We start from the raw sequence: 56,188 nt of genomic DNA, 5'->3' as shown, positions 1-56,188 counted from the left end.
TCGCGGTGGAGGCGTCGATCCCGCCGTTGCTGAAGAGGAAGATCCCGGCCTCCTCCATCTCCGCGATCACCGCCCGCGCGCCGGCGCTCTTGGTGCGCAGGTCCTCCTCCGTCTGGTCCGGCACCCATTCGTCGTTGAACGTGATCAGATACTCAGCCACTGTCGTCTCCTCTCAGCGCGACGCCCCGAACGGCCGCCACACCAACTCCACGAACACCGCCACCCCAATCCGACACCATCCCACAACCAATCTCCCCCAACCCTTCAACCACGAGCACGACCCGCTCGGTCAGCGCCTTCGGGGCTCACCCTCAGCCTTCCGGAGCTCACAGGCAGCAGGGTACGACCCGATACGGGTGCATGTGCTTGATCGGTTGGGGTGGTGGCGGCAAGCTTCTGGGCGGTGGTGGGAAGTTTTTCGGGGCCGTGTCGATCCGCGGGCCGCCCGTTCGACCTGGGGGTGCGCGGGCCGAGAGGCGGCCCCGCGGGACAAGGAGAACGTGATGGCGCAGTACATGCTGATCATGCGGGGCACCGACGAGACGAACGCGGCCATGATGGGCAACATCGACGAGATGATGACCACGACCCGCCAGTTCATCGAGGAGATGGACAAGGCCGGGGTGTACGTCGCCGCCGAGGGTCTGGACGATCCGGCCCAGGGCGTCGTGGTGCTGTTCACCGAGGAGGCACCGATCGTCACGGACGGGCCGTACGGCGAGACCAAGGAACTGTTCGGTGGCTACTTCGTGGTCGATGTCGCCTCGAAACAGGAGGCGGTCGAATGGGCCAAGCGGGTCCCGGCGGTCCCCGGGTCCAAGATCGAGATCCGGCGGGTGCCCGGCGAGGACGAGGTACCGGAGGACAGCGCGAAGTTCGTCAAGGAAGACGCCTACCGCGAGAGCAGCGAGCAGAACTGATGGATGCGGCCGGCGTCGAGGCCGTCTGGCGGATCGAGTCGGCGCGGATCGTCGCCGCGCTGACCCGGTTCACCGGCGATTTCGGGTTGGCCGAGGACGCGGCTCAGGAGGCGGTGGCCAAGGCACTCGTGTCGTGGCCGCTCGCCGCTCCGGCCAGTCCGGCCGGCTGGCTGATGGCCACGGCCCGGCGGCGGGCGATCGACGCGATCCGCCGCCGTACCGCACTGAAGGATCGGTACGCGTTGCTCGCGACCGCCCCGGCTGTCGACGAAGAGATCGACCCGGACAGGATCGACGACGACATCCTGGCGCTGATGTTCATCAGCTGCCACCCGGTGCTGTCCCGCGAGGCCCAGGTGGCGCTGACCCTGCGCGTGGTCGGCGGTCTGTCCAGCGAGGAGATCGCCCGCGCGTTCCTCGTGCCCGTACGGACGGTTCAGGCTCGCATCACCCGGGGTAAGAAGACGATCGCCGCGGCCGGCGTGCCGTTCGAACTACCTGCGGCCGACGAGCGGCGGGAGCGACTGGGCGGCGTACTCAGCGTTCTCTATGTGATCTTCACCGAGGGGTCGACGGCCACGTCGGGGGAGCGGCTGGTTCGTCCCGACGTCGCGTACGAGGCGATCCGGCTGGCCCGCACGCTGGCCGCGCTGCAGCCGAACGAGCCGGAGGTGCACGGTCTGCTGGCGTTGTTCGAGCTGACAGCCGCGCGCTTCCCGGCACGGACCGACCCGGACGGTTCGCCGGTCCTGTTGGAGGACCAGGACCGGCGGCGGTGGGACTTGTCGGCGATTCGCCGTGGGTTGGCCGCGCTGGTCAAGGCATCTCCCCGCGGTCTCGGGCCTTACGGTCTGCAGGCCGCGATCGCCGCCGCCCACGCGTCGGCACCCTCGGTCGAGGAGACCGACTGGGACCGGATCGTGGTCCTCTACGAAGCACTCGGCCGCGTCGCGCCCTCACCTGTGGTCGAACTCAACCGAGCCGTCGCAGTAGCCATGGCCTCGGGCCCCGCCCAGGCCCTCGCCATCGTCGACGAGCTGATCGCGTTGGACCGCCTCCGCGGTTCGCATCTGGTTCCGACCGTACGAGGTGAACTCCTCACCCGCCTCGGCCGCCGCCCCGAGGCCCGCGCCGAGCTCGAGCTGGCAGCCCGCCTGTGCACCAACCTGCCCGAACGCTCAGTCCTCCTCCGCAAAGCCGCCGCACTGGACTAGGCCCTGTCTGGTAATCCAGCGCCGTAGCGAGGAGGTGCCGTGCCGAGTGCCCCGCAGTAGGCGATGGATTACCAGACAGGGCCTAGTTGTTCACCGCTGTGGGGAAGCCTGTGGACAGCGGCAGGTCAGCGGACCACGCGGTAGGAGACCAGGACGTATCCGCTCGGGGTGGTGTTGTTGCTGATCGTCTCGAGCTGGATGGGAGGCAGGTTGTCGAGGAGCTTCCGCTGGCCTGAGGCCGGCGCGATGGTCGGGACGATGACGAGTTGGAGTTCGTCGACGAGGCCGGCGGCCAGCAGGGCCTGGGTGACCGAGATGCTGCCGTGAATGCCGATGTCACCGCCTGGCTGAGTCTTCAGGTCCTTCACGAATTCGACCAGGTCACCATCGATCACGCTCGAATTGGCCCAGTCGCCCTTGAGCGGTGTCGACGTTGCGATGTACTTCGGAGTGGAGTTGATGAAGGACGCGAACGGCTCGACGTCGCTGCCCGGCCAGAAATCCAGCCACTCGTCGTACGTGCGCCGGCCGAGAACGATGGTGTCCTGGTTCGCGATGAGCTCGGCGCCCCTGGCATCCACCACATCGTCCCAACCGGTGAGGAACTGATCAGCGGCCTCAGCCACCCCGTCCAGGGACACGAAATATCCCCCGACAACCTTGCGCTGGTTCTCTTGCGACACGATGCACTCCTTGAAAGATGTCGAATGACTGCTGCTCACTCCTGCGTCGATCAAGCCCCGCACAATTCGACACCGCGGCCAGGTGCCAGTAGCTGTACGCCGATTGCGGTCTTCTCAGCCAGGTGACTTACCGCGGCCCCGGTACCCCCCGAATCAACCGCACCGACGTACCGCGAAGAACCCGGCATGCCCCGGATGCTAGGCGAGACCGAGGCCAGGTAAATGGCAGGCTGCCGGCGGATCAACCGGTGATAATCGCACGATGCCTGAAAAGCACTCACGCCCCGTGCCCGGCGGCCGCGCCTTCTTCCTGACCGAACGCCTCTGGAAGTTGTCCGAAGGTCTGCCTGTCGAATCCGTACCGATCGACGCCATCCGAGAGTTCGACGAGGACTGCTGGTTCGGAGGCGCACCGGTCACCTGCCGCATGGTCGCCCGCCACGCCGACCGCATCCAGAAAGCCGACCTCAGCTACCCAGTCATCCTGTCCGCAGACGGCCGGCTGATGGACGGCGGCCACAGAATCTCAAAAGCCTGGCTCAACGGCATGACCACCATCAACGCCATCCGCTTAACAACCGACCCAACCCCCGACTACGTCGAATGGGATGCCACCACCTAAGTCCGCGGCTGTGTCATAGATCAGGCCTGCTGGCCTGCCTCGCTGGAGCATGTGGAGGGCAGGCCGGGCCGCGGGATACTGTCGCCGTGGATGAGATCTCGCTGTCGGTCCCGCGCTATCGCGGCGATGTCGGAGTCATCGCGCCGGTGGAAGGTGGGACGGTCCGCGTCGAACTGGTCGACGGTGCTGTTCAGTTGATCGGCGACCCAGCCGGCCTTCGCGATCTCGCGCGCTGGTGTCTGTCGCTGTCCGATCCATTAGTAGCGGACGGAAGGCACATCCACCTCGACCCGGGATACGTGCCGCTCAGCTCGGAGTCAGTACCCCTCGTGATCGCACGCGACGAGGGCATCGACGCCACACCTGTCCCGTCACCTCGCTTGAGCTGCCAAACCTAGACATGAAGTACGACGGCAGGCATGCATCGTGTGAGTTCGATGGACTTGATGGCGCCCTGTACAACGTCGAGTTGGACCTCGTAGACGGATTGATCATGCTCTGGAAGGTGCGCCGTCGTCTGGCAGCTTGACCCGAGCGATTGGCGGTGGCGCTACCTAGCAGAATTCCTCGACGACGAGCATTGACCGGTGGTCGTCGGCTTTGAACTCGGCGGCCAGGAAGTCGGCGTGATCGCCGCGCGCGGGTCCGTCGCCCGGATGCTTCCAGTAGGACCGGATCATCGCCAAAAGGTTGTCTCGCTCTGCGGTCGGTACCTCGTTGACCTGGTCGAGGTAGGCGTGCAGCACAGGCACAGAGGGGTCGCGGATCAGGTGCTCGATGCGGCTCCACCGCAACTCGCCGCCTCGCATCCGCCAGAGTGTGCCGCTCTCGTCGATCAACTGGTGGTCCCTGATCGGCGACCGGATATCCATCGGCTCTCCGACGGGGTCTGCCGTCGCGCGGATCTCCTCGACCACGTCAGCAACAGCCTGACCCTGGCCTGTCCTCCGCTTGTGCCCCATAGATCCATCATGGGGCGACCACCGCACTGACGCCACCTGCCTTGATAGCTGCCACATCCAGGCCAGCGCGGCGCATGTCACGACGCCGGTTCGGCCGGCGAGCTGCGACAGCAGCCAAAGCTGGTCGGTCGGGGATCAGGCGTCTCGTTCATGTCGCGACGAGCCTGGTCGACTTCGTGCTTGCCGTCGTGTCGACGAGCCCGCGACGCCCATTCCTTGGCTTCCTCGGCGTGACCCCAATGCCCGTCCTTGCGAGACATATCGCGAGCACCGTCGTGCTCCGTCTTACCTCGTCCGAGTGCCACACCGACAGGCGAGCTCTGGGGATCGGTTATGTCGCCCAGCGTCCGCGGTCGTGGCCCCAAGACAGACGGTGAGTCAAGATTCGGAACCTGAACTGTCAGTCCTCGGTGGCCTTCTCGGCCGGGTTGGTTCACGCTGCCTGAGCCACCCCCGTGCAGCCGCCGATCCGGGGCTTCACGGCGCGGGACAAATCGGGCTTAAGGGGATGCTTCGACCGGTGCAGGATTGCACGGTGCGTGGCGGTCGGCCCGCGCTAAGCGTGGGGTGGGTGCGGCGCGTAGGACGGCGACGGAGGAGCCGCCCGTATCACCGCGCTGGGTCGACCGCAGTCCGCTAGGAGCACCGCGGTGGGGTGGACCGCAGTACGTGCGACAGTCGGTTGCTCAGGAGCAACCGACTGTGGTGGAGACGAGGGGACTTGAAACCCTAACCCCTGCCTTGCAAAGGCGATTGCGCCGCTCCCGCCTGGCTGAGCGTCGGACTCGTGAGCGTGAGCTCGCCCGGTTCAACCCCGTTGGTGACCGGTCGAGCCCGCTGGCATGTTCTCGCTAGGGCACGCGGAGGGCACGACCTTCTGATCCGTAAAGGCAGGCACTCTGATCGCGACCCTCTCGTCTGCGCTCCGGAGGTCGTCGACCAGGTGCTCGTCGTCGCTCGCCGGTGCAGGTCGTTGGGGTCAGGCTGGGGTCAGGTATTGCCTTCGGGCCATGGCGTACATCACCGACTCGTTGCCCTCGCCGAAGGACTCGACAAGACCGGCTACGATCGCGTCGCACATCACGTCGGTTCGGCCGGCTCGCGCATCGTCCATTCGTGCGGCAGCGCTGCGAACCACATCACGTCGATGCGCTCGCCCTGCCACACGCTGTGTGCGCGCATCGTTCCCTCGTGCACGAACCCCGCTCGGCGGGCCACCGCAGCTGACGCGTCATTGTCCGCCTCGACCGTCAGGAAGGCGCGAGCTGCGCCGAGCTCGAACAACCACCGTGTGAGCAGAACCACCGCCCGAGTCGCATACCCGCGCCCTCGCGCGCTCGGCCCGATCCAGTAGCCGAACTGCGCTACGTCTCCCTTCGACCAGTCATCGACGCCGCAGCAGCCGACCAGGCCACCAGAGGCTGCGTCCGTGATCGCGAATGCAACACCAGATGGTGGCTCCGCCGCGCCGAACGCCCGCCAGCTCGACGCGAACTCGTCGATGATCGCTTCAGCGTCCTCGATCGATAGCGGCGGAGCCGGTCGTCCGAGTCGGTCGTGGGCCCCGTTGTAGCGTCGGATCGCTGGATCGGCGAATGCTTCCGCCATGAACCTGGCGTCATCTCTCGACCAAGGTCGGAGAGTGACCACGCCATCCGAGAGCGACACGACCGGAATGTCGGCATCCGCTTCACGCACGTCCATCGGCTCCGTTCGCTCCGGTTTGACGCCTGCACGTCGACCCCGGAGTTTACGCCGAGCCTCCTCTGGGGCTCACCGCCGCCAACCTCGGGTCCGCGTCGACGACGAGGACAGAGCAGCCAGCCGACCACATGTCGAGCTGAACTGACGACCTTCTCATTACGAGTGCAGCGACAGGCGTCTACAGGGTGTCCGGAGACCAGGCACTCACGCGACGCGATCGGCGGCTGAGTCCACAGACGTCAACGCCGATCCATCGTGTTGTTAGCAGGTCTGTTAGCAGCATTGCCAGTTTGGAAGACCGGCCGCCACTCCGTCTACCGCCTGGCCCCGACCGCACAACCTGTGGCCGCCGAGCGCCCCCACTTGACCCCGGCTGACCCTCCTAATCGCAGGCCAATCGCTCGCCCGTGGCGTCCCTTCACAGCATGGATGGTTGGACGCTGGCGATCTCGCTCGTCGCCCTCGTGGTCTCGCTCGGCTCGGTCTACTTCACCTGGCGTGTCGACCGCCGCGACAAGGACCGGCGCGCTGACGAACTCACGCCGAAACTCACGGCTGAAATCAAGGAGATGTCCGGCGGAGACACAGGGTGGTACAGAGTCCATCTCCAGCTCGAAACGCTCAAGGAGCTGGCCACCGTGCATGTCGCGATCGTGGCAGGCAAGGGCGTGTCCTTCACCGGCAGTCAACGAGGTGTCGATCCGAATGCGTCGTACCCAATCCTCGCCGTCGACGACGGCCCGCTGCGCCCCGGCCACGACCTGACTTGGCGGGTCCAGCTCGACGATGAGCGGGACACGGAGGCTCGCTTGGTCGTCGACTGCGGGGACTCTCAAGGACACCGCTGGTCAGTTGTGGTTGATGTTGATCTGCCGTACATCCCGCTGGCGTCGATCTACTGACCACGAACTAGACCTGCCCAGTTCCCCTAATGAGTGCCAAACCCAGGCCAGCGGGAGCCTCGCTCGCGCACCCCCGCCCCTGTGTCTTCCCGCCTGGAGTCGTGAGGCCCCCGCTGGAGGCACTCATGGAAGTGCGCCCGCTGCGCCGCCGGGGCGGGACGTGGTTCGGCCGGCAGGTCGCATGGGCGCGGCCCGCGCCGGCGGCGCGCCCAGCGGGCGCGGCCTTGATCTCTAAGAGGTCAATCCGGCGGCGGGCACGGCGCAAACTATGGCGACAAGTTGCTGGCTATGGGCCGGGCTCCAATCTGGAGGCCTGGTCCATGTCGTTTCTCATTCCGCACAGTCCCACCGTTCCGTGCTCCGTCGGCGGCGGTCCAACATGCCGCCCGGCGTGTCCGGGCGTAGCTCTAAGGTGCTCCTCCCCATGTCCTCGCACGTGTTCGTCGACGAGAACAAGTCTCGTGGTCTGCTACTGGCGGCTGCCGCTTGTCTGGCTGGTGACGTCAACGCGCATCGGCGCACGATGAAGGGCTTGCTGCTTCCACGCCAGAGACGACTGCACTTCTTCAAGGAGTCCGCTGCACGGCAGCGCAAGATCCTGGCGGTTATCGAGGGGTTCGGCCTGGACGTGAAGCTCTACGCGACACCGTCGGACAGCCACGCCGGCCGCAAGCGCTGCCTTGATGCGATCGTCGAAGACGCCGCCGGGGTCGCCGAACGGCTGGTGATCGAACGTCACGAGTCACGGCTCGAATTCGATAAGCAGGTGCTGTATCGGGCGGTCCGTACGCATGGCTGTGTGGCGACATTGCAGTATGAGTTGCTCGCGCCCCATCTGGATCCGCTGCTGTGGATACCTGACGCGATCGCCTGGTCATGGGCCAAGGGCGGTGAGTGGCGGCAACTCGTCGCACCGCACTGCGAGCTGATCGAGCTCTGAACGTGCGAAACCCGGCTCACCAACCGTCCGGAAGGCTGCCGGGTCCACTTCTCCAGGGCTACTGCCCCGAGCACTGCAAGCATACCCAAGGAACGTTCTTCTGAACGACGTTTCGAAGTGCCTTCCCAAGTCCGGTTCGAACAGGGTTCCAGACATACCTGATCGGCGGACCGCCGATCAGGACTTCGTCTACACCGTCCAAGGCTACGCTCGGAAAGTCCCGGGTTCGGCGTCGTCGGTGTGGAACCTTGCAGTCTGATGCCGCGACCGACTGTCCCCGCTGCTCGCCCCGTCACCGGATGGGGCAGGAAGACCTAGCGGACTACGCCGACCCGGAAGAGGACGGTCGGGTGTTCATCGGGCCGAAGGGCCCTGACCTGCAGAAACGAGATGGGGGAGACGAGGGGACTTGAACCCCTAACGCCTGCCTTGCAAAGGCGGTTGCGCCGCTCCCGCCTGGCTGAGCGTCGAATCCCTGAGCGCGAGCTCGACCGGTTCAACCCCGTTGATGACCGGTCGAGCCCGTTGGCGTGTTCTCGTTAGGGCACGCGGAGGGCACGGCGCGATGATGAGGACATGGCCGACGACAAGCCGCGAGTCGTGTTCCTCTTCGATGACATGGATCTCACCATGTTTCCGTCACTCGACACCGCCGAAGACTGGATGGAGGCGGTAGACGTTGATGCCGGCGAGTACACCGCCGCGATGACAGAGACAGGCCGGGTGATCAGGATGAGGACAGAGAATGAGCTCGTCGTCCTGGAGCTGACTGGCGAGACGGACCTAGCCAAGTTGCGGGAGCTCCTGCACGAACACGGCGAGCTGATCGGGCAACGAGGGATAGAGCTGGACCCTGTCGGCTTCGCCAATTGGTCGTGGAAACTCGACTGGGAGAACCGCTGGCCGAAGTGGCCTCGATGGCTGGACAGACGCCTTCACCCACATGGCCCGGTCCAGGCGTAGAGCCGGCTTGCAAGATCGCTCGACCGCTCACCGCCTGGCGCTGAGCCTAAGTCGATGCCCGCCAGTTGACCCCAGTTGACCCGCATGACTCCTCGTAATCGCTTGTGGGCCAAGCGACTCCGAGAGGTTCAAAGTTGCCGCAGACCCGTCCGCACCGGTCCACACGAGGCAGCCACCCGCCCTGCCCTGGGCGTGATCCCGGCCAGCTCGACACCTGGTCGTCCACATCGATCCACACCGTTTGTTAGCAAATCCGTTAGCAGATTCCCGCTGACAAGTCAGGTCTGCGCCATCGGCGGCTCCTCTGCGAGCTGAGGTGCCCGCTTGATGTCACGATGTGCTCATGACTAGGGGCTTCGAATGCAAGTCATTCTCGATCGGCCTGCCGGAGGATGCGGCTGACCAGTCGCTCACTGCTCTTTTCAGGCATGTGAGCGACTTCTTGGCTGAAGATGACCCCATCAGCATGGACGACATCATCACTGTCTCCTTCCAGACCGAGCTTGGTCGGGATGCTGTCTATCGCGGTGCATTCACCGTTGTCTTCGACGACGATGACTCCGACACACCCACTGCATGACGCCGCCCTTGTGTCTTCCCGTCTGCCATTCAGCCCACGCGTAGCGCGATCAGGAGCTGACTGGGCTGAGCGGCAGGCGGGAAGACGCACCCCGACTCCGACCAAAAGCGCCGGCCGATTCGGACCCGTCATCCCGGAGTCGTGAGGCCCCCGCTGGAGGCAATGCCTTGGGCTCTTCAGAAAGACACCGAGAGCGGGCGCGGGCGGCGAACGGCCGGAGGCCGCATGCGCACGACCGCGCCGCGCGCCGAAGGCGCGCCTTGATCTATAAGAGGTCAATCCGGCAGACAGACGCTGGAAGCTGCGCTACGGGCAGCGGCCAGGATTGCTCCGCTTGCGGGCAGGACGAGCGCGGATGCGGGGGTCAACGCACCCGCCCTGCCGTCTATTGGGGCGGTCCGCCAGAGACGCCGGAACCGGTTAGTCATCGAGCCACTCGGCTCCGCGGGCGTCGCGGTGGTAGCCCTTGTGGTGGCCCTTGATGCAGGCGCAGCCGGTCATCGGGTTCTCGCCGTCGCAACGTTCGGCTGGTCGCAGCGTTGGCCAACCGAGCCCGTTGGGCTTCGGCTGACTAAGGTCTCCACCCCGCTCAACGCCGAGGGGATCAACGGTTCCCGCTGTCATACCTGAACGGTAGGGACGCGATCCGCAGCTCAGCCAGACAGTTGCGCTCAGTTGCGCCGATCGATCTCGGCTTGCAGGTTGATGATCATCGCTCGGGCGTCACGACCGTAGACAGCCACGCGGGTCATCTGCTCGAACATGCGGGCGTAGAGGGCAATCTCCTGAGGCTGTGTGACCTCGATCTTGGCAGTCGGGGTTTCGAGACCGACGAGCTTGTCGTCGAACATCCAGAAGCCCGCCGAACCGACGGCCTGGCGCTCGATGAGAGACGGCAGGATACCGAGAGAGACGTTCGGTAGCGTCATCACCGACAGGAGCCGATCGAGCTGCGCGAGCATCGTCTCTGCGCCGCCGGACCACGTTCGGAGGGAGGCTTCCTCCAGGAGTACGGCGAACGTCTTGGTGCTGTCGTAGACGACGGACTGGCGTGCCATCTTCGCCGCAACGGCTGCGTCCAGGTCGTCGTGAGTGTCCAGGAACTCGATCCAGACCGCGAGCATCGCACGCGTGTAGTCGGCGGTCTGGAACAGGCCAGGGATCACGTTCAACTCGTAGATGCGGAACCGCTTGGTGCGCTCGTAGAGGGGCACAGTCGAGAGCATCATCTGTTTCATGCCGGCGCGGGCTTGCCGTCGCCACTCGACGTACATGGAGCTGACGGCCCGTGCTTGAGCGATCAGGTCGGGAATCTGCTCCGACGCGTTGCACGCGGTGCACCAGGTGCGGATGTCCTGATCGGTCGGCGCCTGTACGCCGTGTTCCAGTTTGCTGATGCGCGTGAAATGCCAACCGGTCGCGGCTGCTAGCTCGCGACCGGTCAGCCCTGCATCCATGCGCAGGTCCCGCAGGCGTATCCCTAAGGTCTCCTGCGCTTTTCTGGCTGAACTACTCGGGTTTGTAGTCACTGTGTGGAATCGCCAAGGACCACACGCGCGCGAAGGTATCTCGACACATCGCCACCGTCGCGGACTCGGTTGTGGTCGTGAATGCGCTGTTCAGCCCGGATCCCGCGTAGTGGAGGAACACCACTCGCTCATCGTCGAGCAGGTAATAGTCGTTGCCCGGGATGCATACCTCGGACACGCGTCGCCGGGGTACCCAGCGAAGGTCTTCACCTGCGTCGACCAATGGTTGCGTGGTGCTGTACGCCCAACGCTGGTAGTCGCTGAGCGGTTCCGACACGATCATGGCTCGGCGAACGGAGCGGCCGCCTGCCCGATGTGCCCGGAGCGAGTCGCAGTACTCCTCAAGCCACGAAAGGTCGTCGGGCTCGCCGGCCGCCCACTTGGCCATATGCGGCAGCTCGGTCTCCGTACCGTAGGCGTCGCGGGTCTCAAGATGGACCGACGTTCGCTTGAACGACCTGATCAGCTTCCTGAACTCGTCCTCGCTGATCTCTTCCACTAACCCGAGCCCTACTTGAAGAACTGGATCATGCGATCCGAGATCTCGACGACGGTTTCACCGTCCGGGACATTGAGCGCTGCGAGTGCGTCGGGGTCGTCAACGACCCATCCCTGCACGACCCAACTTCCACGGTCGGTCTTGTACAGGGTCGGGCTGTTGTCCGGACGCGAGTCCGGGTCGCCTGCTACGAGCGTGAGTTTCATGATGGGTCCCCTGCTTCCGTCGTTGCGATAGCTTGCCCTGTCGAGTCTGGGGTTACCCATTGTTGCCTGTCAGCGATGTTGCGTGAAGTTGCGCCAACTTCTGTCCTGTGCCGGATGGAGCGCGACGCGTCCGTCAGGTGGCTGCGACAGTCGAGCACGGATCGTGGCATGTGTACGCGGCGGTGGCGGCCAAGTTGGTCAGTCGGGGGATTAGACGTCTCGTTCATGTCGCGACGAGCCCTGGTCGAGTTTCGTGCTGGCCGTCGCGTCGACGGGCCCGCGACGCCCATCCCTTGGCTTCCTCGGTGTGACCCAATGCCCATCTTTGCGAGACATATCGCGCGCACCATCGTGGTATCCCGTCACCTCGCTAGAGCTGGCAAAACCAGGTCAGCGCGGGCGCAAATCGGGCTTCAGGGGATTGCTTCGGCCGGTGCGGGATCATGCGGGGCGGTCGGCGCGCGCTAGCGCGAAGTCGCGCGCTGAGCGCGGGGTGGGTGGGCGGCGCGTAGGACGGTGACGGAGGAGCCGCCCGTAGCACCGCTTTGGGCTGACCACAGTCCGCCCGATCAGATTTGGTGGAGACGAGGGGACTTGAACCCCTAACCCCTGCCTTGCAAAGGCAGTGCTCTGCCAGTTGAGCTACGCCCCCGTGGGGTGGTCAGTGGCCCGGGGTTACCGGGTCGGCGACCTCGGCCCAGAGGTCCTTCTCGGCGCGGGACTGCTGGGTCTTCTTGTACACGAAGTATCCACCGACGCCGGCCAGCAGCACCAGCAGGATCTTTCTCAGCACTGGAGACTCCTCGGATGTGGCTGCGAAACAACGTGAGGGTGGGCCTAACTGGACTTGAACCAGTGACCTCTGCCTTATCAGGGCAGCGCTCTAACCGTCTGAGCTATAGGCCCGCGTTCTGCGGTGTCGAACCCGGGAGAGATTACCGCACCAAGTGCCCTACTCCCAAACCGGTTCCGGCCGGGCCGGAGCGGGTCCGGCCGGAACGGGAGGTGGCGGGTCAGTCCTCCGACGCCAGCGTGACTTCGAGGCCGCCGAGGAGTGTGGCGGCGATGTTGTAGAGGAACGATCCGAGGGTCGCGAGGGCGGTGATGATCAGTACGTCGGCACACGCGAGCAGCGTGGTGAAACCCATCACCTTGCCGGTGTTGATGTAGTTCTCGACCCGGAACGGCTCGCCCGCCGGCGTACCGAGGACTTCCTGCACGGTCGAGTTGATGTTGTCGAACACCCCGGCCGCGCCGATCGCAGACCAGACGATGAACACCGCGACCCAGGTCACGATCCCGAAAGCGATCGCCAGCAGGAACGCCGTCTTCATCACCGACCACGGGTCGATCCGGGACATCCGCAGCCGCGCCTTCCGCGTCTGCGGCCGGCCCGACGCCTTGGCGTCCTTCTCCGCGAGCCGCTCCTGCTTGGCACCGTCCCGCTCGGCCTTGTCGGCCTTCACCGCGGCGGCCTTGTCGAGAACGGCCTGACGCGCCGAGCTCACCCGGTCGCCGAACGACTCGGTCTTCGCCTCGGTCCCGCCGTACGACGGGTTGCCGGCGGCGGGCGTGGTCGTCGATGGGGGCGACCACGGCTCCGGGCGGCCCGGAGTACTCGGGGACGGCGGCTGCGGACGTGCCGGCGTGACACCCGGCGTACCCGGGCGTGCCTGCGGGCGGTACTCGGACGGCCGCTGGCCGTTCGGCGTACCTGTCCGTTGCTGTCCGGTGGCGCCGGGAGCGCCGTTGGAACGACCGTTGGAAGCCGGGTTGGCCGGGGCAGCTGACGGCTTCCCACCCTGCGCTGTGCGCTGGGAGTTGGAGCTGTCGGCCGCACCTTCAGGCCATGTCGGCCTCGCGCGGTTGGTCATCAGTCACCCTCCTGGCCGGCTTCGTCGTCTTCGACGGTAGCCGCGCCGTCCACGTCCGTCGAACGCTCGTCATCATTCTGGACGCTCTCAGAGGTGGATTCGGTTGTCGCTGCGTCCACATTCTGGGCACCTTCAGCGACAGTACCCTCATCGGCCGCCTCCGACTCCTCCTCGGCGACGGTCAGATCGGTGTTCCGGGCGATCGCGACGACCGCGTCGGACTCGCCGACGCCGGCGAACCGGACGCCCATCGTGTCGCGGCCCTTGACCGGGACGCTGTCGACGCGGCTGCGGACGACCTGGCCGCTGGCCTTGATCGCCAGCACCTGGTCCTCTTCGACGACGATGATCGCGCCGACCAGAGAGCCGCGCTCGTCGTTCAGCTTGACCGCCTTGATGCCGAGACCGCCACGGCCCTGCTGCCGGTACTCCGACACCTTCGACCGCTTCGCGTACCCGGCGTCGGTGACCGTGAAGACGAACTGGGTGTCCTCGTCGGCACCCGCCCGGATCACCGACATCGACAGCAGCTCGTCACCGGAGCGGAACTTCATCCCGGTCACGCCGGAGGTGGCGCGGCCCATCGGCCGCAGCTGCTCGTCGTTCGCGGTGAAGCGGATCGACTGGCCCTTACGGGAGACCAGCAGCAGGTCGTCCTCGGCGGTGGCCAGGTCGGCGCCGATCAGCTCGTCGTCCTCCTCGCGGAAGTTGACCGCGATGATGCCGCTCTGCCGGGCCGAGTCGTAGTCGGTCAGCGCAGTCTTCTTCACCAGGCCGCGCTTGGTCGCCAGGACGAGGTACTCGGACTGCTCGTAGTCACGCAGCGTCAGCACCTGCGCGATCTGCTCGTCCGGCTGGAACGAGAGCAGGCCGGCGACGTGCGAGCCCTTCGCGTCCCGCGCGGACTCGGGCAGCTGCCACACCTTGGCCCGGTAGACGCGGCCCTTCGTGGTGAAGAACAGCATCCAGTGGTGGTTCGTGGTGGCGAAGAAGTGGCTGATCTCGTCCTCGGCCCGCAGCGCGGCGCCGCGGACGCCCTTGCCGCCGCGGTTCTGCGTCCGGTACAGGTCGGTCTTGGTCCGCTTCGCGTACCCGCCGCGGGTGATCGTGACGACCACGTCCTCGTCCGGCACCAGGTCCTGCACCGACAGGTCGCCGTCGGCCGCGATGATCTCGGTACGACGCTCGTCGCCGTACTTGGCCACGATCTCGCCGAGCTCGTCCTTGACGATCGAGCGCTGCCGCTCCGGGCTGGCCAGGATGTCCTCGAGGTCGGCGATGATCGCCTCGAGCTCCTGCAACCGCTCGATGATCTTCTGCCGCTCCAGGGCGGCCAGTCGGCGCAGCTGCATGTCCAGGATGGCCTGCGCCTGGATCTCGTCGATGTCGAGCAGCTGGATCAGGCCGGTGCGCGCCTCGTCCACGTCGGGGCTGCGCCGGATCAGCGCGATCACCTCGTCGAGGGCGTCCAGCGCCTTCACGTACCCGCGGTAGATGTGCGCGTTCTTCTCCGCCTCGCGCAGGCGGAAGCGGGTCCGCCGCTGGATGACCTCGATCTGGTGGTCGATCCAGTGGCTGATGAACAGGTCCACGCTCAGGGTGCGCGGTACGCCGTCGACGAGCGCGAGCATGTTGCAGCCGAAGGTGTCCTGCAGCGGGGTGTGCTTGTAGAGGTTGTTCAGTACGACGCGGGGCTGGGCGTCCCGCTTCAGAACGATGACGAGCCGCTGCCCGGTCCGGGACGAGCTGTCGTCGCGGATGTCGGCGATGCCGGTCATCTTGCCGGTGTTCACCAGCTCGGCGATCTTCAGCGCCAGGTTGTCCGGGTTGACCATGTACGGCAGCTGGGTGACGACCAGGCTGGTCCGGCCCTTGGCGTCTTCCTCGATGTCGACGACCGCGCGCATCGTGACCGAACCACGGCCGGTGCGATAGGCGTCGTCGATGCCCTTGTAGCCGACGATCAGCGCGCCGTTCGGGAAGTCCGGGCCCTTGATGTTCTGCAGGCAGGCCGCGAGCAGCTCCTCCCGGGTCGCGTCCGGGTGCTCCAGCGCCCAGTCGACCGCGGCGGCGACCTCGCGCAGGTTGTGCGGCGGGATGTTCGTCGCCATGCCGACCGCGATCCCCGACGAGCCGTTGACCAGCAGGTTCGGGAAGCGGGCCGGCAGGATCACCGGCTCCTGCGACTTGCCGTCGTAGTTGGGCCGGAAGTCGACCGTGTCCTGGTCGATGTCGCGGACGATCTCCATCGCCAGCGGCGCCATCCGGCACTCGGTGTACCGCATCGCGGCGGCCGGGTCGTTGCCCGGTGACCCGAAGTTGCCCTGGCCCTGGATCAGCGGTGCCCGCATCACCCACGGCTGCGCCAGCCGGACCAGGGTGTCGTAGATCGCCGAGTCGCCGTGCGGGTGGTACTGACCCATCACGTCACCGACGATGCGGGAGCACTTGTTGAAACCACGGTCCGGCCGGTAGCCACCGTCGTACATCGCGTAGAGGATGCGGCGGTGCACCGGCTTGAGGCCGTCGCGGACCTCGGGCAGCGCGCGGCCGACGATGACCGCCATCGCGTAGTCGAGGTACGACTGCTGCATCTCGGTCTGCAGGTCGAGGGGCTCGACGCGGTCGTGGCCAGTGGGAGTCTCGGTCATGAAAAGCTCGTCCCGTTCATATCAGTACGTCGGTCAGTGGCGAGATCAGATATCGAGGAAGCGGACGTCCTTGGCGTTGCGCTGGATGAAACTGCGCCGCGCCTCGATGTCGTCGCCCATCAGCGTCTGGAACGTCTCGTCGGCGCGGATCGCGTCGTCCAGCGTGATCTGCAACAGCACCCGGTTGGCCGGGTCCATCGTCGTGTCCCACAGCTCGTTCGCGTTCATCTCGCCCAGACCCTTGTAGCGCTGGATCGGGTTCTCCTTGGGCAGCTTCTTGCCCGCTTCGTAGCCGGCCTCGAGCAGTCCGTCGCGCTCCCGGTCGGTGTACGCGAGCTCGTCGGGCTGGTTGCTCCAGCGGATCTTGTACAGCGGCGGCTGTGCGGCGTACACATGACCGCGCTCGATCAGCGGGCGCATGAAGCGGAACAGCAGGGTCAGCAGCAGGGTCCGGATGTGCTGGCCGTCGACGTCGGCGTCGGCCATGATCACGATCTTGTGGTACCGCAGCTTCTCCTCGTCGAAGTCCTCGTGGATCCCGGTGCCGAGCGCGGAGATGATCGCCTGGACCTCGTTGTTCTGCAGGACCTTGTCGATCCGGGCCTTCTCGACGTTCAGGATCTTGCCGCGGATCGGCAGGATGGCCTGGAACTTCGGGTCCCGGCCGCCCTTCGCGGAGCCGCCCGCCGAGTCACCCTCGACGATGTAGACCTCGCACTCCTCCGGGTTGGTCGACTGGCAGTCGGCCAGCTTGCCCGGCAGACCGCCACCACCCAGCAGGCCCTTGCGGTTGCGGGCCAGGTCGCGGGCCTTGCGGGCCGCGATCCGGGCGCTCGCCGCCGCGGTCGCCTTGCGGATGATCTCGCGGCCCTCGGCCGGGTTCTGCTCGAACCAGGCGCCCAGCTTGTCGTTCACGACCCGCTGGACGAAGCCCTTCACCTCGGTGTTGCCGAGCTTGGTCTTGGTCTGGCCCTCGAACTGCGGCTCGGCCAGCTTGACGGAGATGATCGCGGTCAGGCCCTCGCGGATGTCGTCACCGGTGAGCCTGTCCTCCTTCTTCTTGATCATCCCCTGGTCCTCGCCGAACGAGTTGACCAGCGAGGTGAGCGCGGCCCGGAAGCCCTCTTCGTGGGTGCCGCCCTCGTGCGTGTTGATCGCGTTCGCGAAGGTGTGCACGGACTCCTGGAACGAGCCGCTCCACTGCAGTGCGACCTCGAGGCTCATCGTGTTCTCGGCGGTGGCCGCCTCGAACGAGATCACGTCGCGGTGCACGGTCTCGCGGATGCCCGTCAGGTACTTCACGTAGTCGACCAGGCCGTCGTCGTACTTGAACGACTGCTCCAGCGGCTGGCCGTGCTCGTCGAAGTGGTCCGGGCGCTCGTCCCGGATGACCAGCTCGAGGCCCTTGTTCAGGAACGCGTACTCGCGGAAGCGGGTGGTGAGCGTCTCGTAGGAGTACGTCGTGGTCTCGAAGACGTCCTCGCTGGCCCAGAAGGTGATCGTCGTACCGTTCGACTCCGACGTACCGATCTCGGCCAGGTCGGCGTCCGGGACGCCGTTGGTGAAGGTCTGGGTGTACAGCTTGCCCTTCAGCTTGACGTCGACCTGGAGCCTGGTCGACAGCGCGTTCACGACGGACACGCCGACGCCGTGCAGACCACCGGAGACCTTGTAACCGCCACCGCCGAACTTGCCGCCGGCGTGCAGCACGGTCAGTACGACGGTGACCGCCGGCTTGCCCTCGGACTCGACGATGTCGACCGGGATACCGCGGCCGTTGTCCTCGACGCGGACCCCGCCGTCGGCCAGCAGGGTCACCACGATGCGGTCGCCGAACCCGGCCATCGCCTCGTCGACCGCGTTGTCGACCACCTCGGTCACGAGATGGTGCAGGCCGCGCTCACCGGTGGACCCGATGTACATACCCGGACGCTTCCGGACCGCGTCCAGCCCCTCCAGGACCTGGATCGCGCTCGCGTCGTACTCACGCTCGACGACGTTCGACGGGATCGCGTCGAGCATCGCGGGGAGTGCCTCGCTTGGTGCGGCGGTATCACTGGGGCCGATGGGGTCGGCGGACTGGTTGGCGTCGATCTCGATCGGCTCGTCGGTCACCGGTGATTGTCCTCCTCGGACCCCGCCTTCGCGAGGCATCGCGGCACAGTTGAGCCGCCCTCCACGGTGATGGCAGAGGTGCGGCTCGCTCTACAGGGTCCATTCTACCTGTCGACCGAAGCAGAACCGGCCACCAGTCGCCCGAAACTCACCTCAGGGCGTCTTTTCTCCCTCATCTCCATGTCCCCTCTCGCGGGTGGGGGGCCAGAAAGCGCTCACGGGCACTCAGTGGCCTCCGGTCGTTTCGCCACTGACCTTTCCGGCGATCACCGGTCCAGACCACTGAGGCTGGTTCGGGGCGGGCGCGGGCGGTGCTGCCCGGCGCGCACCCACCGCCCCTTAGGATCGCAGCCGTGGAGAGTCTCGACGAGGTCATCGATGCGATGATCGCCGACCGGGTGATTCACCGGCACCGGCGGATCTGGTTGCTGGTGATCGCCCTCATCGTGGCGGCAGCGCTGGTGGTGCTGGCCACCGGCGGCTGGAAAGAGAAGAAGGGCCGCACGGTCCCGACCCTGCAGGCCCCGGCGACGGTGACGGCCGGCCGGTTCGAGTTCAACTTCACCAAGGCGGAGATCGTCCGGAAGCCGAAGACCGAGTACAGCGAAGCCGAGACCACCTTGAAGGTGTACTTCACCGCCAAGAACATCGACTCCGAGGAACAGAAGAGTGAGTCGGTGGGGCGTGACCTGCTCGCGTTCGTTCCGGGTGGGGGCAACGACCTGGTCGACTCCGACGGCGGTGACTGTCACGACGGCCTCAACTGGCAGTTGGTCTACGGACTGCCGCCGGAAGCGTGCAGCACCAAGTTCAAGGTCGAGCCGGACTTCGCCGCGGACATGGTCGAGATCGGGGTCCTGGGGGAGGAGTACAAGGGCGACAACGGCTCACTCGGGCTGAACGAGAAGCCGTACTGGCAGGGCGCGACCCCGGCCGCCGTCGTCCAACTCAAGCCGACCGTTGTTGTCGACGACGGGAAGAACGGATGAAGCTCTACCGCCCCGCAACCATCCTGGTCGGTCTGCTGTTCGTCCTGCTCGGCGGGGTGATCCGGCTGGCAGGTCCCGACAACGTGCTGGGCGAGGACTCGAACCTGAAGGTCGTGCACGGCACCGTCGGCCAGGCGCTCCCGTACGCCGGCAGCGGGTCGACGGTGAAGGTCGCCCGGATCAAGTTCGCCCGGACGATCGTCAGCGCCGATGCGACTGACGACGACAAGCCGTTCGAGACCAACGGCGTCTTCGTGGCGGTCGAGTGGGACGCCGTCCGCGGCGTGAAGGACCCCGATACGTTCACGCCGACGCTGATCACCGACGGCGGCAGCGTCTACTCCGAGGTCAGCGACCCGAGCGCGAGCAGGATGGACTTCCCCGACGCCGGCTTCGCGAGCACCGGGTCCGTCGTCTTCGAGGCCAACCCGGCCGACCTGAAGGGCCTGACGTTGAGACTCAAGCCGTCCATGCTCTTCAACGTGTACAACTCCGAGATCCGCGTCGACCTGGGCGTCCCGACCGAGGCCATCGCCCAGCAGATGGTCGACGGCGCCGTCGACCAGTACGTCATCAACGACGACGTCGTCCGGGTGGCATCGTGAACCTCGCGAGCCGGGCCAGCCGGCTGGCCGTTCAGCTCTCGCTGATGGTCGCCCTGCTGGGCCTGGGGGTGTTCACGGTGGTCCGTCCCTATCTGAGCGACAGCGAGGACCTGTACAAACAGGGCCGGATCGACGAGGTCGTCAGCCAGGGCCCGGTGACGGTGCAGGACATCGAGTGGAAACTGGACTCGATGAAGGTCTACACCGCGATCCTGAACGAGGACGGCGAAGCGATCGAGCTCGCCGCACCGGCCGGGTCGACGTACGTGCTGGCGACGCTCACGGTGACACCGCGCAAGGGTCTCCAGCTCGGCAGCGACGGATTCAGCTGTGACGCGGTCCTGCGGGACAGCAAGGGCAACACCTGGGACGACACGCAGGCGACCGGTTACCCGTTGCCGACCTACTGCGGCGACGACGACCACCCGTTCACGATGGACAAGCCGGGCAAGGTGGCCAAGGTATACATCGTCCCGAAGAGCGACGTACCGAACCTGATCGGCGTGATCGTCGAGGACTTCTACATCCACCGACGGGTACTGATCACTCCCTGACGGGAAAGCGCCGACAGCGGTCAGGCGTTGGCGGGTGCTGGCTGCCTGACAGGCGGTGCGTTGGCCTCGGCGATCGCGGCGGCCTCGGCGCGGCGCTCCGTGCCGACCGAGATGCACAGGTCGAAGGCGGCTGCCAGGAGCGCGATCCGCAGCGGCTCGAAGAGCAGCCCCTGGATCAGGCCGGCGATCTCGTGGTTCATCAGGCCCCAATGCATCCCGTGAATGCCGAGCATCCGCTGGAACGCCACGAACGCCCAGTCGTTGCCGAGCAGCCAGAACGTGTAGACGAGGCAGACCACGCCGAGGAACACCGGACCGACCCGGACCAGGAGGCGGAACGCGTTGATCGCGGGGTAGAACTTCTCCCGCAGGCCCGCCAGCAGGAGGTCAGGGGCCTTGTAGGTCAGGCCGACCAGCCGGCCACGCTGCGCGGGCTGCTGTTCGGCCTGCGCACCGAGTCTGCGTTCCAGCCGCGTACCGCGGAGGACACCGCCACTCGACAACACCCGGTGGCCGAAGACCACGGTAGTGATCGCGAGCCACGTCAGCGGCTCTGCGACGCCCAGCTTGAACAGCGGCCAGAGCGACTCCCAGAAGAAGCCCCACAGGAACTCGATACCGGCCGGGATCGGGATGTGGATCTTGTCGAAGAAGCCCTTGAAGCCGTCCCACCAGTCCAGCGACCAGTACCAGAAGCTACGGTCCTTGAACCACGCCTTGCCCTGGTTGACCGCGAACGGCGTGATCACGAAGGTGAGCAGCACGAAGAACGCCTCGGCCCAGACCTGGGCGAACTTCACCGGACGGCTCGGCCACCGGTCGTCGATGGCCTGGAACACGCGACGCAGCACCAGCAGCACAGCGAGCGCCGGCAGGTACCCGTGCCAGTTGTGGTTGCCTAGCTTGAAGAACGACGAGCCTTCCTGCAAACCGTTCTGGACCAGGAACGTCGCGCTCAACTGGCTGACCTGCTTGTCGAAGAAGCCCCACGCCGACCAGACCGCGACCAGCGGCAGCAGCGTGACTGCCAGCAACTCGAGCAGGCCACGCTGCGTCGGGTCCGACGTCTCCTCGGCCTCGTTGCTCGCCGCGTCGCGCCAGCGATAGAGCGACATCGCACAGGTCCGGATCATGCCGACCGCCGCCGTGATCTGCAGCAGTACGCCGACCGCGAACAGGCCGGTGCCCATACTCGAGTGTAGGTGCTTCGCCAGCCAGATCGCGCCCTGCGCACACACCATGAAGCCGACGAACCCGGCAAGCCACCAGCTGGTCATGGGTAGGAGGTTCTTCCACCAGAGCCGGAACGTATCTCCGATCAGGTGGACCATCTCACGGAAGCCGTCAACGAGCGTACGCATCGCGCCTGATCCTAAGGCACGCACGGGTGCGCATTCCCAGAGGGAAGGCGCACCCGGCATGCGTCGACGCTGACTATAAGCTATTCGTGAGCTCGATAAACCGTCCTGCTCCCTAGCAGCGTGGTATGGCTCATATCGGTCGCGTAGAACTCAATCTTGACCGAAGCGGCACCTCCCACGACGTCTGCCGGTATCTCCAGGTCATAGCTGTCAGTTCCTTGACAAACGACAGATGAGTACTTGTACAACCCTAGATTGGTGGTTGCCTTCGTGTATCGGCATCCTTGGGTGGTGGAAGGGTCTGAGTTCTGGCCTCCATCCACCTCCACCGATCGGTTGTAGAAGTACACCAATCCTTTGGTGTAGGTCGAGAGTCCTTCGAGATCGTAGCTCCTGGTGACGGTAGTCGTCGCTTCAGCGGTTGTCGGACTGAGGATCGTGCAGAACAGCACGATTGTGAAACTGATGCCGGCTAATAGGCGTCGATACATCTGAGTATCTCCTGTCTCCACGCTCGATGGGATACAACTCGAACTCAGATTCGGTGAAGGGCGCAAGCATCTTGCAGCTTGCTGCAATCGTCATCCGTACGTATCTCGGGGGCCGCGGCCGCCGCGGACGGTGCGGGGGCCCTTGCGCCAGGAGTAGGTGTTCGGGCCGAGGACCTTCACCAAGGAGACGGTTCCTTCGCCGAGTTCGGCGTTCAGCCGGAAGAGTAGTTGCGGGACCAGCAGGTCGAGTTGGACCTTCCACGCGGTCGACGACGTACGGACTGTCAGCACCGTGTCGTCGTACGACTCCGGCTTGCAGTGTTCGGCCATCTCCGGGCCGACGATGGACGGCCAGCGGGCCATCACGCCGTGGACCGCGACGTCGACCTCCCAGCCCTGGTCGCGCATCAGCCGGCCGAGGGTGTTGGTCAGCTGCTGCGGGTCGCGGTCGTCGGGCCGGGCGCTGCTGATCTGGGTGCCGCCGCCGATTCGGGGTCGCCGGCGGCGTTTGACCGGCATGATGCCGCCCTTCGCTGCCTGCTGCTTCAGCCGGGCCGCCAGCGACTTCGCCAGCTCCAAACCTTGCTTGTCGTGATCCGGCTCGATCGCGTCGTCGCTCTCAACGCCGTTCTCAGAGGAATCTGGGGGTTCAGGCACGCTGAACGACCCCTTCACCCACCTCGAAGCGTGCCCCGCTCAGCTCAGTGGGCACGTCCGCACCGACCGCCGCGGTCACCAGTACCTGCTCGGCCGGCGCGACCAGCTCGGCCAGGCGGTTCCGGCGCTGCGTGTCGAGCTCGGCGAACACATCGTCGAGGATCAGCACCGGTTCACCTCCGTCCGCGCGCAGCAGGTCGTACGACGCCAGCCGCAGCGCGAGCGCGAACGACCAGGATTCACCGTGACTCGCGTACCCCTTCGCAGGCAAGTCCCCGAGGCCGAGTACGACGTCGTCGCGGTGCGGACCGACCAGCGACACACCACGGTCGAGCTCGTCCTGCCGCTTCTCCTGCACCGCCGCGAGCAGCACCTCCTCGAGCTGCTCCCGCGACACCACACCCGGCTCGAGCAGCACGGACGCCTTGTACTCGAGCCGCGCATCACCCTTGCCTCGGGCAACAGCGTCGTACGCGCTGGACACCAACGGGCGCAGCGCCTCCAACAACTCCAGGCGGGTCGCCAGCAGCTCGGCGCCGGCGCGCGCGAGGTTCGAGTCCCAGACTTCGAGAGTGCGCAGCTGGCTCTCGGCGGCACTCGTACGGTTCTGCCGACGGGCCTGCGACGCGCTCCGGAGCAACGAGTTCCGTTGCTTGAGCACCCGGTCGTAGTCCTGCCGTACGCCGGCCATCCGCGGCGCCCGCAGCGTCAGCAACTCGTCCAGGAATCGTCGCCGCTCGGACGGATCGCCCTTCACCAGCGCCAGATCCTCCGGCGCGAACAGCACCGTCCGGAGCAGCCCGAGCACTTCGCGTGGCCGTGGCACCGGCGACCGGTTGACCCGGGCCCGATTTGCCTTCCCAGGATTGATTTCCAGCTCGACCACCACGTCGCGGTCGTACTGGCTGCGGATCTCCGTGCGCACGATCGCGCGGGTGGCGCCGGCCCGCACCAGCGGTGCGTCGTTCGCCACCCGGTGCGAACCGAGGGTCGCGGTGTAGTGGATCGCCTCGACCAGGTTGGTCTTGCCGTGACCGTTCGGCCCGACGAAGGACGTCACGCCCGGAGCGAGCTGGACCTCCGCCTGCTGGTAGGACCGGAAGTCGAGCAGACCCAGGGCGGTGACGTACACCTCAGTGCTTGATCGGCGGTGTCGCGTACGACGGGTCGGCGGCCTCGGCGCCCTTCACCGCGTGCCCACCGAACTGGTTCCGCATCGCGGCGATCGCCTTCATCGCCGGCGAGTCGTCCTGCCGGGACGCGAACCGGGCGAACAGCGCGGACGCGATCGCCGGCACCGGTACGGCGAGATCGATCGCGGCCTCGACGGTCCAACGGCCCTCACCGGAGTCGTCGGCGTACCCCTTGATCTTCTCCAGGTGGTTGTCGTCCTCGAGCGCGTTCACCAGCAGGTCGAGCAGCCAGGACCGGATCACGGTGCCCTCGCGCCAGGACTGGAACGCCTGCGGCACGTTGTCCACGATGTCTGACGCCTCGAGCAGCTCGTAGCCCTCGGCGTACGCCTGCATGATCCCGTACTCGATGCCGTTGTGGACCATCTTCGAGAAGTGCCCGGCGCCGACCTTGCCGGCGTGCACGAAACCGAACTCGCCCTCGGGCTTCAGCGCCTCGAAGATCGGCATCACGGTGCCGACGGTGTCCTGGTCGCCGCCGCACATCAGCGCATAGCCGTTCTCCAGGCCCCAGACGCCGCCGGAGACGCCGCAGTCGGCGAACTTGATGCCTTTCTCGGCGAGCTGCGCGGCCCGGCGGGTGTCGTCGGTCCAGCGGCTGTTGCCGCCGTCGATGACGATGTCGCCGGGGGACAGCAGCTCGGCCAGCTCGGTGACGACCGGGTCGATGGCCTGCACCGGGACCATGATCCAGACCACCTTCGGCTGGCCGGCCGCGGTGAGCTTGCCGACCATGTCGGCCAGGTCCTTGGAGTCGGAGATGTCCTGGTTGTGGTCGAACCCGACCACGGTGTGGCCGGCGTTCCGGATCCGCTGGCGCATGTTGCCGCCCATCTTGCCGAGACCGACAAGGCCGAGCTCCATCGTGAATCCCCTTGTTCTGTTGGTGTTCAGCTGTTCAGGCGGACCGGCATCAGCACGTAGCGGAACTCACCGATCGGTTCGCCGTCGAAGTCCGTCACACCGGTCAGTTCGGCCGGTTTCGTCGCCTGCGTGAAGGCCAGGTGCGCAACCGGCGTACCGATCGCACCGAGACCGTCGAGCAGGTACGTCGGGTTGAAGCCTACGGTCACCGGCTCGCCGACGACCCGCGCCTCGAGCGACTCCGACGCCTGCGCCTCGTCACCGCTGCCGGCGTCGAGGGTCACGGTGTCCTCCTCGAACGTCAGCCGGACCGGAGCGTTGCGCTCCGCGACGAGGGCGACGCGCTTGACCGCCTCGACGAGGGTCGCGGTGTCGATCCGGACCCGGGTGGCGATCGCCGCGTCGGTCGGGATGATGCCCCGGACCTTCGGGAACTCGCCGTCCAGCAACCGGGTCGTCGCGCGGCGACTGCCGCCGGCCACCTGACCCTCGAAGCCGACGATGCCGTCACCGCTGCCGGGCGCGGCCAGCGAGACGGTCACGTCCGAACCGGTCATCGCCTTCGCGGTCTCCGAGAGGACGCGGGCCGGAATCAGCGCAGCGGCCGAGGCATCGGGGGACTGCGGGTTCCACTCCAGCTCGCGGATCGCCAACCGGTAGCGGTCGGTGGCCAGCAGGGAGATCGTGGAGCCCTCGATCTCGACCCGGACACCGGTCAGCACCGGCAGCGTGTCCTCCCGGCCGGCCGCGGTCACGACCTGTGAGACGGCCTGGGCGAAGACGTCGGCCTTGACCGTGCCGCTGGCCGCCGGAAGCTCCGGCAGGGCCGGATATTCCTCTGTGGGAAGCGTCTGGAGCGTGAAGCGCGAACTGCCGCAGGTGACCTGTGCCTTCGCGCCGTCGACCGCGAAGTCCACGGGCTGGTTCGGAAGACTCTTGGAGATGTCGGCGACGAGCCGGCCGGAGATCAGGCACTTGCCGGCGTCGGCGACCTGCGCGGGCACCGTCACCCGGACCGAGGTCTCGTAGTCGAAGCCGGACAGGGTGATCTGCCCGTCCTCGGCCTCGACCAGAAGGCCGGCAAGGATCGGGACGCTGGGACGACTGGGCAAACTACGCGCGGCCCAGGCCACCGACTCGGCCAGTACGTCGCGCTCGACGCGAAACTTCACCGCTGGGTGCCTCCTGTTTCGGCTGTGTGCCAGGCAGATCCTGCCACGGACAAAGGTGCTGTGCGCCCATCGGGCCTGACGTGGCGCTTCGGGCGGGTCGCGTCGGCGTCGTTCCGGTTGTCCCGCGAACTGCTGCTCGCGGGGTCACGGGAACAGCCTGACAGGTCCGGCCGACTGGCGCGAGATCGGGGTTTTCCCCAGATCGGGCCGCTCGATCGTTTTCCGGCCTTCGATCTCTCTACAGATTCCATAGTGTTCTTCGCACCGGTGGATACTGTGGAAAAGCCCCGACTTCGCAGGTCAGACCCGGTTTTGGCCTGGGGACGCCGTGTGGACGACGCTCGCTTGTGCTGGGGACGGCCGTGGACGGCGAATTCTGTCCCCACAGGCGGTCCACACCCCAACCGGACCTTTCCACGGCCATACCCACAGTTTTCCACAGCTGTGTCCCCAGGCTGTGTGGTTATTGCTGCTTGGCTTGGTGCTTGATCCGGTTGGTCAGTTCGGTGACCTGATTGAAGACGCTGCGCCGTTCCGACATCAGTTGCCGGATCTTCCGTTCGGCGTGCATCACCGTCGTGTGGTCGCGGCCGCCGAACTGCTGACCGATCTTCGGCAGCGAGAGATCGGTCAGCTCGCGGCACAGGTACATGGCGATCTGACGAGCGGTCACGAGCACCCGGCTACGACTCGAACCGCACAGGTCGTCGATCGAGAGACCGAAGTACGACGCGGTCTGGCCCATGATCATGCTCGCGGTCACCTCGGGCTTGCTGCCTTCGGGAATCAGGTCCTTCAGCACGATCTCGGCGAGGCTCAGGTCGACCGGCTGCCGGTTCAGGCTGGCGAACGCGGTGACGCGGATCAGTGCGCCCTCGAGCTCCCGGATGTTCGTCTGCACCTTCGACGCGATGAACTCCAGCACCTCCGGCGGCGCCGTCAGCCGCTCGGTCGCGGCCTTCTTCCGCAGGATCGCGATCCGGGTCTCGAGGTCCGGCGGCTGGATGTCGGTGATCAGGCCCCACTCGAACCGGTTCCGCAGCCGATCCTCCAACGCCTCCAGGCGTTTCGGCGCGCGGTCGGAGCTGATCACGATCTGCTTGTTCGCGTTGTGCAGCGTGTTGAACGTGTGGAAGAACTCCTCCTGGGTCTGGATCTTGCCTTCCAGGAACTGGATGTCGTCGATCAGCAGTACGTCGACGTCGCGGTACCGGCGCTGGAACTGGGACGCCTTGTCATCGCGGATCGCGTTGATGAAGTCGTTGGTGAACTCTTCGCTGGACACGTACCGCACGCGGGCGCCGGTGTAGAGACTGCGGACGTAGTGCCCGATCGCATGCAGCAGATGGGTCTTGCCCAGACCGGAGTCGCCGTAGATCAGCTGCGGGTTGTACGCCTTGCCCGGCGCCTCGGCGACAGCGACCGCGGCCGCGTGCGCGAACCGGTTCGAGCTGCCGATGACGAAGGTCTCGAAGGTGTACTTCGGGTTCAGCCGAGCCTCACCCTGCGCCTCGGTGGCCGACTGCGTCGAACCGTTCGGCGGCGGGGCGACCGACCCGAGCGGCTGGCCGAACGAGGACTGCGGTTGCTGCTGCTCGTACTGCTGCGGCTGTCGGGCCGGCTGACTGAACTGGTTGTCCGGGTCCGTCAGGGCTGACTGGATGGTCGGCTGGAACGCGCCGTCGGTGCGAAGCGGCTCGCGTACGGCGGGTGGCTGCTGACCCGGCTGCATAGGTTGCTGCATGGGTTGCTGCTGTTGCGGGGCGTGCTGGGAGTGCTGTTGCGGGTGCTGCGCCGGCTGCTGGGTGTACTGCGGTTGCTGGGCAGCCTGCTGCTCGCGGAGCTCCGGGTCGAGCGACGGGTCGACGGTGACGGCGATCCGGATGTCACGGCCGAAGCTCTCGGTGAGGATCCGCTCCAGGTCCGGGCGGAGGCGCGTCTCGAGCTGACCGCGGGTGAAGTCGTCCGGTACGGCGACGATCGCGGTGCTCTCGTGCAGCGTCACCGGCCGCGAGTTGGTCAGCCAGGCCCGCTGGTTCGGCGGCAAACCCGCAAGCACCCGAGCCCAAGCCTCCCCAAGATCCGTAACCGCCCCCACCCGCCCCTGCTGAGGCTGCGCCTGGTGCGGCGCGTGCTGCTGCGGAGTCTGCTGCTGGTGCGGCTGCTGCTGCGGCGCCTGCTGCTGCGGCGCCTGCTGTTGCGGGGCCGACTGCTGTGAGCTGGGCTGCTGCGGGGCCTGCTGGTGCGGCTGCTGCTGCGGAGCTGACTGCTGTGGGCTCGGCTGCTGGGTGTACTGCGGTTGCTGGGCAGGCTGCTGAGCTGGCTGGTGGAACGTGGTCTGTTGAGGAGCTGGGTCCTGCGGCGCGTGCTGTTGTGCGGCGGGCTGTTGATGAGTGGGTTGCTGGGGCGCCTGCTGAGCGGCGGGCTGTTGCGGAGCGGGCTGCTGCGGTGCCTGCTGAGTGGAGGGCTGCGGCAGCTGCTGTTGCGGAACCTGCGAGGGCATGTGCTGCTGCGGCGCATGCTGCTGAGTCACGTGCTGCTCGGCTGGCTGCTGCTCGGCCGGCTGCGGCTGGGCACCTGGCTGCTCGACGCTCGGCTGCTGGTCAGGTGCTTGCTGGTCAGACGTGTGCTCGCCGGCCGCTTGCTGAGCTGGCTCGTGCTCGGCAGGCGTCTGCTCGCCGGCGGCTTGTTGAGTTGGCTCGTGCTGAGTTGGCACCTGGTGGTCTTGGGTGTGCTGCTCCGGGAGCTCGGGGAAGAGCTGGTCGGCGGCCGGCTCTGGAATGGGCTCAGGGAGAGGGAGTTCAGCTGGGTGCGCGGCCGCGCTCTCCTGCGTTGGCCGGCTGTCGGGTGACCACTGGTTGGTGGCTGCGTTGTCCACACGTGCCTCCCCCTCGATCGGTACAGCGCCTGGTGCATTGCCGCCGCCAGTACCCCAATCCGCCGTACCCCAGGCGTTGCTCGCACCGGGGTACTGGTTGACGGCCGGCGCCGCACCGAAGTACGCCGTACCTGCCGTGGACTGTGGTGGGCCGGACGGAAGATCAGTGGCTGCGCGCTCCAGCTCGGAGCGGTAGCCGTACGGAGCCACCGGCGGGGCAGGGCGGTACCCGGCCACCGGCTGCTCGGGCATCGGGATCGGAAGCGACGGGCTCAGATAGTCACCCGGATCCATCCGTGGCATAGGTGTTGGTGTGGGCGTCGGCGCGGCCTCGGGGCGGGGCAGCGGCTCCGGCGCGGGCCGGACCTCGGTGCGGAAGTTCGCCTCGGGCTCGGGACGGATGTCGGCGTCGGGTTCGGGTCGCAGATCCTGCCGGCCGTCGGCGCCGTACTCCGCCCGGTACTCGGCCGTGAATTCCACCGGTGTGAATTCCGCACTGGCGGAATGGTCCTCGACCACGCGTTGCTCCCCGATTTCGTCGCTGCGGTGGCCGGCGCGATCCGGAGTTGATCCCGAGCTGCGCGACCGTTCGACCCGACCACCGTACGGTCTCTGTCCACACGGTTGTCCACAGTTGTGAACGACCGCCGGAGCAGGTTGGTTACCGATCGCGGGGTGTGGGACCTCTGGTGTGAGGGAGTGACGCTAACAAGTCGGAGTAGGCACCTTCAAGCCGTCATCCACAGGCTATGAACAGCAAATTGGGGGCAACCTCCGGCGTGTCGGGTGGACGCCGGAGCGTAGTCGTGGTTCGAAATCGCTCTCTGTCGTCGATCCGATCGGACAGTGACGGATACTGGCGCAAACGGTTGCCCACTATCCTGTCCACAAGCCTGTGGAAAAGTCTGGGGATACCTGGTTTGACCTGTCCACAAGGAGCCACGTACCGTGGATCGGTCGGCTGTTGAGCCGGCCGTTTCGTGCTGCGCTCCCTGCGGGACCCGTTCTCAGGTTCTCCGACGGTGTGCAGGACAGGCACCTTGGACAGATCCAATCAGTGGATTTGTCGACATTTTGTGTTCTCGAGTAACCGGAGTCATTCCAGTGAGCAAGCGGACGTTCCAGCCGAACAACCGTCGTCGGCACAAGAAGCACGGCTTCCGTCTTCGGATGCGTACCCGTGCGGGTCGCGCGATCATCGCTGCCCGCCGTGGCAAGGGTCGTCAGCGCCTCGCGGCCTGAGCGACCCACTTGACGGTGACCACCTCGTGTTGCCCGCGTCGAACCGGTTGCGCCGGTCCGACGACTTCCGTCGCGCCGTCCGGTCCGGACGGCGCGTGGCGCGACGCGTGGTGGTTCTGCATGTGCTGGCGCAGGCCGGTGAGTCCGGCCCCGCGCGCGTCGGATTCGTTGTGAACAAAGCGGTGGGCAACGCGGTTCTGCGGAACCGGGTCCACCGCCGTCTGCGTGCTGTCATGGCGACGCGGCTCTCCGACCTCCCGGCCGGCAGCCTGACCGTCGTCCGCGCACTCCCGTCGTCCGCCACGGCGTCGTACGACGAGCTCGCGGCCGATGTCGACGGTGCCCTGGGCCGGGTGCTGCGGCCATGATGCGCGTGAATCCCGTGCGCAGCGGGATCATCGGTTTCCTGAAGTTGTACCGGCTGCTGATCAGTCCGCTGTACGGACAGGTCTGCAGGTTCTACCCGAGTTGTTCGGCGTATGCCTTGGAAGCGGTCGAACGCCACGGTGCGGTGCGCGGTAGCTGGCTGGCGGGGAGACGACTCCTTCGCTGCCACCCGTGGAACCCCGGAGGCTACGACCCCGTTCCTCCCAGAGATGTCGACCAGCGCGGAGAGTCTGTCTCCGCCAACCAGCCCGGACCGTCAGCCGACGCCGGGCCTGTGCAGCGAGGTGTGTGAGTGACTCTTCTGGCCATCCCCGGGCTCGCGGTGTGGGACGGGATCGTAGACCTGTTCAACACGGTGATGACGCCGCTGTACTGGGCTGTATCCGCCTTGCTGGTCGGGTGGCACTGGCTGCTCAGCCAGGTGTTCGATCCGAACAGCGGCTGGGCCTGGGCGCTCTCGATCGCCGGCCTGACGATCGTCATCCGGACCTTGCTGATCCCGCTGTTCGTCCGGCAGATCCGCTCCAGCCGGAACATGCAGCTGCTGCAGCCGAAGATGAAGGAGCTGCAGAAGAAGTACGGCCACGACCGGGAGAAGCTCGGTCAGGAAATGATGAAGCTGTACAAGGAGACCGGGACGAACCCGTTCTCCTCGTGCCTGCCGCTGCTGCTGCAGTCGCCGATCTTCCTGGCCCTGTTCCGCGTGCTCGACTACGCGTCGAAGGGCAAGACGCACAGCAGCATCATGGACTCGCACGTCCAGTCGCTGCAGCACGCGAAGATCTTCGGTGCCGAGATCTCGCAGACCTTCCTGAAGGCGAACGGCGACGGCGCCGGCAACGTCAAGGTCGTCGCGATCGTGCTGATCATCTTGATGACGGCGACGATGTTCACCACGCAGCTGCAGCTGATGCGCAAGAACATGCCGAAGGAGGCCCTCACCGGCCAGGCCGCGCAGATGCAGAAGATCATGCTGTACGTCTTCCCGATCTTCTTCCTCATCGGTGGCTTCAACTTCCCGATCGGTGTGCTGATCTACTGGTTCGTCTCCAACCTGTGGACGATGGGTCAGCAGTTCTACGTGATCCGCCGCAACCCCGCCCCGGGCACTCCGGCGTACGACTCCATGCAGGCCCGCAAGCGCGAGCACAACCTGCGCCACGGCCGCGCGGCCGACGAGGGCGTTCCGGGTACCGAGGGCGCGGCGACCGACACGGACACCGACACGTCGGACCGTCGTCCGGCGCAGCGTCAGCAGCCGAAGCGGCAGTCGCGCAGCGATCGGAGGACCACCAGCCCGGCGGCGGGTGGCGCGTCCGCGTCGAACAACGGCCAGACGTCCGCTCCGGAGGACACTCCGCGGCCGCAGGACACGCCGAACAAGACTCAGGCCGGTGCTGCCAAGAAGCAGCCGGCCGGCAAGAAGGGTACGGGAGCCAAGCGCCAGCCCGCGGCGAAGTCGGCCGCGCAGAAGAAGGCGGCGCAGAAGCGCTCCGGCGGTTCGCGCTGACCCGCGCAACCCCGAGTTCCCTTTTGCCTTGAATGCCCCGGGTCCCCGTGAGGCGGATCCCGACATGATGAAGGAGTGGCCGTGACTGACGGCATGCAGAACACCGACACGGCGGAGCAGTCCGCCGGTACGAACTCTGCCGACGACCGCCTGAAGGCGCTCGAGGCGGAGAGCGATATCGCGGCGGACTACCTCGAGGAACTGCTCGACATCGCCGATCTCGACGGCGACATCGACATGGACATCGACGGGGACCGCGCCGCGGTCTCCATCGTCGGCGCCGAACTGAACAACCTCGTCGGCGAGAACGGCAAGGTCCTCGAAGCCCTGCAGGAGCTGACCCGGCTGGCCGTCTACCGGGAGACTGGCGAGCGGTCGCGGCTGATGCTCGACGTGTCGAACTACCGGGCGAACCGGAAGGCTGAGCTCGAAGAGGTCGGCCGCAAGGCGGTTGAGGAGGCGAAGGCCACCGGTACGCCGGTGCGCCTCGACCCGATGACGCCGTTCGAGCGCAAGGTCGTCCACGACGTCGTCGCGGCCGCGGGCCTGACATCCGAGTCCGAAGGCGAAGAGCCCCGCCGCCGCGTGGTGGTCCAGCCATGACTGTCCTGCTGTGACTCTACTGATGCCGCGACTCCGTCGCGGCGGGTCATGGGGCTGGAACTCCCGGCCTTCCCTCGTCGCTCCGCTCCTCAGTCCAGACCAGGAGGCCCCATGACCGGGGTTTCACGTGAAACACCGCCGCTCGTGGACAAGCTGTTTCCACGGGCGGCGGTGCCGCTTTCGGCGTACGCCGAGTTGCTGGCCACCGAGGGCACTCTCCGGGGACTGATCGGGCCGCGCGAGGTACCGCGACTCTGGGATCGGCACCTACTGAACTGCGCCGTCGTCGAGCGGCTGATTCCGGAGGGCTCATCGGTCGCCGACGTCGGCACCGGTGCGGGCCTGCCCGGCATCGTGCTCGCGATCGTCCGTCCCGATCTCCACGTTGATCTCATCGAGCCGCTGCTGCGACGCACCACCTTCCTCGAGGAAGCGGTCAACTCGCTCGAGCTCGAGAACGCGACCGTCGTACGCGCGAGGGCCGAGGATCTGCCGCCGGCGTCGTACGACGTGGTGACCTCTCGAGCGGTCGCTCCGCTGGGCAAACTGGCCAGGTGGTGTCTGCCGCTGTGTGTCGAGGGCGGACTCATGCTGGCGATGAAAGGGGCGTCTGCAGAGGAGGAACTGGACGCCTCAGAGCGCGATTTGATGAAGCTCGGCGCAGAGCTTTGTCATATTCACCAACTCGGCGGCGATGAACTGGCCAACCCCACGACTGTGGTGAGTATTGTGGCCGGACGTGCTGCAGGGGGATCCCGGCACGGACGAAACGGGAGGTGAGCGGGTTGGTGAGTCGTGCCCTCGGTTGGCCCGAGAAGAGCACCGGCGTGCCGACGTCGTCACAAGGCATCGGCTGGCCGACCGAACCGGACGCCGCCGTTCGTGTGGTGAGTCAAGAACCCGCTCCCACCACCCCAGCACAGACCTCTTCGACACCGGCTGCCGAGCAGCAGCCGATCACGCCGCCGATCGACACGTCGGGACTGCAGGCCGCCGCCGCGGCCGGTCTCGGCGGTCCTCCGGCCGGCCACCCGGCGTCCGTTTCACGTGAAACGCCGGACATGCGGGATGATGGTTCCAGGTCCGATTCGGCGTCACTGGTGGACGTCGAGCCGGACCTCTCGGAGTCTCCACCGCCTGTGGATGACGACCGCATGAAACTGCCCCCGCACACGGGAATTCGTCCACAGAAGCCTGTGGACGAAGCTGGGGGTAGACCCGCCCCGACCCCTACAGACATCCTCTTCGGGCCAAGTCCCGCACCTATTGGAATGGGCGCTATGACTGCCGCACAGATCGCCGCGCGGGCCACGTCGGACGAGCTTCAGCGACGACTCCTCGAGACTCCGATCGCCGCCGCGACCGAACGGACCCTGCTGGTGAATGAAGGACGCACGATGGGCCGCGAGTTCCCGCTGCCCGACCAGACCCGAGTCTTCGTCGTCGCCAACCAGAAGGGTGGCGTCGGCAAGACCACGACGACGGTGAACGTCGCGGCCGGCCTCGCGCTGTACGGCGCGAAGATCCTGGTCATCGATCTCGACCCCCAGGGCAACGCGTCGACGGCCCTGGGCATTGACCATGCCGAAGGTACGCCGGGGGTGTACGAGGCCGTCATCGAAGGTGAGCCCCTCGGCAAACTGACCCAGCCCTGCGCCGAACACCCCGGGATCCAGGTGATCCCGGCGACCATCGACCTGGCCGGCGCGGAGATCGAGCTCGTCAGTCTGGTCGCGCGCGAGAGTCGGCTGAAGACCGTGCTCGAGGCCTACCTCGCCGAGACCGAGGCCGCGGGAGAGAAGTACGACTACGTCTTCATCGACTGCCCGCCGTCGCTCGGCCTGCTGACCGTGAACGCACTGACCGCCGCTCGCGAGGTGCTGGTCCCGATCCAGAGCGAGTACTACGCACTGGAGGGACTGTCACAGCTGCTCCGCCACATCGACATGGTGAAGTCGCACCTGAACCCCGGGCTCGATGTGTCGACCATCCTGCTGACCATGTACGACGCCCGCACCAAGCTGGCCGGTGAGGTCGCAGCCGAGGTGCGTGGCCACTTCAAGGACGCCGTACTGCGGACCGCCGTACCGCGCTCGGTGCGGATCTCGGAGGCCCCGAGCCACGGGCAGACCGTGCTCGCGTACGACCCGGCGTCGGCCGGTGCATTGTCGTACCTGGAGGCATCCCGGGAGATCGCGATGCGGAACAACGCCTGACGCGGATGAGGCCGTTTCACGTGAAACGGCACCCGGGGCCGGTACGGGAGTGACAGTGTCCGGTGTGCGTTGTGGTAGGCCAGCAGTAGCTCAGCAGGATGTCGATCTCGAGGGAGCGCGATGAACACCCGACTCGGACGCGGACTTGGCGCGCTGATCCCCAGCTCGCCGGCGCCAGGCACCACGACCCTCGGCAGCAAGTCGAACTCGATCCCCGGGGCACCACCGGTGCCGACTGCGCCGGCGGGGCCGGAGTTGGCCGCCGTACCGGGGGCTTCGTTCGCGGAGATCGACGTCGACAAGATCACCCCGAACCCGAAGCAGCCGCGGACCGTCTTCGACGAGGACGCGATGGAGGAGCTCGTCCACTCGGTGAAGGAGATCGGGCTGCTGCAGCCGATCGTCGTACGCCGGCTCGAGGGCGACATGTACGAACTCGTCATGGGCGAGCGGCGCTGGCGAGCCACGCAGCAGGCCGGGCTCACGACAATCCCGGCGATCGTGCGCGAGACGTCGGACGACGCGATGCTGCGCGACGCGCTCCTGGAGAACCTGCACCGCAGTCAGCTGAACCCGCTGGAAGAGGCGGCCGCGTACCAGCAGATGCTCGACGACTTCGGGTGCACGCAGGAGGTCCTCGCAACGCGGATCGGCCGGTCGCGGCCGCAGATCTCCAACACGCTCCGACTGCTGAAACTGCCGGCCTCTGTGCAGCGGCGGGTTGCGGCCGGTGTGCTGTCGGCCGGTCACGCGCGGGCGCTGCTGGGTCTTCCGAGCGGAGACGCGATCGAGCGGCTCGCGCAGCGGATCGTTGCCGAGGGCCTCTCGGTGCGGACGGTCGAGGAGATCGTTTCGCTGGGCGACATGAACGCGGAGGACCCCACCCCGGCACGCCGCCGGAACAAGCCGGTCGCACCGCGGCTGGTCGACTTGGCTGACCGGCTCTCCGATCGGTTCGAGACCCGCGTGAAGGTCGACCTCGGAAAGACCAAGGGCAAGATCACCGTCGAGTTCGCCTCACTCGACGACCTAGAGCGCATCGTCACCCTGATGGACCCCAACAAGATCACCGAAGCCTGACCCCACCTGGGCGACCTCCCCGACCACTGCGCCAACCACTGCGTCGACACTCGCCTCCACGCTGACCACGACGCCGGCCGGGACCTCGACCGGGACCTCGACTTGAACGCCGGCCAGAGCGGCCGCCATTGCGCCCGCCATTGCGCCCGCCGAATTGTCGGCGGGCGCTGGTAGTTCTGGTGACCACCGTCCGGCGAGTTGGAGGAGGACAAGTGGACCAGCGACCGCGCGTGGTGGTCAGCGTGGAGGCGAGTGTCGACGGCAAGGTCGCGCTCGCTCGGAACGCGCTTCTGATGCGGCAGCCGAATACGGATCTGTGGGGATCTATGACGCCGGAGGCGGCGGACGCGACCGCGATCGATGTGCTCGAGTTGGTGCGGCAGCAGCATGGTTGCAATGCGATCCTGGAGGGCAGCGGCAGCCTGGTAGCTGAGGACGAGATCCCCGATGAGCTGCCGAGGTACGACGGGGACCCGGGCGAGCTCTACGACGATTTCCTTCCGGCGGCTGTGATCGAGCAGCGATCGCCGGCGCATATGTGGTTCACCGTCGTTGACAGTCGAGGACGAGTCCGCTGGACCGAGAAGCATGAGAACTGGGACGCATTGGTTCTGGTGGCGCGGTCCACGCCGGCGGACTATCTCGGGTATCTCCGGCGGGAAGGTATCTGCTATCTCGTCGTCGGCAAAGAACGCGTCGATCTGAAACAGGCGGTGGCCACGATGGGCACCGAGCTCGGCATCAGCTGCATCCTGTCGACCGCGGGTGGCGGGCTGAACGGTGCGCTCTTGCGAGCAGACCGGATCGATGAGGTGCACCTGAAGCTCGCACCCGCCCTGGTCGGAGGACTTGGTACGCCATCGGTCATGGACGGGGCGCCACTCGCGGTCGGTGAGGCTCCGACGCGACTGCAGTTGCTCTCGGCGCAGTCGGATGCTGGTGGAGCGGTTCGCCTCCACTACGCCGTACGGCGGAGCTGACTTTGGGCCTGCGGCGTGCTTTTGGGGGGTGCTGACGGGAGCTTTCAGGGCTGTTGGCGTCTAGAATCACACGGATGTAAGTTCTCGAAGGGCGCTTAGGATCGCGCTCACAGAGCTAGTTCGTGATTCGAAGTACTGCGATAGATCGCCAGGGAGACATGTCGACAAATCAATGTCGGCACAGGCGGCAATGTTTCATGTGAAACATTGCGCGCAACCCGGTCGAGTTGGACGGTTGGCAGCCGCTGCGTGGGGGCATCAGGTGGGTGCACGGTCCGGGATTCACGGATTGTCGAGAGCGCGAAGCCGCCGACAGCGGTGCGCCGGCGAAGGTGCTGGGCTCGCAAGAGTGCTGGGCTGGCGAAAGTGCTTGGTGCCCGAGCGTGCCGTGTGCCCGACCGTGCCGAGTTACCGACTGTGCCGAGTTACCGACCGTCCTGGGTTGCCGAGAGCGGGCGTGAGGTCGCGACTTCGGTGCCCTGGTGTCGCCGCCAGCAGATCGCTTCTCCTGATCGCGGCTGGCGCTCTGGCTCCGGCGGGCTGAGTCGTCGACCGCGAACCAGTACGCGGGGCTGGCTCCGGTGGGGCGGGACTGGTTCTGGCGCGGCCTTGGTGGAGGGGTGGAGACAGGAAACGGCTACTGGGAGCATGGAATAACAGGTCCCCAGTAGCCGCTTCCTGTCTCCAGTCCCGACCGGTGGCGTCCGCATCTTGTTCTGCGCGTCCGCTTCCTGCGCCCACCCTGGGCTCGCGCTCCGCGCGGGGCCCAGGTTGCCGTTCGCACACCTGGTTCACGTCCTGCGCTGGCCCAGGCCCCAGGTACCCGATCGCGCGCCTAGTTCATGTGCTGCGCTGGCCCAGGCCCTAATCGGTGACAAGGCCTGACAGTGGCGGGAGCGGACCGGCGCGTCGGGTGGCCGAGTCGTGGGTTTCGGTTCGTGACGGTGACCTCGATCCACGACTCGACGGTCCGACGAACCTCGCGTGGCCGGCCAGTCGGGGGAGTCCGGCATAGGTCTCAGTTCGCTGCGGGTTGTTCGACCCGGCGTACGTGGGGCGGCGCGAGGGCGCCGTGGCCGAGTTAGCGGCCGAGGAGTTCGTGGGTGGTTTTGCGTTCGGCGTAGAACGAGAGGAAGGGGATGGTGCCGGCTATCGCCATCAGGAGCAGGCGAGGGAGGGACCAGCGGACTCGGCGGAAGAGGTCGAAGGTGCCGAGCAGGTACACGACGTACAGGAAGCCGTGGAGGGGGCCGACGACGTTCATGGCGCTGGGGTTGTCGCCCAGGTACTTCAGGGGCATCGCGACGAAGAGCAGCACGAGCAGCATTACGCCGACGACGTACGCGATCACGCGGTAGCGGGTCAGCGCGCCGCGGACGGCCGGGGTGAGCGGCTGCGCGCCGGCGGAGGTGGCGGGGTCGGCAGAGGAAGTCACGCTGAAACCGTACCGCTTGGCTCCACGGACTCCCCGACACGGTCACCCGTCCCGGGCTCACTCGCTCCAGGCTCACTCGCTGAGTTGCCTGTGCGGGACGCGCCTGTGGTGGACTCATCCACCCCCGAGTCATCCGTTCCGGAGTCGCCCGTCTCGGACTTGCCTGTGGTGGACTCACCCATCCCCGAGAGATCCGTCCCGGAGCCGCCCGTCCCGGACTTGCCTGTGGTGGAGTTGTCCGTCGCCGAGTGACCGGTCCCGGAGTTGCTCGTGGCGGAGTCAGTTGTTGCAGGGGTGCCCGGGCCGGATCCGTCTGGGGCGGAGTTGGTCGTCGTGGCGGTGGCGGTCTGGGGGTGGGCGGGGTCGCGGTGGGCGTCTAGGACCATTCGGGTCCACATCCAGAGGGTGAAGGCTGCGAAGATCCACCATTGGACGGCGTAGGCGACGTTTCGGAGGCCGGCGTGGTCCGTTGGGGGTGGAGGGGGTGCGACTACTGCTGGGGCGGGGGACGGTACGGCGCCTGAGTCAACGGCGGACTGTACGACGAAGGCGTCGTACACCCGGTAGTTCACCAGGTGCACGATTGTCGGGATCCGTAGCGATGACAGCACTCGGCCCTTGGCGGCGTCGTCTGAGGAGTCCTCGGCCTCGGAGGCGACTACGGACCCGCTCAATCGGACCGGGCCGGTGGGTGCCTTGACGGCCGGGTCAGAGGGCGACGCGACCCAGCCTCGGACGATCATCACCGCATCGGTGGCGGACAGCTTGAGGGGCGATACGACCCACAGTCCGGCTCGGCCGTTCTGCAGGCGATCGGCGATCAGGACCTGGTCGGCGGCTGGGCCCCAGGTGCCGTCGACGGTCACTCGTCGACCGACGGCCTTTGATGGCAGGCCCTCGTCGATGGAGAACAACGACTGCAGTACGACCGGTGCTGCAGCGGCGCGCTGGGCGGTGGCGTTGGCCGTTTTCGAACGGTAGACGTTCAGTTGCCAGACGCCCATGACGGTCATGACTGATGCGATCACCACGGCGAGCACGAAGAGACCGGACCACTGTGGAGTCAGAACCGTCCGCCACAACGGCCGGGTGTCAGCTGAGACGTCGGGGGTGGCGGGCGCCGGGTCGGGCATCTGGCGGTTCCGGGGGTCAGCGGGCTGCGGCGGTGGCGAGGAGGTCGCGGCAGAGGACGCCTAGCTCGATGCCGGCGGCCTCGGCGGCCAGGGGGACGAGGGACGTCTCGGTCATGCCCGGTGCCACGTTCACCTCGAGGAACCACGGCACACCGGCCGCGTCCACCACTAGGTCCGTCCTGGACAGGTCGCGCAGACCCAGCGCCTGGTGTGCCTGCACAGCGGCTGCGGCGCACGCACCGGCGGCTTCAGGCTCCAACCGAGCAGGTACGACGAACTGCGTCGCCCCGGCCGTGTAGCGCGCCTCGTAGTCGTAGAACCCCGAGTCCGGCCGGATCTCCACGGCAGGCAATGCCCGCGGCCCGTCGCCGACGTCGACGACCGTTACGGCCACCTCGGTCCCGTCGATGTACTGCTCGATCAGCGCGACCGGACCGTACGCGTAGCAGTTCACCATCGCCGAAGGGAGCTCATCGGCGGACCGCACGATCGACGCACCCAGCGCCGAGCCGCCACGCGCCGGCTTCACGACCAGCGGCAGTCCGATCTGCTTGATGACTGCCTCCATCAGCGCAGCGGCACCCAACTCGCGGAACGTGTCGTGCCCCAGCACAACCGATGCGGGCGTGTGCAGTCCCGCGGAGCCGACGACCGTCGCGGCCACGGGCTTGTCGAACGCCGTACGGCACGCGGCCGCATCCGCTCCGACGTACGGAACGCCGTACAGATCGAGGACCTGGCGGAGTGCGCCGTCCTCGCCGGTGACGCCGTGCAGGACGGGGAAGACCGCGTCCGGGGGATCCTGGCGCAGACGATCGACCAGGGATGCGTCGACGTCGCGCTGCTCGACCTCGACGCCGACACTGCGCAGTGCGTCCGCCACTCGGCGGCCGGACCGCAGCGAGACGTCCCGCTCGTGCGACAGTCCACCTGCCAGTACCAGCACTCGACCCAGATCACTCATCACAAATATCCCGATCACTCGTGGGCGACTCCGGCACGGTCGCCGGTCCCGAGGCCCACTCGAACGGTACCCCTACCGATTCCTGGACCCCCGCCCGCCCGTAGGTCCCTTGCGCAACCTTTGCGAACCAGAGCTACGAAAGCTCAGGCCCCGGAGCGTCGTACCCGTGGCCCGTGCCTGGCCGCAGCGGACCGAACGTCTGCCGGAGTTCGAGCTCCTCGTGGATCACCGCGGCGAGCCGGCCGACCCCTTCGGTGATCCGCTCCGGCGTCGGATGACAGTACGACAGCCGCATGCACTGGGAGCCGAAACCGTCGGCGAAGAAGGCCGTTCCGGGCACGTACGCGACCCGCGCCGTGACCGCTCGCGGCAGCATCGCCTTCGCGTCCAGCCCTTCCGGCAACGTCAGCCAGACGTAGAAACCGCCCCGCGGCCGCGTCCAGGTGGTTGCCGCTGGCATCTTTTCCGTCAACGCCGCGAGCATCGCGTCCCGGCGCTCGCGGTACATCTCGCGGAACTGCTTCACCTGCCCCATCCAGTCGTGCCGGACCAGGTACGACGAGATCGCGAGCTGACTGAACGTCGGCGGGCACAGGGTCGCGGACTCCTGTGCCAGCACGAGTTTCTCCCGGACGGCGTGCGGCGCGACCGCCCAGCCGACCCGGAACCCGGGGGCGAACGTCTTCGAGAACGAGCCGAGGTAGATGACCCCTTCGCGATCGTCCGCACGCAGAGCGCGCTGCGGTTCACCCTCGAAGCCGAGCAACCCGTACGGGTTGTCCTCCAGCACCAGCAGATTGGCGCGCTGGCAGATCTCCAGCACCCGCGCCCGCCGCTCGTCGGACAGCGAAACCCCGGCCGGGTTGTGGAAGTTCGGGATCGTGTAGAAGAACTTGATCCGCTTGCCGGCCGCGCGCACCGCGGCGATCGCCTGCTCCAGCGCCTCCGGTACGACGCCGTTGTCGTCCATCTCGACGTGCACGACCTCGCACTGGTACGCACGGAAGACGCCGAGCGCGCCGACGTACGACGGTGCCTCGCAGATCACCACGTCGCCGGGATCGCAGAACACCCGTGTCACCAGGTCGACGGCCTGCTGGCTGCCGACCGTGACCACGACGTCGTCCGGATGGGCCTCGATGCCCTCCAGCCGCATGATGTCGCAGATCTGGTCCCGCAGCGTCGGGTCGCCCTGGCCGGAGCCGTACTGCATCGCGGTGGCGCCGTTCTCGATCACCAGGTCGCGGACCGCGCCGCCGACCACGTCGAGCGGCAGACCGCCGATGTTCGGCATGCCGCCCGCGAGCGACACCACCTCGGGCCGGCTGGCGACCGAGAACAGGGCTCTGATCTCCGATGCGGTCATGCCCTTGGTCCGGGCTGCGTACGCGTCGACGTAGTTGTCGAGTCGGGTCTGCCGGACATCGGGCACGTCAGCACTCACGGGGGCCACTCCAACGGTGATCGAGGGGGAAGTCACCAGGTTACGTCGACAGACCCCAGTCGGGACTGGGGATCGGCGTGACCTCTCACTACCATGCCTTATAGGGGCAGGTTCGACCATGCCGGAATCTGGCTGTTGAGACAGCCGGCCGGGGTGGTGAGGCCTGAGAGGTGGACTGGGAAGGCGGATCAGGATGAGCGTGGGCAGGACAGCCGGCTGGACGCTCGGCGGCTTGGTGCTGGGCGTGCTGGCCGGATTCGCGGGTGAGCTGTTCCGGCGGCAACCCGCACGGCAGGTGCAGCAGCGGTACGTCGCTCCCGAGGCGACGCGGACCCCGGACGCGCGGACCCCGTCCGACGTCCCCGAACCGGCGGCCCAACCAGCCGCGCGATGATCTACGGACCGTGACGAACCTAACAGCCTGTACGGCCGATCGGATGCGCTGATGGCCCGACGGCTGGAACCGCTCACGCTCGCCAATCTCGGCGAGCTGCCGGTGCCCTGCCGTGACTGTGTGTTCTGGGAGCTCGACCCGGTGGCCGCGCGTCAGGCCAACCGCAACGGTGACACCGGGCTGGAGAAGGAAGCCTGGCTGTCCCAGTTGCTGCTGGACTGGGGGACCGCCGGGATCGTGCTGTACGTCGACGAGGAGCCGGCCGGGTTCGCGGTGTACGCGCCGTCGTCGTACCTGCCCCGGATCCAGGCGTTTCCGACCGCACCCGTCAGCCCGGACGCCGTCGTGCTCGCGACCGGCCGGATCCTGCCGCGGTACCTGGGCCTCGGGCTCGGGAAGATCCTGGTCCAGGCGGTCGCCAAGGACGTGCTGAAGCGTGGCTTCCGGGCGGTGGAGGCGTTCGGCGACTCGCGGTGGGACGGGCCGGGTTGTGTCTGGCCGACCGAGTTCCTGCGTGCGGTGGGCTTCGGGGTGGTGCGTGAGCACCCGCGCAATCCGCGGCTGCGGCTGGACCTGCGTTCGGCGATCACCTGGCGCAGCGAGATGGAGGCCGCCGTCGAGCGCTTGATGGGTGCCATCCGACCGGAGCCGGCCCCGTCCGGCCCGGTAACGGTTCGCGACGCCCTCAGATCCGGCCCGGAGTAGCCCCATGGTCTGGCGGGCGCTGGCCGATGTGGTGATGGTCGTGCACGGCGCCTTGCTGCTGTTCTTCGCGATCGGCGCGTTCCTGGCGTGGCGCTGGCCGAAGCTGATCTGGGTGCACCTCGGCATCGTGGTGTGGAACCTCGTGATCGTGCTGGTCGACTTCGGCTGCCCGGTGACGGCGACCGAGAAGTTCTTCCGCCGGGAGGGCGGCGAGAGCGTGTACACGGGCGGCTATATCCAGCATTACCTCAACGGCAGGCTGTGGCCCGACGGCGCGACTCCGATCGCGGAGAAGGTCGGGTTCGTCCTGGTAGTGATCGGGTACGCCGGGTTCTTCGTCGTACGCCGTCGTACCAAGCTCAGGGGTGAGTCAGTGGGACCCCGGACGTGAAACGGCGGCGTCGTCCCCATACTGGAGGGGTGCCCATCGACGAGTACCTGGCTGCGTTGCGCAAGGAGCTCTGGGGGCCTCGGCGCCGCAAGGCGGATCTGCTGGCCGAGGCCCGCGACCACCTGACCGACGCCACCGAGGCCTTCGAGGCGGACGGGCTGGACAGGTACGACGCGGAGAAGCACGCGGTGGCCGAGTTCGGGACGCTCGAGGAGGTCGCGCCGGGCTACCGCGCGGACCTCGCCGTCAGCCAGAGCCGGCGTACGGCGGTGTTGCTGTTCGCGGCGTTGATGATCCAGCCGATCGTGTGGCGCGAGGGCGTCTGGAGCTGGAACAGCGGACCGGACGATCCGAATCCGCTGAACGACGTCCTGCAGGCGCTGGTCCGGAATGTCGGCACGGTAGCTATCGCCGGCGCTGTGCTGGCGGTCCTCGCGGCCGGTATCGGTCTGCGGTACCCGTTCGTACGGGCGCACGTGACCCGCGTGACCACGCTCTTCGCGCTCGTGAGCGCCGTGACGATCGCCGGGATCGGCATCGCGATGGCGTTGACCAGCCCGCATTCCAACGGTCTGCTCGACCTCACCGTCGTCGGTGGGTTCGTGGTGCTGCCGCTCGTGCTGGTCGGCCAGCAGGCTGCCCGCGGCCTACGCCTCGCCCGGGCGTAACACGCCTTCCACCACAGCGCGGAACGTCACCCACTCCTGCTTGCCTGAGGCAAGCATCTTCGCGCCGGCGCTGGTCAGCTGATAGGTACGGCGTTTCCGTCCGCCGACCGTGCTCCACTCGCTGGACAGGTACCCGGCCCGCTCGAGTCGCCGGAGCGCCGGATAGAGCGTGCCCGTCGGCAGGTCGAGCTCGCCGCCGCTGCGCTCCAGCAGCGCCTCCATGACCGCGTAACCGTGCAGTGGTTCGTGCTCGACGACCGCCAGGATCATCGGGTCGAGGTGTCCCCGCAGCGCATCCGCCTTCATGTAGCCAGTCTACTCATATGTCTGTTACTGTCGAGAGGCAACATGTAGCCACTCTACTTATCAAGGACCCGCCATGGCCGTGAACACCCAGCTCCGACAAGCCGCTCGGCCCGGTGTGCTGCACCGGGTCTCGGGGTGGGCGATGCGGCACGCCGGCCTCGCGCTCCTGCTCTGGGTGCTCGCGCTGGCCGCGGTCATCGCTGCGGCGACAGTGGTCGGCGCCAACTACAAGAACGACACGTCGTTGCCGGGCACCGACTCCCAGCGGGTGACGGACATCTTCACGGCACACCAGCCCAAGGGCGACACGGCAACGGTCCAACTCGTCTTCCAGGCCGACGGCGGTCTCGACGCGGAGAAGTCGCGGGTCGCGTCGATGCTGGCGGTGGTTCGTGGGCTCCCGCACGTCGCCTCGGTCGCCGACCCGTACGCCGGTCCGGGTGCCATGTCGACAGATCGACGTACGGCGTACGCGACGGTCGGGCTGGATGTCTCGGTGGCGGACATGCCGGTGGACGACGTACGGACGATCATCCATCGGGCGCAGGACTTCGCGCGGCCCGGATTCCAGGTCGAGGCCGGTGGGGATCTGGCGCGGAACGCTGCCGACAGTTCAGGTGGCGCGGCCGAAGGCGCGGGAATCCTGGCTGCGTTGGTGATCCTGGTGTTCCTCTTCGGGTCGTTGCTTGCGGCAACACTTCCGCTGCTGACCGCAGTGTTCGCGGTCGGCAGCACGGTCGCGTTGCTGATGCTCGCCTCGCACCTGTTCAAGGTGCCGGAGTACACGACGCCGGTGATGATGCTGGTCGGGCTCGGTGTCGGCATCGATTACGCGTTGCTGATCTTCTCGCGCTATCGCCACGAGTTGCTGAACGGCGAGGCCGACGCGAAGGTCGTTGCCTTGGACACCGCGGGCCGGTCCGTGCTGTTCGCCGGTTGCACCGTCGTCATCGCGTTGCTCGGTCTGCTGGCGTTGGGACTTGGCTCGCTGCAAGGCGTCGCGCTCGGTGTCACGTTGACCGTGCTGATGACGATGCTCGCGGCGGTGACGTTGCTGCCGTCGTTGCTGACGCTGTTCGGCAAGCGGATCGAGCGGAGCGTGCGCAAGCATGCCGCGAAGCAGCGGCGTACCCCTGGCGACGGCTGGCGGAAGCTGGCCGGCATTGTGCAGCGTGGTCCGTGGGTGCCGCTGGTGCTCGGGGTGCTCGCACTGGTGGCGTTGTCGCTGCCGGCGTTCGGGATGCGGCTCGGGTTCGCGGACGCGGGGACAGACGATCCGGCGAAGACGAGCCGGAAAGCGTACGACCTGCTGGCGGACGGGTTCGGGCCCGGGTTCAACGGTCCGCTGGTCGTGGTGTCGGAGGGGGATCAGGCTGCGGCGCAGGCGCTCGGGCAGACGTTGGCGGCCGATCCTGGGATCGCTGCCGTGACGCCGCCACAGGTGACACCGGACGGCAAGATCGCCACTGTGTTGGCGTTCCCGAAGTCGGCTCCGCAGGACGCGGCGACGAGCGACCTCGTGCAGCGGTTGCGCGACGACACCTTGCCGCGGCTGGAGTCACAGACGAGAGCGACGTACCTGGTCGGTGGGGCGACGGCGGCAGCGGACGACTTCGCGGCGGCGGTGAGCAAGCGGCTGCCGATCTTCGTGCTGGTCGTGGTCGGCTTGTCGGCGTTGCTGCTGATGGCGGTGTTCCGGTCGGTGCTGATCCCGTTGAAGGCCGCCGTACTCAATCTGCTCAGCATCGGCGCCTCGCTCGGCGTGATCACCCTGGTGTTCCAGCAGGGCTGGTTCGGTGCGCAGGCCGGGCCGATCGAGGCGTTCGTTCCGGTGATGATCTTCGCGATCGTGTTCGGGTTGTCGATGGACTACGAGGTCTTCCTGGTGTCCCGGATCCACGAGGAGTGGCGGCGTACCGGAGATGCGCGGGTCGCGGTGCGCGAAGGGCTGGCGACGACGGGCAGCGTCATCACGGCGGCGGCCGCGATCATGATCGTCGTGTTCGGTGCGTTCCTGCTCAGCCCGGACCGGATGCTCAAGCAGTTCGGCCTCGGCCTGGCGACCGCAGTCCTGCTCGACGCGCTCCTGATCCGCTGCATCATCGTTCCCGCCGTACTGCGGCTGCTCGGCAACCACGCCTGGTGGCTACCGAGCAGTCTCGAGCGACTCCTCCCGCGGATCGCGCTGGAAAAAGAGTGATCACTCGGTCGCGGCCACGCCGATCTTGTGGCCCTGCGCGTCGGCGAACACACCGAAGCTGGTGCCCGGCACCTGCTGGGCCGGCTGGACGATGCGTCCGCCGAGTGCCTCGGCGCGCGTGAGAGTGGCCGCGACGTCCTCGACGGCGACGAAGAACAGCACCTCGTCCTCAGCGCTCTGCCGCGGGCTGATCGCGACGTACGGTCCGCCCTCGGCTCCGGTGTCGATGAACGTGTACCCAGGAAACGCGCCCTCGGACGCGACCTTCCACCCGAACAACTCCGCGAAGAACTCCCGGGTCTTGTCCGGGTCCGCCGATCTGATCTCGGCATGGACGACTGGATGTGCCATGAACCCTCCCTGAACAGGCCCGGTGCCCACACCGAGCTCATTCAGATGACGAACGACCCATCCCGAAATCGACCGACTAGACCGTCAGTTGGCCGAAGCGGAGCATGCCGGTGGCGGCGTCCTGCTCCGGCGGAAGGTAGACGCGCTGGATCGCGACCACGATCGCCTCGGCGATCACGTCGCGGAAGGCCGGGTCGGCGAGGCGGGCGGAGTCGTGCGGGTTCGTGACGTACCCGATCTCGAGACGCACCGCGGGCATCTTGGTCCGGCGCAGCAGGTCCCAGGTCTTGGCGTGGGTGTGGCAGTTCAGCAAGTCGGTGCGGGCGACGATCTCGCGCTGCACCAGGCCGGCGAACTGCTCGCCGACGCTCGACGAGGCACCGTGCAGGTCGTTGCCGTAGAAGTACGTCGCGACGCCCTGCGCCGCCGGGTTCATCGACCCGTCGGTGTGCAGCGAGACGCACAGGTTCGCGTCCGTCTCGTTCGCGAACGCGGCCCGCGCCAACTCGTCCGGCCCCTGATCACGGCCCCGCGACAAATACGCCCGTACGCCGGTGGCGCCCAAGCGACCCTCGATCCGGGCGGCCAGGTCGTACGCGATGTCGGACTCGCGCAGGCCGTAGCCTTCCCAGCCGTAGTCGAAACCGCCGTGGCCCGGGTCGATCACCACGGTCTTGCCGGACAGCCGCGGCCCGGCCGCACGTACTGCTTCCCGCGCGCGCAACGCATCGGGGCGGCCGCCGGTCGCCATCGGCCGGATCCGCTGCAGCGCCTTGAAGGTCGACGGGCCACAGGTGCCGTCGGCAGGCAGGCCCATGTTGCGCTGGAACTCGGTCACCGCACGCTGGGTGTCCGCGGCGAAGATCCCGTCGATCCGGGCGACCGCGAACCCGAGCTCCTGCAGTTTCGCCTGCAGGCTCAGTACGTCGTCGCCGCTCATCGGGTGCGCCGGGACGTACGTCAGCAGCCGGTCGCCCAGCCGCCAGCGTGCGTCGTCGATCGCCCGGTACGTCTGCGGACCGACGACCCCGTCGATCATCAGCCCGCGTTGCTGCTGGAATCCCCGGACGGCGTGCGCGGTCGCTTCGTCGTAGACGTCGTGGCCGCCGGTCAGCAGCCCGAGTCTTTGCAGTTTTCCGACGATCTCGGCGACCGCCTCACCGCTGTCGCCGATGCGGTACACGCCGTGCGGGGATTCCATGAAGATCTGACTCCTTGCCGGTGTGGCGGAACTTCAGGCGGTTCTGTGCCTATTCGGTGAAGGCTGCGAGCTCCTTCAGCAGCGCGGCCTTCGGCTTGGCGCCGACGATGGACTTGGCGAGCTCACCGTTCACGTAGACGTTGATGGTAGGGATACCGGTAACCCTGTAGTTGCTCGGGGTAACCGGGTTCTCGTCCACGTTCATCTTCAGGAACGTGAGCTTGTCGCTGTGGTCCTGTGCCAGCTCCTCCAGGATCGGGGACACCTGACGGCACGGGCCACACCACTCGGCCCAGAAGTCGACCAGGACCGGCTTGTCGCTCTGCAGCACCGTCTGGTCGAACTCGGCGTCGGTGACAGCGTTCATCTTCTCGCCCACGGGCGTAACTCCTTCAGTGATGTGTGAGATTCAGGTTCAGACGGAGACAGGCTCGGTGGCGGCCGCCGCGTGCTCGGCGTCCTCCAGGGCGGCCAGGTAGCGCTCGGCGTCCAGCGCGGCCGCACAGCCGGTGCCGGCGGCGGTGATCGCCTGCCGGTAGGTGTGGTCCACCAGGTCGCCGGCCGCGAACACGCCGCGCAGGTTGGTCTCGGTGCTGTCCGGCTTGACCAGCACGTAGCCCTCGTCGTCCAGGTCGACCTGGCCCTTGACCAGCTCGGAGCGCGGGTCGTGGCCGATCGCGATGAACAGGCCGGTGGCCGGCAGCTCCCGGGTCTCGCCCGTGACGGTGTCCTTCAGGGTCAGGTGGGTGAGCTTGTCGTCACCGTGGATCTTGTCGACCGCGGAGTTCCACTGGAACTCGATCTTGTCGTTGGCGTACGCCCGGTCGGCCATAATCTTCGAGGCGCGCAGCTCGCCGCGGCGGTGCACCAGGTGCACCTTCTTCGCGAACTTGGTCAGGAAGGTGGCCTCCTCGACGGCGGAGTCGCCACCGCCGACGACCGCGATCTCGTGATCGCGGAAGAAGAAGCCGTCACAGGTTGCACACCAAGACACTCCGTGCCCGGACATCCGGTCCTCGTCGGACAGGCCGAGCTTGCGGTAGCCCGAACCCATCGCGAGGATGACGGCCTTGGCGCGGTGCTCGGTGCCGGCCGAGTCTGTGACGACCTTGATGTCGCCGGTCAGGTCGACCTTGGTCACGTCGTCGGCCACCAGCTCGGCGCCGAAGCGCTCGGCCTGGGTGCGCATCTCGTCCATCAACGCCGGGCCCATGATGCCCTGCGAGAAGCCGGGGAAGTTCTCCACCTCGGTGGTGTTCATCAGCGCGCCACCGGCGGTGACGGAGCCCTCGAACACCAACGGCTCCAGTGCCGCGCGTGCGGCGTACACAGCAGCCGTGTAACCGGCCGGGCCGGAGCCGACGATGATGACGTTGCGGACTGTGGTGGAGTCGCTCATTCAGGCGTTCCTCGTGTCGTCGAGACAGTGACGTCGTACTCAACGGATCCTAGAGGCCGACCATTCCCACGGTACCCATCACGGGGCCGCCGTACCGCATCGCCGTACGACGTGGCGACTCAGCGGTTGCGCAGCGTCACCGTGGTCTCGAAGAACTGGCTGGGTACGCCGCCCGGGACGCTACATCCGGTGACCGCGAAGACCTGGACCTGATGCGGTTGCGCACCCTGCAGCCCGATGATCGTGGCCCGCTTGCCGTCGATCTTGGCGGGCTGCACCAGCCGGACGTTCGAATTCGAGCGCCCGGCCGCGAACGACCGCGCGCACGACTGCTCGTCGCTCGAGCCGTGCAGGATCGAGTTCGGGGTGTTGTCCAGCCACCGCTTCGTCGACGGGCCGATGTCCTTGGTGTTGACCGCGACCGCGTCGGCCGGCGGGCTGTTCGGGTCGGCGGAAGCGGCGCCGTCGTTCGCCTGGTTCTTGGTCGCGAACACCACGCCGACGCCGAGCGCCGCGATCAGCACCACACCGGCGGCGGCGCCGAGCAGCTTCGGCAGGTGCCGGCGCGGCTCGTCGCGGATCTGCGCCAGCGAGTGCACGCCGACCGTGGACGCGCGCAGCACCGACTCGGACACGATCACCGCGTCCAGGTGCTCGGCGACGTCGGCCGGCATCGGGATGTCGCTGCGGCCTTCCTCGGCCAGGTCGGTGGTCAGCTGCAGAAGGGCGTCGTACGTCTGCTGGCACTCCGGGCATGCCTTCACATGCTCACGAGCGCGGTGCGCCTCGGGGGCAGGCAGCAGGTTCTCGATCAGGTCGGCGATCGTGTCCGTGTCCAGATGCTCGAGGTGCTCGCTGGTCGGCAGACCGGGATCGGTCATCGGGGGCTCGCCTCCTCACAGGAGGTCAGCGGCCATGGCCACATGGTCATAGAAAAACTCCGGTCGAAGGCGTCAGTCGTCCGGTCGCCAGAGGCAGGCGACTTCGCTACGACGGGGCACCGGCTCATTCGGTTCCCACCGGTTCCGCGGTGGACTTGTCCGGTACGTCGGACTGCCGGGTCGTCTGCCAGTGCCGCAGCAGCGGGAGCAGCTTGGCGCGACCGCGGGCGCAGCGCGACTTGACCGTGCCGGGGGCACAGTCGAGGATCCCGGCCGCCTCCTCGATCGAGTAGCCCTCCATGTCGACCAGGACCAGCGCCGCGCGCTGGTCCTCGTTGATCTGCTTCAGGGCGTTCAGCACGTCCAGCCGGCGCTCCCGGACCTCGGCCGGGTCGTCCTCGGTCGGCCCGGCCAGCTCGGCGGCGCGGTCCTCGTCCTCGGGCAGCGGGTCGGCGGCACGCACCTGACGGCGGCGGATCCGGTCCAGACAGGCGTTCACCACGATCCGATGCAGCCAGGTGGTCACCTTCGCGTCGCCTCGGAAAGAGTCGGCCCGCCGGAACGCCGAGATGAACGCCTCCTGCAGCGCGTCCGCGGCCTCCTCAGGCTCGCCGAGCGTGCGGATCGCGACCGCCCACATCCGGTCCCGGTGCCGCTTGACCAGGAACCCGAACGAATCCGGGTTGCCGGACACGTGCATCCGTAGCAGCTCGTGGTCGTCCAGCTGGTCGTAGCTCACCGGCCCGGCAGGCAGAACCGTGCCCTGCGGCACTGGTTCGTCCGTGCCGATGCGCGGGACGTCCGGCCGGGGCGGCAGATTGCCCGAGTCCACGTGAGCGGTCATTTCTGGATCGTGACCTCCGAGATGGTGCCCTGATAACCGTCGGACACCTTCGGCAGCTTGGTCAGCCACACCAGCACGTACTGCGACTGCGTCCCGGCCGGCAGGGCCACGTTCACCGTACCCTCGGGCTGGTCCTCCTTGGTCGCCACGGCCTTCCAGCCGTCGATCGACGGCGGCGGCGTGGTGGTGTCGCCGTTCGGGATCAGCACCTGAAGGCTGGTGTCGTTACCGACCAGCGCGATTGCGACGCTCGAGACGGAGGTCTTCGCGCCGAGGTTGTAGTAGATGCCGACGCCCGGCTTCAGCCCGCCGAGGTTCGGCTTGTTCCGGTAGGACTGCGTCTTCCAGGTCGTCGACGGGTCACCGTCGTAGGTGTTCTTCACGTCCTTGGGGTGCTCGATGTTGTCGCCGTCCGGGTCGAAGTCCTTGGCGCTCGCGATCACCGCCTTGCCGCCGGTGGTCGCCGACGGGGTAGTGCTGGTCTGCGGCGGGGCACTGCTCTTCGCGCCGCCGTCGCCGTTGCCCTGGTCGTTGTTCATCGCGCCCTTGAGCAGGAACTGCGCCATCGCGATCACCGACAGCAGCGCGAGGATCGCGAGCAGGATCAGGATCCGGCCGCCCCATCCGCCCTTCGCCTTCGGCTCCTCGTGCCGGCGCCGGCCGTTCCCGTTCGAGGGAGGCGGTGGCTGCCGACGTACCGGACGGGTGTCGGTGGCCGGGTTGTACGCCGCTTGCGGCGGGCGGTACCCGTTCGGCTCCGCGTCGTACGACGGTTGCGGGGTCGGGTCGATCGCCGGCGGCGGGGCCTGCGGCACCACCTGGGTGGCGTCGTCGATGCTCCCGTTCTGCTGGGCGACCTGGACGGTCTCGTCCATCTGGTTCGGCGGCTCGTGCGAGCTGCCGACGACGCCGGACAGCGCCGCGGACAGGCCGGCCGCGCTGGTGATCGGCGGCGCGTGGTGCCGCGGCGGGTCACCGAGCAGGCGGTCGCAGATGTCGTCCAGCGAACGCGGTACGCCGGCGCGCACCTGGCGCGGGCTCAGCAGCCGACCGTGCTCGACCGGCGCGGGCTGCATGGCCCAGGCCGGTCCCGGACCAGGCCAGCGGCCGGTCAGCGATGCGTAGAGCAGCTCGCCGAGGGAATGGACGTCCTCCTCCGGCGAACCCGCTCCGGACGACCGCAGGGCCGCCTCGGTGGCGACGCCGATGACCTTGATCGCGCCGGCGTCCGTGATGATCACGGTCGCCGGGCTGATCGCTCCGTGGGCGAAGCCGGTGCGGTGCAGGTTCTCGAGGGCCTCGGACACCTCGCGGGCCAGCCAGCCCGCCTGCTGCCCGGTGAGCGGTCCGCTGCCGAGCATCCGCTCCAGCGTCCGGCCGCCCGCCCACTCGCGAACGCAGTACGTCACGCCGTCGTGCATGTCGCAGTCGAGCACCCGTAGGAACCGCGGGTCGTTCGCCGCGGCGGCCCGGCGGGCTGCGTCGAAGAGGAGATTGGTCCGCGGGTCACCGACCGGCAGGACGTCGACGACGACCGCGCGGCTCAGGACCTCGTCCACGGCACGCCATACCCGGGCGCCGTCGATCTCCGCGAGCAACTCGGCGATCCGGTACCGCCCGGCCAGGAGAGCACCAGGACTCACGGTCTGGTTCGACACGGTGTCTCTCGCCCTCCAATATCCCCGGCTCCTGATCGCAGCCCTATGGTAGTGCCCCACTGACCGGACAGGTGGTGCACTAATGCACAAGCGGTCCGGATCAGCGGCGGATCGGCAACTTCGATGTGACCAGGGACACCACGTCGTTCACTTCGTGGATACGGAGTACCCGCGACACGGCGGCGTACACCGGCAGCATGACGATCGCCGCGATGCCCAGTTCGAGGATGGCGCCGAGGGGTCCGGACCAGTCGATCGCGAGGCTCAGCAGCCACAGCACCACGCGGGCCGCACCCGCTCCGGCCACCGCTGCGATCACCATCGCGAGCAGCGGCAACCCGATCCCGGCGCCCGGGACCCGCGGCACCTTGCGCCGCAGGACCGGCCTGGAGATCAGTACGGCGACCAGGTACGCCAGCGCGTACGCCCCGCCGAGCACCACACCGCTGAACCGGAGGTGCGCCTGGTCCAGCAGCACGCGGACCCCGATCACGGCCGCCGCGATGTTCGTCGCCGCGATCACGCACTGCAGGAAGAACGGCGTACGAGTGTCCTCGAAGGCGTAGAACGTGCGCAGCTGGAAGTACTGCACGGTGAACGGCACGATCCCGAGCGCGAGCGTCATCAGCGTGTACGACATCAGCGTCAGGTTGTTCTTACCCGAGCCGTACCCGGCGATGATCGTCACGATCGGATAGGCGAAGGCGATCATCGCGGCCGCCGCTGGTACGACGATCGCGAGCGTCTGCCGGATCGACCGGGCGGACATCCGCCCCACCTCGGCCACGTCGCCGTCGGCCGCCAGCGCCGACATCTGCGGCAAGGCGGCGGTCGCGAGCGAGACGGTGACGATGCCGTGCGGCACCAGGATGATCAGCATCGCCGTGCTGTACGCGAACAGACCGGCCTTCGCGCCCGGGTCGCTCGAGGCGCTACCGGCGATCGCCAGCTGGGTGACGACGACCAGCGTCACCTGGTTCACGGCAACGAAAAGGACTGTCCAGATGCCCAATCGGGCAGTGTGTCCCAGACCAGTTCCGCGGAGGCCGAACTTCGGTTTGTAGGTGTGCCCGCTCGCCTTCAGATACGGCAGCAGCACCAGCAGCTGTACGGCGATGCCGACCGTGTGCCCGAGTCCGAGCAGCAGCTCCTCGCCGTGGCTGTATGTCGCGGGGTTGTCGCCGACCCGGTAGATCAGCAGGAACACCACGATCGACGCGCACGCGACGATGTTGTTCGCGATCGGCGCCCACATCATCGGACCGAACCGGCGGCGCGCGTTCAGCACCTGCCCGACCAGGACGAACGCGCCGTAGAAGAAGATCTGCGGCAGGCAGAGCCGGACGAACATGATCATGTTCGCCTTCTCGGTCATCCGGGACGGGTCGTGCAGCTCCTTCGGCAGGTACAGCTCGGCGATCGCCGGCGCCAGCAGCACACAGGCCACCGTGACGACCGCGAGGACGACGAAGCCGAACGTCAGGATCCGGTTGGTGAAATCCTGGCCGCCGTCGTCGTGGTTCTTGATCGCCCGCACCAGTTGCGGGACCAGCACGGTGTTGAACACACCACCGGCCAGCAGGATGTACAGGCTGTTCGGGATCGTGTTCGCGGCGGTGAAGATGTCGCCGCGCAGCGCCGTACCGATGGCGGCCGCGAGCAGGGCGATCCGGATGAATCCGAGCAGGCGGGACAGCACCGTTCCGGCTGCCATCACCGCCGCGGAGCGCAGGGTGCGGTCAGCCATCCTTCGAACCGACTCCTTCTTTCAGGGACGCATCCGGAGCTTCGGGTACGCCGTTCGCCTCGGGGCGATCGTGGGCGGGATCAGCGGTGTCGGTGGCGTCCGTGGTGTCCGTGGTGTCGGCGGTGGCGCCGGTCGTCGCGGCGGCCGTGTTGCGGCGCTCGGTGCGAACGCGGCGGTAGATGCGGACGAACGACGTACCGAACAGCAGGGCGCAGGCGGCGCCGACCAGGATCCAGCCGACGCTGCCGTACTGGCTGGCCTGGATCAACAGCTCCTGGGACTTGCCGACCGGCTTGCCGTCCGCGTTCGTCACCTGTGCGTTGGCCCGGATCAGACCGTTCTGCTCGGCGCTCGCGGTGATCCGCGGCGTCCACTTCTGACCGGGGCCGAGGACGGCGGTCTGCAGCTGCTTGATCTTCAGGTCGGACCGGTTCGCCGAGCTGACCACGATGCCGACCCGGACCGACCAGTCGGTGTCGTTGGTGATCGTCAGCGGGAACGTGCCCTTGCTGCCGGCCAGGTTGACCTTGATCTCCTTGCGGAGACCGCGGTCCACGCTCGCGTTCACCAGGTGCACCTTGCCGAGCTGCTGGTTGGCCGACCCGAGCTCGATCGCGGTGAAGTGCCGGGCCTCTTCCGGGTACCCGTTCCAGCTGGACGACGTGGACCGCAGCAGCGCCTGCGTCATCACCTCCGGCAACGCGTTCCCGTCGACGAGCAGGTCCTGCATCGTGGTCGTCGCGTCGTTGAGCTGCATGACGCTGTCCAGCTGGGTTTCGCTCAGTACGCCGTTCGTCTTCGGCGCTGCCGGTGCCTTGGTGGTCAGCGGTCTCGGGTTGGCCGCGACCACGCCGGCGACGTCGGTGGCCTTGATCCATGGCAGCGAGAGGCTGCTCGCGAGCGCAGCGGTCGCGCGGCCTTCGCTGTCCCAGCCGCGGGGCGGCGCGACGACCACGGAAGCGGTGCCCTTGCCGCTGGCCGCGATCAGCGCGGTAACGGCCGCGAACCGTTGCCGGACTTGGAGCGGGCTCTCGGCGGTCTCCGGATCCGGGCCGCCGGTGGTCAGCGACGAGTTCGCAATCACCGTGCGGACGATCTGATCAGGACCTTCCGGCGTGAGTACGTCGTACACGGGGTTGCTGGTCAGCACCGGGCGGGTCGCCGTCGACCACGACGAGCTGCTGACGAGGTTCAGGTCGTCGGCGGTGGCCCCGGTGAATCCGGTGGATGCTGCTGCCAGGTAGCGCCCGGCGGCGGCACCGCCCTCGAGCGACAGGCCGTTCGTGAAGCCCGGGGCCAGTTCGCCACCGGACCGCTCGGT

At 67.3% G+C, this 56,188-nt stretch carries 55 protein-coding genes, 2 tRNA genes and 1 pseudogene (2 of these 58 running past the window's edge); 25 read left to right on the top strand and 33 right to left on the bottom strand.

Translation table 11 applies throughout. From position 1 onward, the window contains the following. Positions 1 to 160, bottom strand: the start of a protein-coding gene (locus tag ACWF0M_RS15805) for a YciI family protein (protein WP_452236372.1). Its footprint begins 215 nt before the window's first position; only the first 160 of its 375 coding nucleotides appear in the window; its start codon is at positions 158 to 160; the stop codon falls past the left edge of the window. Between the two features lie 343 nt (positions 161 to 503). On the opposite strand from ACWF0M_RS15805, the gene ACWF0M_RS15800 reads away from it, so the two are divergent. Continuing rightward, positions 504 to 920 carry a YciI family protein gene (locus ACWF0M_RS15800; RefSeq protein ID WP_452236371.1) on the top strand — a complete coding sequence of 139 codons (417 nt, stop codon included), beginning with the start codon at positions 504 to 506 and terminating at the stop codon, positions 918 to 920. Further along, positions 920 to 2,134: an RNA polymerase sigma factor gene (locus ACWF0M_RS15795; protein WP_452236370.1), complete on the top strand. Its 1,215-nt coding sequence runs from the start codon at positions 920 to 922 to the stop codon at positions 2,132 to 2,134. The genes ACWF0M_RS15800 and ACWF0M_RS15795 overlap by 1 nt, the downstream gene beginning before the upstream one ends. 125 nt (positions 2,135 to 2,259) lie before the next feature. On the opposite strand, the gene ACWF0M_RS15790 is transcribed toward ACWF0M_RS15795, so the two are convergent. After that, positions 2,260 to 2,817, bottom strand: coding sequence for a dihydrofolate reductase family protein (locus ACWF0M_RS15790; protein ID WP_452236369.1), 558 nt, complete (start codon positions 2,815 to 2,817; stop codon positions 2,260 to 2,262). Between the two features lie 262 nt (positions 2,818 to 3,079). On the opposite strand from ACWF0M_RS15790, the gene ACWF0M_RS15785 reads away from it, so the two are divergent. Next, positions 3,080 to 3,439 (top strand): hypothetical protein, encoded by a 360-nt coding sequence (locus tag ACWF0M_RS15785; protein ID WP_452236368.1) that lies wholly within the window; start codon positions 3,080 to 3,082, stop codon positions 3,437 to 3,439. A gap of 86 nt (positions 3,440 to 3,525) precedes the next feature. Continuing rightward, complete coding sequence (locus tag ACWF0M_RS15780) at positions 3,526 to 3,837, top strand: Imm32 family immunity protein (RefSeq protein ID WP_452236367.1); 312 nt, start codon at positions 3,526 to 3,528, stop codon at positions 3,835 to 3,837. 156 nt (positions 3,838 to 3,993) lie between these two features. Here the strand turns inward: ACWF0M_RS15780 and ACWF0M_RS15775 are convergent, their stop codons facing one another. Continuing rightward, positions 3,994 to 4,401: a hypothetical protein gene (locus tag ACWF0M_RS15775; RefSeq protein ID WP_452236366.1), complete on the bottom strand. Its 408-nt coding sequence runs from the start codon at positions 4,399 to 4,401 to the stop codon at positions 3,994 to 3,996. Between the two features lie 1,080 nt (positions 4,402 to 5,481). Further along, positions 5,482 to 6,105, bottom strand: a complete 624-nt coding sequence (locus tag ACWF0M_RS15770; protein WP_452236365.1) for a GNAT family N-acetyltransferase — start codon at positions 6,103 to 6,105, stop codon at positions 5,482 to 5,484. Between the two features lie 425 nt (positions 6,106 to 6,530). Between ACWF0M_RS15770 and ACWF0M_RS15765 the strand changes: the two genes are divergently transcribed. From ACWF0M_RS15765 to ACWF0M_RS15750, 4 genes are all read left to right on the top strand, one after another. Further along, positions 6,531 to 7,007 (top strand): hypothetical protein, encoded by a 477-nt coding sequence (locus ACWF0M_RS15765; protein WP_452236364.1) that lies wholly within the window; start codon positions 6,531 to 6,533, stop codon positions 7,005 to 7,007. Positions 7,008 to 7,431: 424 nt separating this feature from the next. Continuing rightward, positions 7,432 to 7,947 (top strand): hypothetical protein, encoded by a 516-nt coding sequence (locus ACWF0M_RS15760; protein ID WP_452236363.1) that lies wholly within the window; start codon positions 7,432 to 7,434, stop codon positions 7,945 to 7,947. A gap of 576 nt (positions 7,948 to 8,523) precedes the next feature. Beyond that, on the top strand, positions 8,524 to 8,910 hold the full coding sequence (locus ACWF0M_RS15755; RefSeq protein WP_452236362.1) for a hypothetical protein: 387 nt from the start codon (positions 8,524 to 8,526) through the stop codon (positions 8,908 to 8,910). Positions 8,911 to 9,253: 343 nt separating this feature from the next. After that, positions 9,254 to 9,490 (top strand): hypothetical protein, encoded by a 237-nt coding sequence (locus ACWF0M_RS15750; protein WP_452236361.1) that lies wholly within the window; start codon positions 9,254 to 9,256, stop codon positions 9,488 to 9,490. Between the two features lie 671 nt (positions 9,491 to 10,161). On the opposite strand, the gene ACWF0M_RS15745 is transcribed toward ACWF0M_RS15750, so the two are convergent. The 9 genes from ACWF0M_RS15745 to gyrB all read right to left on the bottom strand — a co-directional run bounded on the left by ACWF0M_RS15745 (position 10,162) and on the right by gyrB (position 18,271). Beyond that, a complete protein-coding gene (locus ACWF0M_RS15745; RefSeq protein WP_452236360.1) occupies positions 10,162 to 11,019 on the bottom strand; it encodes a helix-turn-helix domain-containing protein in 858 nt (285 codons plus the stop codon). Beyond that, the gene (locus tag ACWF0M_RS15740) at positions 11,000 to 11,518 is read right to left on the bottom strand and encodes a DUF6879 family protein (protein ID WP_452236359.1); all 519 of its coding nucleotides are present in this window, start codon (positions 11,516 to 11,518) and stop codon (positions 11,000 to 11,002) included. Before ACWF0M_RS15740 ends, ACWF0M_RS15745 begins: the two co-directional genes overlap by 20 nt. Positions 11,519 to 11,529: 11 nt before the next feature. Beyond that, complete coding sequence (locus ACWF0M_RS15735) at positions 11,530 to 11,724, bottom strand: hypothetical protein (RefSeq protein ID WP_452236358.1); 195 nt, start codon at positions 11,722 to 11,724, stop codon at positions 11,530 to 11,532. 576 nt (positions 11,725 to 12,300) lie between these two features. Continuing rightward, a tRNA-Ala gene (locus ACWF0M_RS15730) sits at positions 12,301 to 12,376 on the bottom strand. A gap of 9 nt (positions 12,377 to 12,385) precedes the next feature. Next, positions 12,386 to 12,517, bottom strand: a complete 132-nt coding sequence (locus ACWF0M_RS15725; protein WP_238150739.1) for a DLW-39 family protein — start codon at positions 12,515 to 12,517, stop codon at positions 12,386 to 12,388. Between the two features lie 39 nt (positions 12,518 to 12,556). Beyond that, positions 12,557 to 12,630, bottom strand: a tRNA-Ile gene (locus ACWF0M_RS15720). 107 nt (positions 12,631 to 12,737) lie between these two features. Further along, the gene (locus ACWF0M_RS15715; RefSeq protein ID WP_452236357.1) at positions 12,738 to 13,598 is read right to left on the bottom strand and encodes a DUF3566 domain-containing protein; all 861 of its coding nucleotides are present in this window, start codon (positions 13,596 to 13,598) and stop codon (positions 12,738 to 12,740) included. Continuing rightward, on the bottom strand, positions 13,598 to 16,249 hold the full coding sequence (gyrA, locus tag ACWF0M_RS15710) for a DNA gyrase subunit A (RefSeq protein WP_452236356.1): 2,652 nt from the start codon (positions 16,247 to 16,249) through the stop codon (positions 13,598 to 13,600). Before gyrA ends, ACWF0M_RS15715 begins: the two co-directional genes overlap by 1 nt. A gap of 45 nt (positions 16,250 to 16,294) precedes the next feature. Continuing rightward, on the bottom strand, positions 16,295 to 18,271 hold the full coding sequence (gyrB, locus tag ACWF0M_RS15705) for a DNA topoisomerase (ATP-hydrolyzing) subunit B (protein ID WP_452236419.1): 1,977 nt from the start codon (positions 18,269 to 18,271) through the stop codon (positions 16,295 to 16,297). A gap of 446 nt (positions 18,272 to 18,717) precedes the next feature. Between gyrB and ACWF0M_RS15700 the strand changes: the two genes are divergently transcribed. The 3 genes from ACWF0M_RS15700 to ACWF0M_RS15690 are packed head-to-tail and all read left to right on the top strand — an operon-like array spanning position 18,718 to position 20,512. After that, positions 18,718 to 19,353: a hypothetical protein gene (locus ACWF0M_RS15700; RefSeq protein ID WP_452236355.1), complete on the top strand. Its 636-nt coding sequence runs from the start codon at positions 18,718 to 18,720 to the stop codon at positions 19,351 to 19,353. Continuing rightward, positions 19,350 to 19,958, top strand: a complete 609-nt coding sequence (locus ACWF0M_RS15695; RefSeq protein ID WP_452236354.1) for a hypothetical protein — start codon at positions 19,350 to 19,352, stop codon at positions 19,956 to 19,958. The genes ACWF0M_RS15700 and ACWF0M_RS15695 overlap by 4 nt, the downstream gene beginning before the upstream one ends. Further along, positions 19,955 to 20,512, top strand: coding sequence for a hypothetical protein (locus ACWF0M_RS15690; protein ID WP_452236353.1), 558 nt, complete (start codon positions 19,955 to 19,957; stop codon positions 20,510 to 20,512). The genes ACWF0M_RS15695 and ACWF0M_RS15690 overlap by 4 nt, the downstream gene beginning before the upstream one ends. A gap of 20 nt (positions 20,513 to 20,532) precedes the next feature. On the opposite strand, the gene ACWF0M_RS15685 is transcribed toward ACWF0M_RS15690, so the two are convergent. The 6 genes from ACWF0M_RS15685 to dnaA all read right to left on the bottom strand — a co-directional run bounded on the left by ACWF0M_RS15685 (position 20,533) and on the right by dnaA (position 29,647). Further along, positions 20,533 to 21,873, bottom strand: a complete 1,341-nt coding sequence (locus ACWF0M_RS15685) for a hypothetical protein (RefSeq protein WP_452236352.1) — start codon at positions 21,871 to 21,873, stop codon at positions 20,533 to 20,535. Positions 21,874 to 22,454: 581 nt separating this feature from the next. Further along, positions 22,455 to 23,021 (bottom strand): DUF721 domain-containing protein, encoded by a 567-nt coding sequence (locus ACWF0M_RS15680; protein ID WP_452236351.1) that lies wholly within the window; start codon positions 23,019 to 23,021, stop codon positions 22,455 to 22,457. Beyond that, a complete protein-coding gene (gene recF, locus ACWF0M_RS15675) occupies positions 23,014 to 24,153 on the bottom strand; it encodes a DNA replication/repair protein RecF (protein ID WP_452236350.1) in 1,140 nt (379 codons plus the stop codon). Before recF ends, ACWF0M_RS15680 begins: the two co-directional genes overlap by 8 nt. A 1-nt stretch (position 24,154) precedes the next feature. Beyond that, complete coding sequence (gnd, locus tag ACWF0M_RS15670) at positions 24,155 to 25,078, bottom strand: phosphogluconate dehydrogenase (NAD(+)-dependent, decarboxylating) (RefSeq protein ID WP_452236349.1); 924 nt, start codon at positions 25,076 to 25,078, stop codon at positions 24,155 to 24,157. A gap of 26 nt (positions 25,079 to 25,104) precedes the next feature. Continuing rightward, on the bottom strand, positions 25,105 to 26,250 hold the full coding sequence (dnaN, locus tag ACWF0M_RS15665) for a DNA polymerase III subunit beta (RefSeq protein WP_452236348.1): 1,146 nt from the start codon (positions 26,248 to 26,250) through the stop codon (positions 25,105 to 25,107). Between the two features lie 463 nt (positions 26,251 to 26,713). Further along, positions 26,714 to 29,647, bottom strand: a complete 2,934-nt coding sequence (dnaA, locus tag ACWF0M_RS15660) for a chromosomal replication initiator protein DnaA (protein ID WP_452236347.1) — start codon at positions 29,645 to 29,647, stop codon at positions 26,714 to 26,716. A 585-nt stretch (positions 29,648 to 30,232) separates the two neighbouring features. On the opposite strand from dnaA, the gene rpmH reads away from it, so the two are divergent. The 9 genes and pseudogenes from rpmH (at position 30,233) to ACWF0M_RS15615 (ending at position 37,146) form a co-directional block, all read left to right on the top strand. After that, positions 30,233 to 30,370, top strand: coding sequence for a 50S ribosomal protein L34 (gene rpmH / locus ACWF0M_RS15655; protein WP_130386492.1), 138 nt, complete (start codon positions 30,233 to 30,235; stop codon positions 30,368 to 30,370). Positions 30,371 to 30,396: 26 nt separating this feature from the next. After that, the gene (gene rnpA / locus ACWF0M_RS15650; protein ID WP_452236346.1) at positions 30,397 to 30,738 is read left to right on the top strand and encodes a ribonuclease P protein component; all 342 of its coding nucleotides are present in this window, start codon (positions 30,397 to 30,399) and stop codon (positions 30,736 to 30,738) included. Then, the gene (yidD, locus tag ACWF0M_RS15645) at positions 30,735 to 31,049 is read left to right on the top strand and encodes a membrane protein insertion efficiency factor YidD (protein WP_452236345.1); all 315 of its coding nucleotides are present in this window, start codon (positions 30,735 to 30,737) and stop codon (positions 31,047 to 31,049) included. Before rnpA ends, yidD begins: the two co-directional genes overlap by 4 nt. Before the next feature lie 9 nt (positions 31,050 to 31,058). Beyond that, positions 31,059 to 32,048, top strand: a pseudogene (yidC, locus tag ACWF0M_RS15640) (membrane protein insertase YidC); the annotation flags it as partial. Between the two features lie 300 nt (positions 32,049 to 32,348). Continuing rightward, on the top strand, positions 32,349 to 32,870 hold the full coding sequence (locus ACWF0M_RS15635) for a Jag family protein (protein ID WP_452236344.1): 522 nt from the start codon (positions 32,349 to 32,351) through the stop codon (positions 32,868 to 32,870). A gap of 111 nt (positions 32,871 to 32,981) precedes the next feature. After that, positions 32,982 to 33,650: a 16S rRNA (guanine(527)-N(7))-methyltransferase RsmG gene (rsmG, locus tag ACWF0M_RS15630; protein ID WP_452236343.1), complete on the top strand. Its 669-nt coding sequence runs from the start codon at positions 32,982 to 32,984 to the stop codon at positions 33,648 to 33,650. 500 nt (positions 33,651 to 34,150) lie between these two features. Then, positions 34,151 to 35,086, top strand: coding sequence for a ParA family protein (locus ACWF0M_RS15625; protein WP_452236342.1), 936 nt, complete (start codon positions 34,151 to 34,153; stop codon positions 35,084 to 35,086). A gap of 120 nt (positions 35,087 to 35,206) precedes the next feature. After that, the gene (locus ACWF0M_RS15620; RefSeq protein ID WP_452236341.1) at positions 35,207 to 36,166 is read left to right on the top strand and encodes a ParB/RepB/Spo0J family partition protein; all 960 of its coding nucleotides are present in this window, start codon (positions 35,207 to 35,209) and stop codon (positions 36,164 to 36,166) included. A gap of 212 nt (positions 36,167 to 36,378) precedes the next feature. Next, on the top strand, positions 36,379 to 37,146 hold the full coding sequence (locus ACWF0M_RS15615; RefSeq protein ID WP_452236340.1) for a RibD family protein: 768 nt from the start codon (positions 36,379 to 36,381) through the stop codon (positions 37,144 to 37,146). A 1,081-nt stretch (positions 37,147 to 38,227) separates the two neighbouring features. Here the strand turns inward: ACWF0M_RS15615 and ACWF0M_RS15610 are convergent. The 4 genes from ACWF0M_RS15610 to ACWF0M_RS15595 form a co-directional block, all read right to left on the bottom strand. Beyond that, positions 38,228 to 38,581, bottom strand: coding sequence for a DUF3817 domain-containing protein (locus ACWF0M_RS15610; RefSeq protein WP_452236339.1), 354 nt, complete (start codon positions 38,579 to 38,581; stop codon positions 38,228 to 38,230). Beyond that, entirely contained in the window at positions 38,578 to 39,714 is a 1,137-nt protein-coding gene (locus ACWF0M_RS15605; RefSeq protein WP_452236338.1) for an SURF1 family protein, read from the bottom strand. Before ACWF0M_RS15605 ends, ACWF0M_RS15610 begins: the two co-directional genes overlap by 4 nt. 16 nt (positions 39,715 to 39,730) lie before the next feature. Beyond that, complete coding sequence (locus ACWF0M_RS15600) at positions 39,731 to 40,678, bottom strand: D-alanine--D-alanine ligase family protein (RefSeq protein WP_452236337.1); 948 nt, start codon at positions 40,676 to 40,678, stop codon at positions 39,731 to 39,733. Positions 40,679 to 40,811: 133 nt separating this feature from the next. Then, the gene (locus ACWF0M_RS15595; protein WP_452236336.1) at positions 40,812 to 42,122 is read right to left on the bottom strand and encodes an aminotransferase-like domain-containing protein; all 1,311 of its coding nucleotides are present in this window, start codon (positions 42,120 to 42,122) and stop codon (positions 40,812 to 40,814) included. Between the two features lie 193 nt (positions 42,123 to 42,315). Here ACWF0M_RS15595 and ACWF0M_RS15590 point away from each other — a divergent pair, with 193 nt between their 5' ends. From ACWF0M_RS15590 to ACWF0M_RS15575, 4 genes are read left to right on the top strand one after another with little or no spacing between them, the layout of a single operon-like run. Continuing rightward, positions 42,316 to 42,516, top strand: a complete 201-nt coding sequence (locus tag ACWF0M_RS15590) for a hypothetical protein (protein ID WP_452236335.1) — start codon at positions 42,316 to 42,318, stop codon at positions 42,514 to 42,516. A gap of 51 nt (positions 42,517 to 42,567) precedes the next feature. Further along, on the top strand, positions 42,568 to 43,221 hold the full coding sequence (locus ACWF0M_RS15585; RefSeq protein WP_452236334.1) for a GNAT family N-acetyltransferase: 654 nt from the start codon (positions 42,568 to 42,570) through the stop codon (positions 43,219 to 43,221). A gap of 4 nt (positions 43,222 to 43,225) precedes the next feature. After that, on the top strand, positions 43,226 to 43,612 hold the full coding sequence (locus ACWF0M_RS15580; protein WP_452236333.1) for a DUF2784 domain-containing protein: 387 nt from the start codon (positions 43,226 to 43,228) through the stop codon (positions 43,610 to 43,612). A gap of 29 nt (positions 43,613 to 43,641) precedes the next feature. Next, positions 43,642 to 44,280, top strand: coding sequence for a permease prefix domain 1-containing protein (locus tag ACWF0M_RS15575; protein ID WP_452236332.1), 639 nt, complete (start codon positions 43,642 to 43,644; stop codon positions 44,278 to 44,280). Here the strand turns inward: ACWF0M_RS15575 and ACWF0M_RS15570 are convergent. Beyond that, positions 44,260 to 44,586 carry a PadR family transcriptional regulator gene (locus ACWF0M_RS15570; protein WP_452236331.1) on the bottom strand — a complete coding sequence of 109 codons (327 nt, stop codon included), beginning with the start codon at positions 44,584 to 44,586 and terminating at the stop codon, positions 44,260 to 44,262. The genes ACWF0M_RS15575 and ACWF0M_RS15570 overlap by 21 nt on opposite strands. 73 nt (positions 44,587 to 44,659) lie before the next feature. Between ACWF0M_RS15570 and ACWF0M_RS15565 the strand changes: the two genes are divergently transcribed. Further along, positions 44,660 to 46,786 (top strand): MMPL family transporter, encoded by a 2,127-nt coding sequence (locus ACWF0M_RS15565; protein ID WP_452236330.1) that lies wholly within the window; start codon positions 44,660 to 44,662, stop codon positions 46,784 to 46,786. Here the strand turns inward: ACWF0M_RS15565 and ACWF0M_RS15560 are convergent, their stop codons facing one another. From ACWF0M_RS15560 to ACWF0M_RS15520, 9 genes are all read right to left on the bottom strand, one after another. Beyond that, on the bottom strand, positions 46,787 to 47,137 hold the full coding sequence (locus ACWF0M_RS15560) for a VOC family protein (RefSeq protein ID WP_452236329.1): 351 nt from the start codon (positions 47,135 to 47,137) through the stop codon (positions 46,787 to 46,789). A gap of 76 nt (positions 47,138 to 47,213) precedes the next feature. After that, complete coding sequence (locus tag ACWF0M_RS15555; RefSeq protein WP_452236328.1) at positions 47,214 to 48,338, bottom strand: N-acetylmuramoyl-L-alanine amidase; 1,125 nt, start codon at positions 48,336 to 48,338, stop codon at positions 47,214 to 47,216. A 49-nt stretch (positions 48,339 to 48,387) separates the two neighbouring features. Then, complete coding sequence (gene trxA / locus ACWF0M_RS15550; RefSeq protein ID WP_452236418.1) at positions 48,388 to 48,705, bottom strand: thioredoxin; 318 nt, start codon at positions 48,703 to 48,705, stop codon at positions 48,388 to 48,390. Between the two features lie 48 nt (positions 48,706 to 48,753). Next, positions 48,754 to 49,737, bottom strand: a complete 984-nt coding sequence (gene trxB / locus ACWF0M_RS15545) for a thioredoxin-disulfide reductase (protein ID WP_452236327.1) — start codon at positions 49,735 to 49,737, stop codon at positions 48,754 to 48,756. A gap of 119 nt (positions 49,738 to 49,856) precedes the next feature. Continuing rightward, entirely contained in the window at positions 49,857 to 50,618 is a 762-nt protein-coding gene (locus ACWF0M_RS15540) for an anti-sigma factor family protein (protein ID WP_452236326.1), read from the bottom strand. A 124-nt stretch (positions 50,619 to 50,742) separates the two neighbouring features. After that, positions 50,743 to 51,462: an RNA polymerase sigma factor SigM gene (gene sigM, locus ACWF0M_RS15535; protein WP_452236325.1), complete on the bottom strand. Its 720-nt coding sequence runs from the start codon at positions 51,460 to 51,462 to the stop codon at positions 50,743 to 50,745. Beyond that, positions 51,459 to 53,120: a protein kinase family protein gene (locus ACWF0M_RS15530; protein ID WP_452236324.1), complete on the bottom strand. Its 1,662-nt coding sequence runs from the start codon at positions 53,118 to 53,120 to the stop codon at positions 51,459 to 51,461. Before ACWF0M_RS15530 ends, sigM begins: the two co-directional genes overlap by 4 nt. Positions 53,121 to 53,220: 100 nt before the next feature. After that, a complete protein-coding gene (gene murJ, locus ACWF0M_RS15525; RefSeq protein WP_452236323.1) occupies positions 53,221 to 54,867 on the bottom strand; it encodes a murein biosynthesis integral membrane protein MurJ in 1,647 nt (548 codons plus the stop codon). After that, positions 54,860 to 56,188: the 3' portion of a hypothetical protein gene (locus ACWF0M_RS15520; RefSeq protein WP_452236322.1), read on the bottom strand. The gene runs 963 nt beyond the window's last position; 1,329 of the gene's 2,292 nt are visible here — the last part of the coding sequence; the start codon falls outside the window, past its right edge — the gene reads right to left on this strand; its stop codon occupies positions 54,860 to 54,862. Before ACWF0M_RS15520 ends, murJ begins: the two co-directional genes overlap by 8 nt.

The sequence above is a fragment of the Kribbella sp. NPDC055110 genome, from assembly GCF_053607525.1.
The sequence above is the reverse complement of the archived record's forward strand: the minus strand, read 5'-3'. Positions and strand labels throughout refer to the sequence as shown.

Excerpts from the sequence above, each read along its gene's own strand:
- ACWF0M_RS15800 (WP_452236371.1), top strand. The coding sequence starts at position 504 with ATGGCGCAGTACATGCTGATCATGCGGGGCACCGACGAGACGAACGCG.
- ACWF0M_RS15555 (WP_452236328.1), bottom strand. The coding sequence starts at position 48,338 with ATGGAATCCCCGCACGGCGTGTACCGCATCGGCGACAGCGGTGAGGCG.
- ACWF0M_RS15775 (WP_452236366.1), bottom strand. The coding sequence starts at position 4,401 with ATGGGGCACAAGCGGAGGACAGGCCAGGGTCAGGCTGTTGCTGACGTG.
- ACWF0M_RS15765 (WP_452236364.1), top strand. The coding sequence starts at position 6,531 with ATGGATGGTTGGACGCTGGCGATCTCGCTCGTCGCCCTCGTGGTCTCG.
- ACWF0M_RS15750 (WP_452236361.1), top strand. The coding sequence starts at position 9,254 with ATGACTAGGGGCTTCGAATGCAAGTCATTCTCGATCGGCCTGCCGGAG.
- ACWF0M_RS15580 (WP_452236333.1), top strand. The coding sequence starts at position 43,226 with ATGGTCTGGCGGGCGCTGGCCGATGTGGTGATGGTCGTGCACGGCGCC.
- murJ (WP_452236323.1), bottom strand. The coding sequence starts at position 54,867 with ATGGCTGACCGCACCCTGCGCTCCGCGGCGGTGATGGCAGCCGGAACG.
- ACWF0M_RS15565 (WP_452236330.1), top strand. The coding sequence starts at position 44,660 with ATGGCCGTGAACACCCAGCTCCGACAAGCCGCTCGGCCCGGTGTGCTG.
- trxB (WP_452236327.1), bottom strand. The coding sequence starts at position 49,737 with ATGAGCGACTCCACCACAGTCCGCAACGTCATCATCGTCGGCTCCGGC.
- ACWF0M_RS15770 (WP_452236365.1), bottom strand. The coding sequence starts at position 6,105 with ATGGACGTGCGTGAAGCGGATGCCGACATTCCGGTCGTGTCGCTCTCG.
- ACWF0M_RS15760 (WP_452236363.1), top strand. The coding sequence starts at position 7,432 with ATGTCCTCGCACGTGTTCGTCGACGAGAACAAGTCTCGTGGTCTGCTA.
- ACWF0M_RS15620 (WP_452236341.1), top strand. The coding sequence starts at position 35,207 with ATGAACACCCGACTCGGACGCGGACTTGGCGCGCTGATCCCCAGCTCG.
- gyrB (WP_452236419.1), bottom strand. The coding sequence starts at position 18,271 with ATGCTCGACGCGATCCCGTCGAACGTCGTCGAGCGTGAGTACGACGCG.
- ACWF0M_RS15785 (WP_452236368.1), top strand. The coding sequence starts at position 3,080 with ATGCCTGAAAAGCACTCACGCCCCGTGCCCGGCGGCCGCGCCTTCTTC.
- ACWF0M_RS15590 (WP_452236335.1), top strand. The coding sequence starts at position 42,316 with ATGAGCGTGGGCAGGACAGCCGGCTGGACGCTCGGCGGCTTGGTGCTG.
- yidD (WP_452236345.1), top strand. The coding sequence starts at position 30,735 with ATGATGCGCGTGAATCCCGTGCGCAGCGGGATCATCGGTTTCCTGAAG.
- ACWF0M_RS15685 (WP_452236352.1), bottom strand. The coding sequence starts at position 21,873 with ATGCGTACGCTCGTTGACGGCTTCCGTGAGATGGTCCACCTGATCGGA.
- ACWF0M_RS15795 (WP_452236370.1), top strand. The coding sequence starts at position 920 with ATGGATGCGGCCGGCGTCGAGGCCGTCTGGCGGATCGAGTCGGCGCGG.
- ACWF0M_RS15715 (WP_452236357.1), bottom strand. The coding sequence starts at position 13,598 with ATGACCAACCGCGCGAGGCCGACATGGCCTGAAGGTGCGGCCGACAGC.
- ACWF0M_RS15625 (WP_452236342.1), top strand. The coding sequence starts at position 34,151 with ATGACTGCCGCACAGATCGCCGCGCGGGCCACGTCGGACGAGCTTCAG.
- ACWF0M_RS15585 (WP_452236334.1), top strand. The coding sequence starts at position 42,568 with ATGGCCCGACGGCTGGAACCGCTCACGCTCGCCAATCTCGGCGAGCTG.
- ACWF0M_RS15695 (WP_452236354.1), top strand. The coding sequence starts at position 19,350 with ATGAAGCTCTACCGCCCCGCAACCATCCTGGTCGGTCTGCTGTTCGTC.
- ACWF0M_RS15600 (WP_452236337.1), bottom strand. The coding sequence starts at position 40,678 with ATGAGTGATCTGGGTCGAGTGCTGGTACTGGCAGGTGGACTGTCGCAC.
- sigM (WP_452236325.1), bottom strand. The coding sequence starts at position 51,462 with ATGACCGCTCACGTGGACTCGGGCAATCTGCCGCCCCGGCCGGACGTC.
- ACWF0M_RS15540 (WP_452236326.1), bottom strand. The coding sequence starts at position 50,618 with ATGACCGATCCCGGTCTGCCGACCAGCGAGCACCTCGAGCATCTGGAC.
- gyrA (WP_452236356.1), bottom strand. The coding sequence starts at position 16,249 with ATGACCGAGACTCCCACTGGCCACGACCGCGTCGAGCCCCTCGACCTG.
- ACWF0M_RS15605 (WP_452236338.1), bottom strand. The coding sequence starts at position 39,714 with ATGCCCGACCCGGCGCCCGCCACCCCCGACGTCTCAGCTGACACCCGG.
- rsmG (WP_452236343.1), top strand. The coding sequence starts at position 32,982 with ATGACCGGGGTTTCACGTGAAACACCGCCGCTCGTGGACAAGCTGTTT.
- ACWF0M_RS15755 (WP_452236362.1), top strand. The coding sequence starts at position 8,524 with ATGGCCGACGACAAGCCGCGAGTCGTGTTCCTCTTCGATGACATGGAT.
- ACWF0M_RS15570 (WP_452236331.1), bottom strand. The coding sequence starts at position 44,586 with ATGAAGGCGGATGCGCTGCGGGGACACCTCGACCCGATGATCCTGGCG.
- trxA (WP_452236418.1), bottom strand. The coding sequence starts at position 48,705 with ATGAACGCTGTCACCGACGCCGAGTTCGACCAGACGGTGCTGCAGAGC.
- ACWF0M_RS15560 (WP_452236329.1), bottom strand. The coding sequence starts at position 47,137 with ATGGCACATCCAGTCGTCCATGCCGAGATCAGATCGGCGGACCCGGAC.
- ACWF0M_RS15735 (WP_452236358.1), bottom strand. The coding sequence starts at position 11,724 with ATGAAACTCACGCTCGTAGCAGGCGACCCGGACTCGCGTCCGGACAAC.
- gnd (WP_452236349.1), bottom strand. The coding sequence starts at position 25,078 with ATGGAGCTCGGCCTTGTCGGTCTCGGCAAGATGGGCGGCAACATGCGC.